Raw genomic sequence first — 55,702 nt, 5'->3', positions numbered from 1 at the left:
CGGGCGGCGCCGGCGGGGCGTCAGCACCGCCGCCGGCGTTGCTGACAAACCGCGGCTCATCGGGTTGCGTGGGCCGCGGCAACGCGCTGCGGTCGGGGGTCGCCGTGGCGGCGCTGCGGGCCTGGTAGCGGTCGCTGCTTGACGCCTTCAAAAAGCGCGAGGCGGCGAACCCCAGCGCGAGGCCACCGGCGGCCACAGCCCACGGATTCTTGCGCGCCGCGTCCTCGACGTCGTGCAGGATCTTGTCGGCATCGGACTCGCTGAGCCAACTGCCTGCGCGTTCGACGTGATGGGCGGCGTGGTCGGCCAGCTTCGCCGGACCGTCCTTGCCCTGCTCGCGCAGCTGATCGCCCACTGCGCGCAGGTCGCCACCCTGCTCGCTGACCTTGCGGCCCGCATCGGTCGAACGCTGATCGATCTGACTGCGGACCTGATCACGCGCCTGGCCCGCAGCCTGCTGCGCCTTCTCCTGCGCCTGCCCGGCGACCTCGGTCGCCTTGTCTTTGACCTGATCGCCGGTCCCGGCGTCGGTCTGTGTCATTGCTCCTCCAAGGGGTTGCGGATGATTCTCTGTCGCGGGCTCCCCGACCGCCTTGAGGGGCAAACGAGACATTTCGTGGTGCATAAGGCCGTGAGCCGGGGATGAAGTGAAACATGGCCCGTGAAACCTCTGAGCGAGGATTCACCCGCGACCGTCAGGCATCCGACCGTCGCGCTGATCGTGCTGCTGGCGGCCTCGGCGCTCTTCGCGCTGTACGTGGCCAACTTCGCCTCCTACAACAAGACCTACGGCGCGCTGGGCGGCGTGATCGCGTTCCTGGTGTGGTTGTGGGTTACCAACCTCGCGGTCCTGCTCGGCGCCGAGCTGGAGCGTGGCCGCGAACTGGCGGCCGAGCAGCCTGCGGAGAACGAGCTGCAGATCGAGCTACGAGACGACCGCAAGGCCGACGGCATCAGGCAACAGGCCCGCGAGGCGGTGAGCGATTCATGTCAGGCGCTACCCGCCCGCCTCGGGCACCAACACGTAATTCGCACACGGGCCGTCAGCGCAGAGCCGTCGTGCGTCGCCACCGGCGGTCGCGCAGCAGCGCCCGCGCCGCCCCCCGCCCGCTCATGCCGTGCACGGCGCCACCGGGATGCGTCGAGGCGCCTGCGACATACAGCCCCTTCACGGGGGTCCGGTAACGGGACAGCTGCGGTGAGGGACGGAACACCAGCTGCTGGTCGAGCTCCATCGTGCCGCCGCCAAGGTCGCCGCCGACCATGCTGGGGTTCTCGAGCTCGGTCGCGCGCGGAGACCGCATGGCTCGTGCCAGCACCTGCCCGCCGAACCCCGGGGCAAACCGCTCCAGCTGGGCCTCGATGCGCTCGGCGACCTCCTCGTCGTCGAGCTTGTAGCGCGACGGCACGTGAGCGTAGACGTACAAGGTGTGCCGGCCGTCAGGCGCGCGCGTGGGGTCGTGCAGCGACTGTTGGCCCACGACGAGCGCCGGACGCTCCGGCACGTCGCCGAGCGAGGCGGCCTGCGCAGCCGCGCTCAGCTCGGTCAGCGATCCGGCCACATGCACGACGGCTGCCGCGCGCGGCTCACTCGCCGTCCACGGGACAGGTCCGGTCAAGGCGTAGTCCAGCTTGAACGCGCCGGTGCCGTAGCGCCAGGCACCCAACCGGCGCTCGAGACGTCCCGGCAAGTCGCCTGGCTCCAACATCCGCATCAGTGGCTGCATGCTGAGCGTGCTCACCACCCCACCAGCAGAGAGCTCCTCACCGTCAACGAGCCGCACGCCCTGGACCCGTCCCCGCGCAACGATGATCCGCTCCACCCGGGCCTCGCAACGCACCCGCGCGCCCTCTCGTTCGGCACGGGCGAGCAGCGCGTCGGCGACGGCGCCCATGCCACCCACCGGCAGCGGCCAACCGTGGCTATGGCCCAACACCTGCAACAACAGGCCGAACGCGCCGCTGCCCGCCGTCGACGGCGGCAGCCCGGAATGCTGCGCAGAGCCCGACAGCCAGGCGGTCGCGCGGCGGTCGCCGTCGAAGATCTCCAGTCCCAGCGCCTCGATCGAGCCGAGCATCCTCCGCACCCAGTCCAACCCGTCGCGACGCAGCGCTGCCGCCAACCGTGGCGGTCCGAGCAGCGGCGGCAAGGGAGCGAGGATCGTCTCCACCAGCGTGGTCGCGTGCGGCAGCAGCTCATCCATCGCTCGCTGCCAGCCGCCGCCCGCCGTCGCACCCAGGGAGGCGACGGTCTCCCCCACATCCCGCCGCAGCGCGACCGCGGTGCCATCCTCGAAGGGATGGGCCATCACGGTCGCCGGTGTGACCCAGCGCAGCCCCTCGCGCTCCAGCTCAAGCTCGCGCATCGCCGGCGAGGCGACGGTCATCGGCACGAACGCCGCGTGGTCGTCGTGGATGAAGCCCGGCAGCGTGCACGCCGAGGACGAGGTCGCCCCGCCGGGGCGTGCCGCGCCCTCCAGCACCGTCACGTCAACGCCCGCAGCCGCGAGCTGGATCGCAGCGACGAGGCCGTTGTGGCCGGCACCGATCACGAGGACACGGGTCATCACCGACGGCTACCCACCCGGACCGCTCGACAGCACATGACCGCGCGAAGCCACGGGTAACGCACGCAGGACATGGCTCGCAACCTCGCCACCTTCCCAGTCCCCATCAAGCAGGTCTTCGCCGTCCTGTGCGACCCCCAGACCTACGCCTACTGGGTCGTCGGCTCCGACAGCATCCGCGACGCGGATGCATCATGGCCCGCCGTCGGCTCCAAGCTACATCACCGCGTCGGCGTCGGACCGTTCAAGCTCAACGACAACACCGAGGTCCTCGAGCTCAGCGAGCCCATGCACCTCGTGCTCCAGGCGCGGGCTCGCCCGCTGGGCACCGCCCGCGTCGTCCTCGACCTCATCGACCTGGGCAACCGTACCCAAGTAACCATGGTCGAAGGTCCCGGCGACCGCTTCAGCCGCCTGCTGCACAACCCGATCGCCGACTTCCTTCTGCGCCGCCGCAACGACGAAGCCTTACGCCGCCTCGAGAAGCTGGCCGTCGAGCGCGGGCCGCAGGGGTAGAGCGATCTCGCTCAGCCTTCGGTCGCCGTCGCACCGTGTGGCGCGCCAACCGGCTTGGACTCCGGAGATCCGCGCTGGCGCAGGTAGACCGAGAGGATCACCATCGAGCCCACGGCCAAGAACTCCGACTGCCAGTTCTGCAGCGTGCGGTTCCAGAAGTCCGAGGTCGTGATGTAGGACAACCACGAAATCGGTGCTGACTGGTGGTCAAGCTGGTCGGCGTTGTAGTTGATGCGCCCGGTGATCGACTGCGCCAGCCACGACGCCACCCAGATCAAGGTCATCACCACCAACAGCGAGTTGGAGTAGATGGTCGTGCGGAGACCGTCGCGCTTTGCCCAGCGTGGCGAGGTCGGCTTGACGTGAGCGCCGAGGAGCTGCTGCTTATCGCTCTCACGGCCGACGTCCTCCGGCTTCTTGGATTCGTTGGAGCCGGTCTGGATCAGGTAGATCGTGGCGAAGATGTACAGGCTGAACTGCAGGTACTCCGATTGCCAGTTCTCCATGACGTCGGCCCAGAACAGCGCCGAGCTCACGTAGTGCCCCAAGGTGATCGGATCGCCCTGGTGCAAAAGCTGATCATGGTTGACCGTGGCATGGCCCGAGATCGCCTGGCCGATCAGCGTGGCGAGGAACAGCAGGCCGAAGCCCACGCTCAACCCGTTGTCCTTCAAGAAGCCGCGCACGTCAGTGCCCCACGATCCCGACGGCGATCGCGTAAGCCAGGCCACCGACAATGCCCGTCAGGTAGATGATGAACATGGTTCGGGTCCCGCGCATCAGGCTTGCTCCTCGCACTTGTAGGGACCCGGCCCGTCTGGCCGGCAGCCCAGCGCCTCTACGCGCCAGCCCTCACGGGTATCGCCGAGGAAGACCGTGTCGCCACCGGCAAACCGCACCTCTGCCGCGTCGGCGTAGACCCGGATAGCTGCGGGTGTGCGACCGTGGAGCTTCACCTTCAATACGGCTTTGGCGCACGGCGAACCGTGGTCGTCGACGAGCTGCGCGCGCAGGCTCGGGCTCATCTGCGCGCATGCCGTGGCACCGTCGTGGCGCTCCGTCGCCGCGTAGAGCGTCAACGCCGCCGCACGGGCTCGGTCGCGGTCGGCGCTGGTACCGCAACCGGCGCCGAGCACCACGAGCAGGAGGCACAGCAGGCAGACCGGGGCGCGAGACATAGCGCCCCGGTCATCACCCGGCGACGGTCAGTTCAAACGCGCCAAGCACCACTTGTCGGCGCGCTGCGGAGCGCAACTCAACCGCCGGCCTCCTGGCCGGCGAGCGCGAGCGACGCCCGGCGCACGGTCTCGACGTGCTCGCGCTGGACGCCGACGGCCCACCCCGCCAGCGCGCGGACGTCCTCGGCACCGATCGTCTCTGACATCTTCTCGACGATCTCCCAGTGACACAGCTCGCCCGCCTCGGCCATGCTCAGGAACTCGAAGCCATCGAGCGCCTCCTCCTCGTCGGCGAGGTAGGTCTCCATCATGTCGGTGGCCTCGCTCTTGGTCTCGCGCGCCATGTCGCGGATCGCGGTCTTCTTGCCATCGAGACCATCGATCAACTCGTCGGTGCGTCGCTCGGTCTCGGCCGCCTGCTCACGCATGCGCGACAGCTCTCCCGAAAAGTCCTCGGCATCCTCCATCTTGGCCACGGTGTCCGCCGCGGTCTGCGCAGCCTGCGCAAGCCCGAGCACCTCGGCGAGCTTCTCGTCCAGCGGGGTCAAGTCAGCCATCAGGGTCTCCTTGGGTAGGGGGTTGGATAGGGGCAGTACCCACGCGCCGGACCGGGCATCCGGCCAGCCGGCGCTAGACCGTGAGGGTCCGCAAGGCGCTCGCCGCGTCGGTCACATCTGCGCGCATGTTCAACGCCATCATCTTCAATGCGGCCTCGGCGAGGTTGGCGTGGATGTGGGCGACGGCGTCGCGCGGCACGGTGACGCGAAAGTGCCGGATGTAGGCGTCCAGCGCCGAGTACAGAATGCATTGCTCGGTGACCTGGCCGACCAGCACGAGGTGATCGACGTCGTGGCTGCGCAGCAGGTACTCGAGCTGGGTCGCGTAGAAGACCGAGTGACGCGCCTTGACCAGGAAAGGCACGTCGGAATCGGGCACGATCGGCTCGACCAGCGCCGCATCGGCGCCATCCAGCGCCCACTCGGCGAGCGCGGAGCGTCCGGCGGTCCAGTCGCCGTGGTTGTCGTTGACGTAGACGGTGAGCGCACCGCCCTCGCCGGCGCAGGCGATGAGGTCGCTCATGGTCGGCAGCACGGTTCGGACCGCGTCTCGCAGCGGCTCGGCGTCCTCGTGCTCATAGCGGTTGAGCATGTCGACGACGATCAGGGCGGGACGGGTCATGGCGCGCGACTACCCACCGCGGGCACGCTCCAGCCTCCTCCGTGCGCGACGTCACGTCATGGGTCCGTCGGCCAGCTTCGACCGAGACTGCATTCCTCGATCAGGGGTAGCCTTAAACGTGGAGCGGTTGCGGGTCGTTCTCAGACGGCACGCATGCCCTTCAGCGGCAACTGCAGGAGGCGAGCGCGCACAGCCGGGGCGCACTCAGACCCCTCAGCCTCACGCCCAATGCGCCGCGAAAGGCCGACCCAGCCATGCAACGACCCGTCCTGAGCGTCCGGCGATGAGCGTCTCCGACGAGGCGCCGTCCGCTGACGAGACCGTGATCCCGATCCAGGGTCAGGCTGCCCAGATCTCCAACGAGATGGTCCGCCTCTACAAGAGCCTGTTCGGCCGTGGCCCGACCCGGGCACGCACCAACTACGCCGGCCCCGACACGATCCTCGTCACGCTGGAGCACTCGCTGACGCCGGCCGAGCAGACGTTGGCCGAGATGGGCGAGCACCAACGCCTCCGCGACGTCCGCATGTTCTTCCAGTACGCGCGCGAGGACGACTTCCGTGACGTCATCGAGCGCGTCACCGGCCGCCAGGTCCGCGCGTTCATCAGCGGCATCGACACCAGACAGGACGTCTCGGCCGAGCTCTTCTACCTCCATCCCAGTCCCAGCGACTGACCGCGCCGCGCGCCGCGATGCGGGAGGCAGCGTAGACTGCCCGTACGCGAGTTCTACCCGGATCGAGGTCCGAGACGGGAGAGGAACGCGGGCCGCGCGGACGGTTCCTCCGTCTCTCTCCTTCTTTCGCGCGCGCTCGTTCCCCGGGAAGAGACGAGAACGGCTGCCGGACATGTCCAGCACCGAAGAGCACGCCTCAGAGACCAGCGGATCGCAATCCGCCGCGATCTCCCAAAGGGTCGTCAGGCTCCTGAGCGAGTACACCGGTCGCGGCCCGACCAAGGCCCGCACGACCATCAGCAGGGACCTCATCACCGTGGTGCTGGAAGACACCCTCACCAAGGGTGAGCGCAGCCTCGTCGCCAACGGCAAGGACGATCTGGTGCTCACGACCCGGTTCGCCTTTCAACAGACGATGCGCACCGACCTCGTGGCCGCCGTCCAGGACATCACCGGCCGCGACGTCGCCGCCTTCATGAGCGCCAACCACATCGACCCCGACATGGCCGTCGAGGTGTTCGTGCTCAGCCCCGAGGCCGGCAGCGGCGGTTACGGGTCCTCTTGAGCGCGCCGGCGCACGCGTCAAGCAGGCGCGAGGCCGCGTAAGCCCTTTAGAGGCCCCGCGTCCTCACGCCCTAAAGCGCCTGGCCGGGCGAACTTAATACCCTGGAAGCCCGGTGCCCTTCCGTCTACCTTCCCCAGCCGAGACGATGCAGAAACATCGGAGTTCGTTGGAACTCCTGGTCGGTGTGTGGTTGACGGAGACGAGCGAGCGCTCGCGCTCCCCGATGTCGTGTTGACATCCGTGCATGGCCGAAGACCTCGGGCGGGAAGCGCCCACTGCGTATGGCTCGCATGACCGGAGAACCGGACCGCAGCCGCACAGGTCGATTGGCCGGCCGCCGCGTCCTGATCACCGGCGCCAGCTCGGGCGTGGGGCTCGAAGCGGCCCGGGGCTTCGCGGCCGAGGGCGCGCGGCTCGCGCTCGTGGGCCGCTCCGAGGACACGCTGCGCCAGGTCATCGCCGAGCACGGGCTCGATGCGGTCGCGATCGCCGCCGATGTCACCGATCGTGAGCGCGTCGAGGCGGCAGTCGCCGAGGCTGTCGAGGCCCTCGGCGGCCTTGACGTCGTCGTCTCCAATGCGGGCGTGGCGGTCTTCGGCCACGTGCTGGAAGTCCATCCCGACGACTTCGACCGCACCGTCGCCGTCACGTTCACCGGTGCGGTCAACGTCATTCGGGCCACGCTCCCGCACGTGCGTGCCGCGCGCGGCACGATCGTCGCCACCGGCTCGCTGAACGCCCGGGTGCCGCTCCCGACGTGGTCCTCTTATGCCGCCGCCAAGCACGCGCTGCGCGGGTTCCTCAACAGCCTCGCCGTGGAGGAGCGGGAGCAGCGCAGCGGCGTCCGCGTGGCCATCGTCCATCCCGGTCCGATCGACACGCCGCTGTTCGCCCAGGCCTCCAGCGCCACCGGCATCCAGCCGCGCGTGGCGCCGGAGTCCTACTCGGCGGCGATGGTCGCCCAGGCGCTGGTCGAGGTCGCCATCCGGCCGCGCCCTGAAGTGGTGCTCGGCGGCGAGACCCGGCTGCTCGACCTGATGTTCTTGGTGGCACGCCCTGCGGGCGAAGGCGCGATGCTGGTCATCGACCGGTGGTTTCGCAGCGGAGACGCGCCCGCCGACCGCCCGGGATCGCTGTGGGTCGCGCCGCGACATCCGCAGAGCAGCGGCGGCATTCCCGCCCGCGACAGCCTCTTGGCGCCGTTCCAACTGGGGCGTCGCCTGCTTCCCGCCCCGGCGACCCCCTTGCGCTTCCTGAGCCACGCTGCGATCGCCGCCTGGCGGGCCAAGGGCATCGCGGGCGCCTTGCTCCGTCCCGCCACCGAGCAGCCGCCACCAACCGCAGGGCTGGCGGACGCGCCGCGTGACCGCCCGGCCCGTGCCGGAACGGTGACGCTCTGACGATCGCGCGCGACCAGGCGACGGATCGACGACGCCTGTCGCAAACACATCATCTCTCGCGCGGGCGCGCGCGAGAGACACGTCGAGAGACTGGGTACCTTCGCCATCATGGCCTCTTCGATCACCTTCATCCTCAAGAACCAGCCCGACGCCGATCGCATCCTCGACGCATTCGAGGAGCAAACGGGCCTGGCGTCTGAGAAGCCCGATGATCAGACGCGCGTCTATCCCCTGCAGGGCGACGACCACCGCGTCGAGGTCGTCCAGACGCTCACCGACATCGACGAGCACTGGAGCGAGCACCTCGCGCCCGAGATACCGGCCTGACCGCGAGAGGCGCTCGTCCGGGCGCCTACACGGTCCGCACTGAAGTACGATCCGCATCGGACGGAGCATGTTCAGGTGGACATGCGGCGGACTGAAGGTCGGTGCAGTCAGCGGAATCACGGGACCGAGGAGTTCTGGGGAACCGCGCCTCGCCGCGATCATCGCCTACGCGCCACCGCGCGGGACACCCTCATCCTGCCGACTGCTCCTTGCCCGCCGACGAATTCGCCATCCACCAACGCCGACGTGACGACGGGACGGTCGTGGTCTCGGTCATCGGTGAGCTCGATCTGTTCACCTGCCCGCGGCTGAGAGAGGTCCTCGATGGGCTTGCCGCTCGGAAGCGTGCGGTCGTGCTTGAGTTGCCGGCCGTCAAGTTCATGGACTCCACCGGGTTGAATCTGCTCGTCCAGGCCACCCGCGAGGCACGCCGCGACGGATGGAGCTTCGCCGTCGGACGCGACTTGTCTGAAGCCGTGTCGCGACTCTTTGACCTCGCGTCCATGCACGAGCACCTTCCGTTCGACGACGCTTCCTGAGCCGCGTCGCATCCCAGCTCAGCCGACGTAGGTAGGCGGGTCCGGGCCTAGCTGCACCGGTCCTCCCGTCGCAGCTTCTCGAGGGCGTTGCGCAGAAGGCGCGAGACGTGCATCTGCGACAGGCCGATGCGCTCGCCGATCTCGGCCTGCGTCAGGTCCTCGTCGAAGCGCAGCCGGAGGATCTCACGCTCGCGATGGCTGAGGTGGCGGACCAACCGCGCGAGCGTCGCCCGGTTCTCGGCGCCGTCAAAGCCGGCATCCGAGGTCCCCATGCATTCGCCGAGATCGGGCCCGTCATCGCCGCTCGCGGGCAGGGAGAACGACACGGCGTGGCGGGAGGCCAGCGCCTGCCGTGCTTCGAGCACGGAATCCTCGCCGAGCCCGGTGCGTTCGGCGATCTCTTCGATCGTGGGGCTCCGGCCGAGATCGGCGATCAGGGCGGTTGTCACGCGCTCGACGGCGAGCGCGTGGTCCTGAAGGTCGCGCGGCGGCCGGACGTTCCAGCTGCGATCACGGAAATGCCGGCGCAACTCGCCCGCCATCGTCGGGAGCGCATAGCTGCTGAACTCCGCGCCACGGGCCGGCTCGTACCGATCGATGGCCTTGAGCAGACCGACGCTCGCCACCTGCAGCAGGTCATCGAAAGGCTCGCTGCCACGGGCGTACTGGCTGGCGCTGTAACGCGCCAGCGGCAGATAGCGACGGACGAGCCGATCGCGAAGCTCCGGCGCCCGCGTGCGCGCATAGCGTGCCAACAGCTGGGCGTCGTCATGCGGTGATTGCGCACTAGGGCGCCGACCGGGGGTCGTCGAGGTGATTGCGTACAAGCGGAAAACCCCTTCAGAGATCGGGTCCAGATCCTGATGGGCGCCGTGGGGGCCGAGTCCAGCACCACACGCGTTCCCGTCCGACTCGCGAAGCGCCGCATGCAGATCGCCTGCAACGCGCTCCGTCCGCCAACGTACCGACGATGACGCCCACCTAAAACGGGTTGTCCGATTCCGGACTCCGGTTGGGCGCCCCGACACCCTCGCGATCATCCGCAGCCGACGCTCGACGGGCGCTGGGAGCACGCGTCGCTCGCGCCACACCCAGGCCGACCCCGCCAGCGCATCGGCCAGTCCCCCGAGGCGGCCGGGCGTCAGCGCCCGCAGGGTCGCTCCGGTCGCCACGCCCACAGGCCGGCGCAGCCACATCGTCCAGAGGTCGTTGCGCACGATTGCGCGCCGGCGTCCTCGCCGGTGCCCCGGGTGTGGATGATGGTGGGCGACGACGTCGTCGGCATACGAGGCGGTCCAGCCCGCCGTGAGCAGGTCCATGGTCAGCAGCGCCTCCTCGCCGCCGAGGCCGAACCGCTCCTCGAACCCGCCGACGGCCAGCAGCGCGTCACGCCGGAAGACGACGGCGCAGGCCAGGAACCCGGCGATCGCCGGCCCCGGCGCGCCGGGCAGTCGCGGGCCTCGCGCCATACGCTCGCAGGTGGGGTCCAAGTGCTCCTCGGGGCCGACGAGGATCCGCCCGGCCAGCAGGCCGAGCCGCGGGTGACCGGCGAAGTGCCGGGCCGCGCGGGCCAGCGCGCCGGCCGACCACCACGAGTCGTCGTCGCAGAACGCGACCAACGGGGTCGCGGCAGCCTGCGTGCCGGCGTTGCGCGCCGCGACCCCGAGGTTGCTGCGCAGCTCGATGACACGCGCCTGCGGCGCGACGTGGCGCACCACCGCCACGCTGCCATCCGTCGAGCCATTGTCGACCACGATCACGGCCGGGGCGTCAGGCAGCGCACACAGGCGTCGGAGGGTTGCCAACAGCGTCGGACAACGGTCACGTGTCGCGATCACCACCGTCACCTCCTCGGGACCCACCGGCGGCGGCCTCCTCCTCGTTCTCGCCACGCAGGAATCCGGCGCAATCGGCAGCCGGAGACCACCAGCGGATACCCCGTCCCGAGGAACGACCCGCACTGCACCAAGGCCATCATGTCCGCACACGAACACGGCAGAACGGCAATGCGCCGCCGGTGTTTGCGCCCTCTGCCAGCGAGGTGAAGTCGCGGGCCGTGAACGTCCTCGGAGTCAACGCCGTCTTCCACGATCCGGCCGCAGTGCTGGTGGTCGGCGGCCGGATCGTCGCCGCGGCCGAGGAGGAGCGCTTCAGCCGCCGCAAGCACGGGAAGACGCCGGTGGCCTTCTCGACCTGGGAGCTGCCGGAGCAGGCGATCGCGTTCTGCCTGGAGCGGGCCGGGCTCGTCCCCGGGGATGTTGATGTCGTCGCCTACTCCTACGACCCGGCGCTCGCTCCCGGTCATGGCGCCGACGTCACGGCGGATGTATGGGAGGGCCTGCGCACGCTGTTCGTCGAGCGCGCCCCGCGCTTTCTCGCGGCCCTCGGCTTCGACCCAGCGGCCGTGCGCTTCGTGGGCCACCACATCGCCCACGCGGCGTCGGCGCACCTCGCCTCGCCGTATCCGACGTCGGCTGTGATCGTCGCCGACGGGCGCGGCGAACGGGCGTCATCGCTGCTCGGCCGCTACGACGCGGCGGGACGGCTCGACACGCTGGCCGTCCAGGAGCTGCCGCACTCCCTCGGCCTGCTCTACGAGGAGCTCACCGCGCACCTGGGCTTCCGGCGCTCGTCGGACGAGTACAAGGTGATGGCCATGGCGTCCTACGGGAGGCCGTGCCACGCCGGACAGCTTGCCGAGCTCATCCACGCCACGGACAGCGGCGGCTTCCGGACCGAGCCCGTCGCATGGGCCGCGCTCGCGCCGGCGCTGCCGCGCGGCGGCGACGGATGGACGGCGGACCACGCCGATCTGGCCGCCTCGGTCCAGCGGGTCGTCGAGGACGTGCTGCTCGACCTCGCTCGCTGGCTGCACGCGCAGACCGGCGAGCGCCGTCTGACGATGGCCGGGGGCGTCGCGCTCAACTGCGTGGCCAACGCCCGGATGCTGCGGGAGGGGCCGTTCGACGAGATCTGGGTCCAGCCGGCGGCAGGGGATTCGGGCACCGCGTTGGGCGCGGCCTTGCAGGCGGCCGTCGACGCGGGTGAGGATGTCGCGCCGATGGGGACGGCGGCGCTCGGACGCGACTGGGAGGAGGACGCGCTGGCCGCCTGGCTCGACCGCGCCGGGGTCGCCTACGAGCGACCCGACGATGTCGCCGCGACGGTGGCCGAGACGCTTGCGGCGGACGGCGTCGTCGCCTGGTTCCAGGGCCGCAGCGAGTTCGGGCCGCGTGCACTGGGGCACCGCAGCCTGCTGGCCGATCCTCGGCGGACGGCGAACCTCGAGCGCCTCAACGACGTCAAGGGCCGTGAGCAGTTTCGCCCGGTGGCGCCGATGGTGCTGGAGGAGCACGCCCAGGAGATCTTCACCGGTCGCCACCCGTCGCCGCACATGCTCTTCGTGCACGACGTCGCCGCGGCATGGCGGACGCGGATCCCAGCGGTCGTCCACGTCGATGGCACCGCGCGCGTGCAGACCGTGTCGCGCCAGGACGAGCCGCTGGTTGCGCGGATGCTGGAGACGTTCCATGCGCTCACCGGCGTGCCCGTCGTCGTGAACACCTCCCTCAACACGGCGGGCCGGCCGATGGTCGACGACCCGCGGGATGCCTTGGAGTGCTTCGGCTCGGCTCCCGTCGACCTGCTTGCCGTCGGCCCGTTCGTCGTGCGCCGTGACCGCCCGCTGGGCCGGACAGGCACCCGAACGCTGGAGCATGCGGCGTGAGGCGAGCGCCCCGCTACGAGGTGGTGATCCCGACCTCGGGCCGGCCATCGCTCGATGTCCTGCTCGCCTCCCTGGGCGCGGCGGACGGACCCCTGCCCGAGCAGGTTCTCATCGTGGACGACCGGAAGCACGCGGAGGCGGGCGCCCCGCTGACGCCGGCTGTCCCCGCGTCGCTGGCCGGCCGCGTCACCGTCCTCCGCAGCGGTGGTCGCGGACCGGCCGCGGCGCGCAACCGCGGGTGGCGTGCTGGGCGCGAGCCCTGGGTCGCGTTCTTGGATGATGACGTCCTGCCTCCGCCGGGCTGGCGCGCCGAGCTGGCGGCCGACCTCCGCGATCTCGAGCCGCAGGTCGTCGCGTCACAAGGCCGGCTGCGGGTCCCGCTGCCGCGCGATGTGGCGCTCACCGACTGGCAGCGCAACGTCGCCGGGCTGCAGGATGCGCGCTGGGCGACCGCCGACGTGGCAGTTCGCCGCGCGGCGCTGGAGGCGGTCGGCGGGTTCGATGAGCGCTTCCCCCGTGCCTACCGCGAGGACTCCGACCTGGGCATGCGACTCACGGAGCGGGGCCTCCGGCTGACCATGGGCAGTCGACACGTGCTCCATCCCGTTCCGCAGGCAGATCGTTGGGTTTCGCTGCGCAAACAGGCGGGCAACGCCGACGACGCGCTGATGCGCGCCCTACACGGCCGCGACTGGCGGTCGCAGGCCGGCGCGCCGGCCGGACGCCTCCGCCGGCACGCTGCCGTCACCGCCGCCGGTGTGGTCGCGGTCGGTGCCGCGCTCACCGGCGCGCGTCGCACGGCCGCAGCGATGGCTGCTGCGTGGCTGGCCGGGACGGCCGAGCTGGCGTGGGCGCGGATCGCACCCGGCCCGCGCACGGGCGACGAGATCAGAACCATGGCGATGACCAGCGCCGTGCTGCCGGCGGCAGCAACCGCCCATCGCATCGTCGGAGCGCTGCGCGCCCGACGGCTGATGCGCGCCGGCGCCGGCGCGCCGATCCCGTCCCCGCCGCTGGCGGTCCTGCTCGACCGCGACGGCACCCTCGTCCACGACGTCCCCTACAACAAGGATCCCACGCTCGTCCTGCCGCTCCCCGGCGTCCGCCTCGGCCTGGATCACCTCCGAGCGCACGGCATCCGGCTGGCGATCGTCTCCAACCAGAGCGGTGTCGCGCGCGGCCTGCTCGCCGAGGACGATGTCGCGGCGGTCATGGCCGGCACCTGCGAGTGGCTCGGCCCGATCGACGATGTGCGCTGGTGCCCACACGGGCCCGAGGACGGCTGCGCGTGCCGCAAGCCGGCGCCCGGCCTGCTGCTCGAGGCCGCCGCCGCGCTCGGCGTCGACCCGCTGCGCTGCGCGCTGATCGGCGACATCGGCGCCGACGTCGAGGCCGCGGCGGCCGCCGGGATGCGCGGGATCCTCGTGCCGACGGCCGCCACCCGGCCGCAGGAGATCGTGGCCGCCGGCGAGCGCGCGGCGACGTTCTCGGACGCCGTCGATCGCCTGCTCGCCGGTGCTGCGGACGTCCCGGGGCCGCGCGTCGTCCGCCCCGCGCGCCCCGACCGCGCGACCCCGCCGCCCCGGCCGGTGGAGGCAGTGGCATGACGCGCGCGCTCGTCGCCCGGCTGGACAACGACGGCGACGTCCTGCTCGCCGGCCCCGCGATCCGCGCGATCGCCGCGGGCTGCGACCACGTCACGCTGCTGTGCGGCCCGCGCGGCGCGCAGGCGGCGGGGCTGCTGCCCGGCGTCGACGAGATCGTGGTGCGGCGCGCGGAGTGGATCGATCCCGAGGCGCCCACGGTCGACCGCGCCGAGATCGACACCTACATCTCGCTTCTGGCCGAACGGCGCGCGGACGTGGCCGCGATCCTCACGTCCTTTCACCAGAGCGCGCTGCCGCTCGCGCTGCTCCTGCGGATGGCCGGGGTCCCGCGGATCGCGGCGATCAGCGAGGACTTCCCGGGCTCGCTGCTGAACCACCGCGTGCCCGACCCGGGCGAGGTGCCCGAGGCCAAGCGCGGCCTGGCGGTCGCGGCCGCGTTGGGGTTCGCGTCGCCCGACGGAGACGACGGCCGCCTGCGCGTCGCCGTCGAAGCGCCCCCGGCTCCGCTGCCGAGGCGGTACGTCGTGGTGCATCCCGGCGCGTCGGTGCCCGCACGCGCCTGGGCGCCCGAGCGCCACGCGGAGCTCGTCGAGCGGCTGGTCGCCGACGGACGCGACGTCGTGGTCACCGGCGCACCGTCGGAACGCGCGCTGACCGCGGCGGTCGCCGGGCGGGACGCGATCAACCTCGGCGGCGCGACGACGCTCGCCCAGCTGGCCGGCGTCCTGGCTGGCGCCGACGCCGTCGTGGTCGGCAACACCGGGCCCACGCATCTCGCCGCCGCCGTCGGCACGCCCGTCGTCTCCCTCTTCGCGCCAACCGTGCCCGCCGCGCGCTGGCGCCCCTTCGGCGTCGCGCACGAGCTGCTGCACCGCCCGGTGCCATGCGCCGGCTGCCGGGCACGCGAGTGCCCGGTCCCCGGCCACCCGTGCCTCGGCGACGTGCCGGTCGGCGCGGTCCTCCTCGCGCTGACGCGTCTGGAGACCCGCAGCGGCATCCGCCCGGCCCGGGCGGTGGTGGCATGAGGATCCTGCTCTGGCACGTGCACGGGTCCTGGACCACGGCGTTCGTCCAAGGCGGCCACGACTACGTCGTCCCTGTCGTCGGTGATCGCAGCCCCGAGGGCCGCGGCCGCGCCCGGACATGGGAGTGGCCGCACAACGTCGTGGAGCGGACGCCCGAGGAGCTTCGCGATGAGGACTTCGACGTGGTGCTGCTCCAGCGCCCGCGCGAGCTGACCGAGCTGTGCGAGACCTGGACGGGCCGCCGCCCGGGCCGGGACCTGCCCGCGGTCTACGTCGAGCACAACGCGCCGCAGGGGCGGATCGCCGACATGCGCCATCCCGCCGCCGACCGCCGCGACCTCGTCATCGCGCACGTCACGCACTTCAACGACCTCTTCTGGGATTGCGGGACCACGCAGACGGCCGTCGTCGAACACGGGATCATCGACCCGGGCCACCGCTTCACCGGCGTGCTGCCCCACGCTGCGGTCGTCATCAACGAGGCCCGCCGCCGCGGCCGCGTCACCGGCACCGACCTCTTGGACCGCTTCGAGCGCGACGGCGTGCCGATCGACCTCTTCGGCATGGACGCGGCCTCCCTGGGCGGGGTCGAGAACCTCTCGCAGCACCGGCTGCACGACGAGCTCGGGCGCCGGCGCTGCTACGTCCACCCGATCCGCTGGACATCGCTCGGCCTGTCGCTGATCGAGGCCATGCACCTGGGCATGCCCGTCGTCGCGCTCGCCACGACCGAGGTCCCCGAGGCCGTGCCGCCCGCGGCCGGCGTGATCTCGACGCACGTCGACGTGCTGACCGCGGCGGCGCGCGCCTTCCTCGCCGACCCGGAGGCGGCGAGCGCCGCCGGTCGGTCCGCGCGCGAGCACGCGCTGGAGCGCTTCGGGCTGAGCCGCTTCCTCACCGACTGGGACGCCCTGCTGGAGGAGGTGGTCGTCAATGCGCATCGCGCTGGTCTCCGAGCACGCTAGCCCGCTCGCCGTCCTCGGCGGCGTCGACGCGGGCGGTCAGAACGTCCACGTCGCCGCGCTCGCGCAGGGCCTCGCCCGGCGCGGCGCGCGCGTCGTCGTCCACACGCGGCGCGACAGCCCGGACCTGCCGCGCCGCGTGGCCCTGTGCCCGGGCGTCGAGGTCGATCACGTCGATGCGGGACCGCCCACCCCGGTCCCGAAGGACGACCTCCTCCCGTACATGGACGCCTTCGCCGCCGAGCTGGAACGCGCCTGGCGCCGCGACCGCCCCGACGTCGTCCACAGCCACTTCTGGATGTCTGGTCTCGCCGCGCTGCAGGCCGCGGCGCGGCTCGACATCCCGGTGATCCACACCTTCCACGCGCTTGGCGTCGTCAAGCGCCGCTACCAGGGCGACGCCGACACCAGCCCGGCCGAGCGCCTCGATGTCGAACGGGCCATCGTGCGCGACGCCGACCGGATCATCGCCACGTGCACCGACGAGGCCTTCGAGCTCATGCGCCTCGGCGCCGAACGCGGCAAGGTCCATGTCGTGCCCTGCGGGGTCGACCTGGAGCGCTTCCGGCCCGACGGTCCGGCGGAGCGGCGCGGGCGGCGTCACCGGATCGTCTACACGGGCCGGCTGGTCGAGCGCAAGGGCATCGGCAACATCATCAGCGCGCTGGAGTCGGTCGGCGACTGCGAGCTCATCGTCGCCGGTGGGCCACCGCGCGAGGCGCTGGGAGCGGATCCCGAGGCCCGGCGACTGCGCGCGCTGGCCGAGCGCCACGGTATCGGCGACCGCGTCGAGCTTCGGGGCCGCGTCGGCCGCGACGACCTCCCGGCGCTGCTGCGCTCGGCCGACGCCCTGGTCACCGTTCCGTGGTACGAGCCGTTCGGCATCACGCCCCTGGAGGCGATGGCGTGCGGCGTGCCGGTCGTGGCCAGCGCCGTCGGCGGGCTGATCGACACCGTGGTCGACGGCGTGACCGGCAGCCACGTGCCCCCGCGTGACCCGGTGCGCCTGGCCTCCGTGCTGCGCGACGTGCTGTCCGACGATGCGGCGCGAGCGGCGCGGGGCCGCGCCGGCGTGCGCCGCACGCGCCAGCTCTATGACTGGGACCGCGTCGCGCTCGCCACCCGCGACGTCTATGACCAGGTCGTCGTCCGCCGCCGGCACACGAGGCGCTTCGCCCGTCCGTCGGGCGCCGCCCAGCATGCCGAGCAGCTCGCCGCCGCCCTGGCCGCCGAGGGCGAGACGCTGGCCCGCGCCGAGGAGTGGGGCGCGCGCCTGGCGACCCGCCTGGAGGACGGTGCGCGGCTGCTGGCCGTCGGCAACGGCGGCAGCGCCGCCGAGGCCCAGCACCTGACCGCCGAGCTCGTCGGCCGCTTCGAGCGCGACCGCCTCGCCCTGAGCGCGATCTGCCTGCACGGCGACACCTCGAGCCTCACGGCGATCGCCAACGACTTCGGGATCGAGGAGGCGTTCGCCCGCCAGGTCGTCGCGCATGGCCGGCCCGGCGACGTGCTCGTCGCGCTGAGCACCTCGGGCCGCTCGCCCAACGTGCTGGCCGCCGCGCGCGCGGCGCGCGAGTGCGGGCTGACTGTCTGGGGGATGACGGGCCCGGGGCCCAACCCGCTCGCGGATCTCTGCGACGAGGTGCTGTCCATCGACGCCGAGCGCGCCTGCACGGTCCAAGAGCTCCACCTCGTCGCGATCCACGTGCTCTGCGGCGCCGTCGATGCGACGCTGGCGGGCGACCTGCGCCGGTCCCACGCGGAGGTGCACGCGTGAGACCGGCCCGCCTGGCCATCGTGGGCGACGCCCTGCTGGACCGCGACGTCGACGGCGACGTCCGCCGGCTCGCGCCCGACGCGCCCGTTCCCGTCGTCGACCACGCGCGCACCGTCGTGCGACCCGGCGGCGCCGGGCTCGCCGCGGTGCTCGCGGCCGCGGCGGGGCACGAGGTGCGATTGGTGACGGCCCTGGCTGCCGACGGTCCGGGCGCCGAGCTGCGCGATGTCCTGGAGCGGATGGGTGTCGACGTCGTCGACCTCGTGTTGACCGGGCAGACGCCGGAGAAGATCCGTATCCGTGCGCAGGGGCGTGCGCTCCTGCGGCTGGACCGGGGCGGCGCGCCCGGCGCCGTCGGCCCTGCCAGCGCGGCGGCACGGGCCGCCATCGAATGGTCAGACGCCGTGCTCGCCGCCGACTATGGACGCGGCGTCTGCGCCGAGCCGGCCCTGCGCGCCGCGCTTGCACACGCGCTGGCCGGCGGCGCGCCGTTGGTCTGGGATCCTCACCCGCGCGGCGCCGCGCCGGTGGCGGGCGCCTGGCTCGTGACGCCCAACGCCGCCGAGGCGGCGGTGTTCGCGGCCCGTCCGGGCGCCAAGGCGGATGTCGCGCCGATCGTCCGCGCGGGCGCCGACGCCGAGGCGCTGCGCGACCGCTGGGGCGCACGCTGGGTCTGCGTCACGCGCGGCGCCGACGGCGCGGTGCTCGCCGGGCCCGGCGGCCCGCTGACGGCGGTCACCGCCGAACGTGTCCCGGTCGGCGATCCCTGCGGCGCCGGCGATCGCTTCGCGGTCCGCGCCACCGAGGTGGTGGCCGCGGGCGGCTCGGCGGCGGAGGCCGTCCGCGCCGCGGTCGCGGCCGCGTCGGCGTTCGTGGCCGCCGGAGGCGCCGCGTCGATCGGCGAGCCCGCGGCGGCGCAGGACCGCCCGGCCGACGGCCTGGCCGCCTCCAACCCTGACGACGTCATAGCGCGCGTGCGGGCGCGGGGCGGCACCGTGGTCGCCACCGGCGGCTGCTTCGACCTCCTGCATCCTGGGCACGTCCAGACCCTGCACTCGGCCCGTGCGCTCGGCGACTGCCTCGTCGTCTGCCTGAACTCCGACCGCTCCGTGCGCCGGCTCAAGGGCCCCGCCCGGCCGATCGTCCCCGAGGACGATCGCGCAGCAGTCCTCAGCGCGCTGGCCTGCGTCGACGGTGTCGTCGTCTTCGACGAGGACACGCCGGCCGCGACCCTGCACGCGCTGCGCCCCGACGTCTGGGTCAAGGGCGGCGACTACGCCGTCACCGACCTGCCCGAAGCGGAGGTGCTGGCTGCATGGGGCGGCCGCGCCGTCGTCCTGCCCTTCGTCGAAGGCCGCTCCACCACCCGTCTCATCGAGGAGGCCAAGCTGCATGCCGTCTGACCCGACCGCCACCGCCACCGCCCCGGACCCCGGCGTCGCGCCGCTCGCCCTCGGGACGGTGATCTTGACCGGCGGCGCTTCCGGGCTCGGCCGCGCCGTGGCCGCCGCGGTGGCGCGCCATGGCGGCACGCCCGTGATCCTGGACCGTGCCGCGCCCGAGGATGGGCACGAGCACGAGGCCGTCGACCTCGTCGACACCGCCGCCGCCGAGGCCGCCGTGCATCGCGTCGCCGAGCGCCACGACGACCTACGCGGGATCGTCACCGCCGCCGGCACCGACGCGTGCGGGCGGCTCGTCGACGTCGAACGCGACACCTGGGAGCGCGTGATCGCGGTCAACCTCCTGGGCACCGCGGCGGTCGTGCGCGCGGCCCTCCCGCACCTCGAGCAGACCCGAGGCCGGATCGTCACGGTCGCCTCCACGCTCGGATGGCGCGCGCTCAGCGACGCCACCGCCTACTGCGCGAGCAAGTTCGGCGTCGTGGGCTTCACCCGCGCGCTGATGGCCGAGGTCGGCGATCGCGTCGGCGTGACCCTCCTGCTCCCGGGCGGGATGCAGACGCACTTCTTCGACGACCGCCCCGAGCGGTACCGGCCCGGCGCCGACGCCGTGCTCGCGCCGCCCGAGGAGATCGCGGCGGCCGCGCTGTTCGCGCTGACGCGGCCGCCGGGCGTCGACGTCCGCGAGATGATGGTGTCGGTCTCCACCGAGCCCTCCTGGCCCTAGCCGTCGTGCCCCGGTCAACCGGACAGCGCGCCAGCCGGCGGCCCACGACGCTCGACGTCCTCGCGCTGCGCGCACTCGGGCTCGGCGACCTGCTCACCGCGGTCCCCGCGCTGCGAGCGCTGCGGGACACCGGCGCGCACGTGACCGTCGCCGCGCCCGCCGCGCTGGCGCCCATCGCACGGCTGGCCGGCTGCGAGCTGCTCCACGCCGCCCCGCTGCGCCCGCTGCCTGCGGCCGCGCAGGAGGCGCGCCTGTCGGTCAACCTCCACGGCCGGGGACCGCAGTCCCATGCCGTCGCGCTGGCCGCATGCCCGCGGCGTCTGATCGCCTTCGAGCATCCGATGATCCCGTTGACCGCCGGCATGCCGGTCTGGCGCGCCGACGAGCATGAGGTTGACCGCTGGTGCCGCCTGCTGCGTGAGTCCGGGATCCCGGCCGACCCCACGCGCGTGGACCTGCCTGCGCCGCCCTTGCCGCCGTGCTGGGAGCCGGCGCGCGGCGCGACCGTCGTACACCCCGGCGCGGCCAGCGCCGCCCGCCGCTGGCCGGCCGAGCGCTTCGCCGCGGTCGCCGCCGCCCAGGCGCGCGCCGGCCGGTCTGTGATCCTTACCGGATCGGCCGCCGAGCGCCCGCTCGCGCTCGCGGTCGCCGAGCACGCCGGTCTGCCGGCGCGCTGCGTGCTCGCCGGACGCACCGACCTCGCCGCGCTGGCGGCCATCGTCGCCCACGCCGGCCGCGTCGTCTGCGGCGACACCGGCGTCGCCCACCTCGCCACGGCGTTCGGGATCCGTTCGGTCGTCCTGTTCGGCCCGACCTCGCCCGCGACTTGGGGCCCGCCGGCCGAGCGCGCCCAGCACCGCGTGCTGTGGCGCGGAAGCATCGGCGACCCGCACGCCGACCGTCCGGACCCAGGTCTGCTGGCGATCGAGCCGGCACACGTGATCCAGGAGCTCGCCGCACCATGATGTCCTCGACCCTCTCCTCCTCCCCCACCATCACCGCTGTCGACCCGTCGACCGGCGAGCCCGGCATGGCGTTCGCCGTCGCCGGCGCCGCGGAGGTCGAGGCCGCCGTCGCCGCCGCACATCGCGCCCAACCCGCCTGGGCGGCCACGCCGGCGACCGAGCGCGCCGCCGCGCTGCGGCGCGTCGCGTCCGCGATCCGCGGGCACCGCGAAGAGCTTGCCCGGCGCAACGCCGTCGACAGCGGCAAGCTCATCGGCGACGCGCGCGGCGGCGTCGACGCCGCAGCCGCGACGATCGAGCAGTACGCCGAGCTCGGGCCGCTGCACCGCGGCCGGGCCCTGGACGGCGATCGCCTGGCCTTCGACGCGATGCGCTACGAGCCGCGCGGCGTCGTGGCCGCGCTGGTTCCGTTCAATGACCCCATAGCCGTCGCCGGTCAGGGCCTGGCGGCGGCGCTGGCCCCCGGCAACGCGGTGGTCTACAAGCCGTCGGAGCGGACCCCGTCCTGCGCCGCGCTGCTGGCCGAGCTGTTCGCCGCACACCTGCCCGATGGTGTCCTCATGCTGGTGCAGGGCGACGCCCGCACCGGACGGCCGCTCGTCGCCCACGCCGGCGTCGCGGTCGTCCTGCATACGGGCACGGCGGATACCGGGCGCGAGATCGCCCGGACCTGCGCGGCGCGCGGGGCCCACGCCGTCCTGGAGTTGGGCGGCAACGACCCGCTGATCGTCGACGAGGGCGTCGATCCCGCGTGGGCCGCCGAGCAGGCGGCCAGCGGCGCGTTCGCCAACGCCGGTCAGATCTGCGTGTCGGTGGAGCGCATCTACGTCCACGCGCGTCTCGCCGCCCCGTTCCTGGAGGCGTTGGAGCGCCGCGCCCGGGCCCTGCGCGTCGGGCCGGCGCTCGACGCGGCGACGCAACTCGGGCCGCTCGTCGACGAGCGCGCCCGCATGAGCGTCCACGCGCAGGTCGCCGCCGCGACGGCGGCCGGCGCCCAGGTGGTGTGCGGCGGGGCGCCGATCGACGGCCCCGGCTGCTTCTACCCGGCGACGGTCCTGACGGCCGTGACCGACGACATGGCCGTCATGGCACACGAGACGTTCGGTCCCGTCGCGTCCGTCCGCGTCGTCGAGAGCTTCGACGAGGCGCTGGCGCTGGCCAACAGCTCGCCTTACGGCCTCGCGGCGACGGCGCTGACCTGCTCGCAGCAGCACGCCGCCCGCGCTGCGGCCGAGCTGCGCGTCGGCACGGTCAAGGTCAACGCCGTCTGGGGTGGCGCCCCCGGCGGCGCGGCCCATCCGCGCGGCATCAGCGGCTCCGCCCTCGGATACGGCCCGGAGCTCCTTGACGAGCTGACGCAGGTCAAGGCGGTGCACTTGGAGCCCGGCGTTCCCGGGCCGGCCCGCTGACGCATTCCCAGTTGAGATAGAACATCGGCGGGAGGGACGACGGGTCGCCTGCGACACGCCGCACCTTCGGTAGCGACTGTGGGATGCGAGCACGCTCACGCCCGCCGAGCGCACCCTCTCCGAGAGATGGGTGAGCACCAGCGCCTGCGCGACGTGCGGCTGTTCTTTCAGTACGCGGGAGAGCGACTTCCGCGAGCTGGTCGAACGGATCACCGGCCGCCGCGTCCGCGCGTTCGTCAGCGGCAGGGACGCCGCGCAAGACGTGTCGTGCGAGGTCTTCTACCTCGAGCCCCGCAACGCCGGGTAACCCCGAGCGCGCATGCGCTCAACGGTCCTGCGCGGTCACCAGCCCGCTGCGCCGCGGCACGAGGATGGTGCCGCGCAGGACCATCTTCTCGGGGCGCGGCCCGACGGTCCCGAGGGTCACCGCGCTCAGGACCGTCGGGATGACCGCGCCGATCTGCGTCCAGGCCAGCGGCTCGCCGAGGCAACGGCGGGCGCCACCGCCGAAGGGCAGCATCGCGTGCTCGGGCACCGACCAGGCGGGGTCGAGGTGGCGCTCCGGCCGGAACGCGTCCGGCTCGCGGTGATAGCGCGGATCGCGCTGGACGAACGGGATCGGGACCATCGTGACCGTGCCGCTCTCCAAGGTGTGGCCGCCGATCTCGGTAGCCACGGTGAGGCGCCGCAGGACGCCGATCGCCGAGGGATGCAGCCGGAGCGACTCGTGCACGACCGCCGCCGCGACGTCGTCACCGCCGTCACCGTGGAGACGCGCAGCGACCGATGGCTCGGCCGCTATGCGCAGCGACACCCACGTCAGCGCCGCCGCCATCGGCTCCTGCGCGGCCATCAGCAGCGCCAGCAGCTCCTCGACGAGCCCTTCGGCCGGCAGCTCCCGCTCGGCGGCGACGAGGCGCCCCAGCACACCCCGCCCCGGATCCGCCGCCTGGCGTCGATCGGCGATCTCGGCCTCCAAGAGGCGCGCCACGGGCGCCCGACGGCGCCGGTACGCGACGTCGACGGCGCGTCCGGCGAGGCCGTCGCTGGGGCCGGGGATCGTCACAGGCGGGTTGCCCGGGGTCCAGAGCAGGCCGCCGATCGATGCCGCCAGAGCGCCGGCGCGTGGCCCGCAGACGCCGAGGACCTCGCGGACGAAGACCTCATCGGCGATCGCCCGCATGCGGGGCAGCAGGCGCAACGGCCGGTCGCGCGGCCAGCGGGCCAGATGGGCGCGGGCGATCTCGGCGATCGCCTCGCGGCGCCCGGCGATGGCATCGAGCGCGAAGAGGTCCTCCACGCGGGTGCGCGCGCGGTGGTGCTCGTCACCGTCGCTGCCGAAGATCGACCGCGGGGAGGCCATCGGCAGCATGCCGCGACGCGCGGCGCCGGCATGCGCGAGGGCCGGATCGGCGGCAGGGAGATCCTGTGCCAGCACGGCGTCGGCCACCACGACGACCGGCCCGGTCGTGAGCAGCCGGATGGTGAAGACGTCGCCGAAGCGGCCCTGCCGGCGGCGCAGCCAGGCGAGCGGGTCGCGATGCAAGCCGACGGTCTGGACGAGACGGCCGGAGCGCGGGCCGTCAGGCAGCACGGGGATAGGCACACCAGCGGCCTTACCCGCAAACGGCGGTCGGGCACTGAACGCGTCCGCTTTTGCGATCGCGTGGTTGAGACGCTGCCGCGCCGGGGACCTCCGACAGCATGGACACCACCAAGCCCCTCGCAGTCGTGACCGGTGCCTCCAGCGGCATCGGCTTCGAGTTGGCCAAGCAGTTCGCCACCAACGACTACAACCTGCTGATCACGGCCGAGGACGCCGAGCTGGACACCGCGGCCGTCGAGCTGCGCGCGCTCGGCGCGAAGGTCGAGGCCGTGCGCGTCGATCTCGCCACCGACACCGGCGTCGACGAGCTCTACAGCCGGGTCAAGGCCCTCGGCCCCGTCGACGCCCTCGCGCTCAACGCCGGCATCGGCGCCGGTGGCTCGTTCGCCGGCCCCGACGACGACCGCACCCCGCTCGATCAGGAGCTGCAGATCGTCGACCTCAACGTCCGTTCCACCGTCCACCTCGCCAAGCACGTCATCTCCGACATGGTGCAGCGCGGCCAGGGCAGGGTGCTCTTCACCTCGTCGATCGCCTCCACGATGCCCGGCGCCTTCCAGGCGGTGTACAACGCCTCGAAGTCGTTCGTGCAGTCCTTTGCCCTGGCGATCCGCAACGAGGTCAAGGACACCAACGTGACGATCACCGTGCTGATGCCCGGCCCGACCGACACGGAGTTCTTCGAGCGCGCCGACATGCTCGACACCAAGGTCGGCGCCGACGACAAGGACGACCCGGCCGACGTGGCCCGTGACGGCTTCGAGGCGCTGATGGCCGGCAAGGAGCGCGTCGTGTCGGCGTCGCTGAAGACCAAGGCCCAGGGCCGCGCCGGGCGTTTCATGCCCGACAGCGCCAAGGCCGAGATGCACCGCCAGATGGCCGAGCCCGGCTCCGCCCCCAAGAACTAGGAGACCTCAGACCGACATGAAGGCCTTGACGTATCACGGCAAGCGCGACGTCCGCGTCGACACCGTCCCCGACCCCACGATCGAGCACCCGACCGACGCCATCATCAAGGTCACCTCGACCGGCCTGTGCGGCTCTGACCTGCACCTCTACGAGGTTCTCGGGCCGTTCATCGGCGAAGGCGACGTCCTCGGCCACGAGCCGATGGGCGTCGTGCAGGAGGTCGGCGCCGAGGTCACCCACATCGCACCTGGCGACCGCGTGGTGATCCCCTTCAACATCTCCTGCGGACACTGCTTCATGTGCGACCACGGGCTGCAGACCCAGTGCGAGACCACCCAGGTCCGTGACGAGGGCATGGGCGCCGCGCTGTTCGGCTACACCAAGCTCTACGGCGAGGTGCCCGGCGGCCAGGCCGAGTACCTGCGGGTCCCCCAAGCCCAGTACGGGCCGATCAAGATCCCTGAGGGCCCCGCCGATGATCGCTTTCTGTTCCTCAGCGATGTCCTGCCCACGGCATGGCAGGCCGTCGAGTACGCGCAGATCCCTGACGGTGGCAGCGTCGCGGTCATCGGCCTCGGCCCGATCGGCGAGATGGCCGCGCGCATCGCCCAACACCACGGCGCCGGCCAAGTGATCGGCCTCGATCTCGTGCCCGAGCGCCTTGCGCGTTCCCAGGCCCACGGCGTCCACACCATCGACGTCAGCGCCACCAAGAATGTCCCAGCCGCCGTCCGCGAGCTCACGGGCGGGCGTGGCCCGGACTCGGTCATCGACGCGGTCGGCATGGAGGCCCACGGCGCGCCAGGCGGCAAGCTCGCCCACACGATCGCCGGCCTGATGCCCGACACCGTCGCCCGCAAGGTCATGGAGCACGCAGGCATCGACCGCCTCAGCGTCCTCAACATGGCCATCGAGATCGTCCGCCGCGGCGGCACCATCTCGCTCTCGGGCGTCTACGGCGGCACCGCCGACCCGCTCAACATGCTCCAGATCTTCGACAAGCAGCTGACGCTCAAGATGGGCCAGGCCAACGTCAAGCGCTGGATCGATGACATCCTGCCCCTGCTCTCGGGCGATGACGACCCGCTCGGCGTCGACACCTTCGCCACGCACCACGTCCCCCTCACCGAGGCCCCGCAGGCCTACGAGATGTTCCAGAAGAAGGAGGACGGCGCGTTCAAGGTGGTGTTCAAGCCCTGACCATCGAGCGCAAGAGTCGCCGCGTGGCGATCTAGCCGTCTGGCGCGTAGGACCGGAAGATCCGCGTCATGGCGGCGTCGTCGCCATCGCGGTCGCCCTCCTGGGCATTGTCGTCGGCCGACAGCCGCGAATTGGCCTCCAGGACCGCGCTCTCCAGCAGATGGCGAACGTCCGACTCCTCGCCGAGGGTCACGGCGATCGTCAGCTCCTCGCGGCCGACCTCCGCCCCCGCGCGCGGAGCGAGCCGATCGAGGATCGACGCCACCTCCCGCGCCCAGCGCTTGGAGGCCTTCTGCGAGAGCGGGAGCGTGAGCGTCCCGTCCTCGACCACGGCGCCGCCCCAGTCGAGATCCACCGCTGACGGTCTGTTGGAGGACATGGCTCTCAGGTTCCCGTCGCGGGCCGTCGTGAACCGCCGCCCATGGTGGAAATCGGCGCTTGAGGATCGCGTGCAGCGGTTACCACGGGACCATGGAAGGCGGAGTCGCATTCTTCTTGCTGTTCCTGATCATCGTCGTGGGTCTCGGTTTGGCCTTCGTGTTCGGTGGTCTGGGCGGCGGGCTCGAGGCCTATCGCGCCAAGCGCACAGAGCGGGAACCACCGCGACCAACGCACGCGACCGTTCGTGACGACGGCGCCTCCGAAGCGGAGCCCGGCAGCCACCTCAACGACTAGCGCGACCCGCGCACGGCGTCGGCGATCGGAGGCGACGGGATCGCCGTCGTCTCTCCGGCCTGCCAGCCCTCGACGTCGGGCACGTGCAAGCGCATCCGACCGGCAACGGCCACGGCGGTCGCCAGGAGCAGGCCGGCGACCGCCACGCCGGCGGCGATCCGGGTCGCGTCGCGCAGGCCGTCCACCGGTGGCTTCGTCGTCATCGCCAGTTGCAGCAGCGCCGGCCCGACGAGGAAGGCGGCAACCCCGCGCAGCAGCTCGATGAACGCGAAGACGCGCGGCAGGTCGGCCGAGGGCAGCGAGAAGCCCGCCAGGAACAGGGCCGGGGACACCGACGCGCCGACCCCGAACCCGACGAGCCCCGAGCCGACGACGACCAGCGCGTCCCCGCCGCGGGCGGCCCCGGTCAGCACGACGCCGCCGACCGCCAACACCGCCAGGCCGCCAAGCGCCAGCAGCGGCGTGTAGCGCGTGAAGAACAGCCGGCTGAAGGTCAGCGCCGCGACGAGCGCCATGCCGATCTCCGGCCAGAAGAGCATCCCCGCGTGCCGGGGCGCGACGCCCTTCATCTGCAGCGCGGTCTGCGCGAGCTGGACGAGCGCGACCGACGCCGCGCCCGCCGCCATCGCGATGACGATCGCCAGCACCGGGACGGTGTGCGCGATCTTCCGCACCGGGATCAGCGGGTCATCGCTGCGCCACTGGTGGACGACCAACCCCACCAACATGCCGAGGCCGGCCAACACCGCCACCAACACGGTGGCGTCGATCACCCGCCGGCCCATCAGCTCCGAGACGCCGAAGAACGCGGCGGCGCAGCCACCGGCGGCCAGGACCAAGGCGATGATGTCGACGGGCGCATCGGGGTCTTGCGCCTCGGCGTCCTCGAAGGTCAGCAGCGCAAAGGCCAGGGCGGCGGAGCCGACCGCGCAGATGATCCACAACAGCGGGCGCCATGATCCGGTCCCGGCCGCCACGCCGCCGACCACCGGCCCCAGCGCGACGGCGCCGAAGATCCCGAGGTTCATGACGATCGCCGTGCGCGGCAGCTTGTCGGTACCCCAGCTCAGCACCAGCGGCGGCACCGAGCCGATCAGCAGCAACCCCGTCGCCAGCCCCTGCGTGACGTGACCGGCGACGTAGAGTCCGGCGACCGGCGCCCAGGCCGCCAGCGCGGATCCAGTGGTGAACAACGTCGCGTAGACCACCAACATCCTGCGAGGCCGCACGCGGGAGCCGATCTGCACCGCCAGCACCGCTCCGAACGCGTATGCGGCGTTGGCCATCCCGGAGGTCAGCCCCATCGCCCGCGCGCTGAGGCCGAGGTCCTTGGCGATCAGCGGCTGCAGCGGCTGCAGCGCGGTGCTCAGCACCAGGTACGGCGTGAGCGCGAGGAGGACGAGGAGGACGGCCCCGCCGTAGCTGTCGGCCAGTGGGCCCCGGAAGCGCATGGCGGCGAGCTACCCGCGCCGCCGCAACTCGACGCACACGCGGCGCGTGAAGACGTAGGCCGCGACCGGCGCCACGAAGAACAGGACGCGGAAGATCCGCACCTGGAGCTCGTAGGCCACGCCGAAGGCGAGGAACGCGCGGTCGGCCGAGCCGGCGAGGAAGACGACGACAACCCAGGTCAGGAAGGCGGTCGCGAACGCGGTCCGGCGAGGGTTGTCGCGCGGGCGGTCCAGCAGATGGTGGTGGGTGCGGTCGCCGCGCGTGAACACGCGCTCCTCCAGCCACGGCCAGGCGTACAACACCAGGAACACGACGGTCGGGAACAGCAGCCCGCCGAAGAACGGGTTCGGCACCAGCGTCCGGCCGAAGGCGTGGATCTCCAGGTTGGGCATCAGCCGCAGCGCCCCGATCAACCACCCCAAGTACCAATCGGGCTGCGCGCCGTTCTCGCCCAGCCACGGCTGATAGGGCCCCCACTCCCACACCGGGTTGATCTGCACCAGGCCGCCGAGCAGGACGAGCAGGCCCGCGACCGCCGCGAAGAGGCCGAGCGAGCGCAGTGCGTAGCCGGGCCACATGGGTGAGCCGACGACGTTGTCCTCGCGTCGACCCGGGCCGCGGAACTGGGTGTGGTGGGGCCGGATGATCAGCGTCAGGTGGACGGCGATGAGCAGCGCGATCAACGCCGGCAGGAGGAAGACGTGGACGACGAACAGGCGCGGCAGGAACGCGTCACCGCCCGGGAACGGCCCATCCCAGATCAGGGTCCCCAGCGCGCCGCCGACACCGGGGATCGACAGCGCCGCCCCGTTGCCGATCGCCAGGCCCATCCCCGACAGGAGGTCGTCGAGCAGCGAGTAGCCGACATAGCCCTCGAGGATCGCGACGCCCATCAGCGTCACACCGATCATGTAGTTGATCTCGCGCGGGCGCCGGAACGCGGCGGTGTAGAAGATCCGCAGCAGGTGCCCGACGATGGCCATCAAGAACACCAACGCCGCCCAGTGGTGGGTCTGACGCAGCAGCAGACCGCCCGGGACCTTGAACGACAGGTCGAGCGCCGACGCGTAGGCGCCGGAGACACGTGCGCCGTCCAGTGGCGCGTAGGGACCGTGCCAGACGACCTCGGTCGCCGAGGCGTGAAAGAACAGCGCGAGGAACGTCCCGGTCGCGACGAGCACCATGAACGAGTACAACGCCACCTCGCCCAGCAGGAAGGACCAGTGGTCGGGGAAGACGTAGCGCAACGCGGCGCGCAGCGGCCCTGACGAGCGGACGCGGTCGCCGACGAACGCGACCGCGTCGTGCTCGGCAGCCGGCGGCGGGGCCGGCTCGGTGCGGCGGCTCACGCGTGGCGTCCCTTCGTCCCCCACCACGCCGGGCCGACCGAGCCCGAGAGCGGGCCGGCGGCGACGAGGTTGCGCTCGGCGTCGAGCTTGAGCGGCAGCTGCGGCAGGGGCCGCGACGCGGGACCGAAGACGGGCTTGGCCGCACGCCGCACGTCGAACGTCGAGTAGTGGCACGGGCAGACGAGGCCCGGCGGGCTGGAGAGCGCCTCGTCGGTGGGCGTGCGAAAGAGCGAGACGGCGCAGCCGGCGTGGGTGCAGATCTTCGAGTAGGCCAGCAGGCCATCGGGCGCCCAGCCGCGGCGGTCGGGCGGCAGCCGCAGCGTCGATGGCGCGACGCGCACGACGACGACCGGCGAGCCGAGCTCGCGCTTGTCGGCGCCCTCGGGGAAGGCGGTGAGGAACGCGCCATCCTCGAGCACGTCGGCGTTGATCGGCTTGCCGTCCTCGTCGACGAGCCGGATCCCGTCGCGCCAGCGCGAGGTCTCGTCCAGCACGGCGGCCGACGGGCCGAGCGCGCTCAGCGGCAGCGCGGCAGCGGCGATCGCGCCCACGCCGGCGGTTCCGGCCGCGGCGGTGAGCAGGCCGCGGCGCGAGACGCCGTCGGCGGCGCCGCGCAGCTCCTCCTCGAGCGCTTGCTGCTGCGCGCGCGGCTCGGCGATCGGGCGGTCCTCGACGGCGGTCTCGCGCGGCAGGACGCGCTTGCTCGCGACGATCAGGGCGGCCGCCAGCGCGGCGAGGCCCAGGCCGAGCGCGAGCCCGAGCAACTGCGTGTTCGCGTCGACGGCGATCAGGACGCCGAACGTCGCCAGCAGCGTGCCGGCGGCGACCAACAGGCCGGCCACGAGCGGCTCGGCCCACGGCGGCGAGCCGGTCTCGTAGCGGCGGGGATCGACGCCACCGTCTTGGTCTGGCGCGGGCGGGGCCGTCGGATGCGCGACGCCGCGCACGACCCCGACGAGCACGGCGAGCCGTGCGATCAAGGCCTTCATCATGACTTTGCGCGCTCCCCGATCAGACGGGTGACCAGCAGCAGCACCGAGCCGGCCAACAGAAAGGCGATGGCGCCCTCCGGGACGGGGCCGAGGTGGCCGATGCCCCATCCGCCCCGGTTGGGCGGATCCTGCACGACATCGGTGACGTAATGGGCGATCGAGGCGACCTGGCGGTCGTCGAGCTGGCGCGGCCCGAAGCGCGGCATGAGGTAGGGGCCGACGCGGATCGCCTCGCCGACCTGCCGCGGTGTCGCATCGGTCAGCGCGGGCGCCACCAGCCCGGGCGCGGCGCCGCCGCGGCCCATGATCTGGTGGCAGCCCGAGCAGCTGTCGGTGTACAGCCGCCGGCCCTCGGCCACGTCACCGCGCGCCGGATCGACGGCCGGGATCGCAGGGCCGCCGGGCCCGCCACGCTGGGCCACGTATGCGACGAGCGCGGCGATGTCACGGGCGTTGAAGACAGGGTCGGCGCGCGCGGGCTCGATGCCAGGCCGGGCGAGCGGCATCCGGCCGGTGCTCAGGTAGAAGTCGGACGCGGCCGTGCCCACGCCACGCAGCGACGGACCGCGGCCGGCAAGCCCGCGCAGGTCGGCGCCGTGGCAGTCCGAGCAGCTCTGCGCGTAGAGCTCGGCGCCGCGGGCGACGAGCGCACCCTGCGCCGCCACGTCGCGCGTCGACCACGCGATCGCTGCCGCGCCGACGAGCAGCGCGCAGGCCAGCACGGTGAGCGTCCGTCTCATCGCGCGCCCTCCGCCGGCAGTCCGCGGCCCTCGCGAACGGTCGCGCGCCGCTCCTCGGCGACCAGGGCGCGCCACGCGAGCGCGAGCAGCAACGGGACGTCCACCGCCATCCCGCCCACCGACATGAGACCGCCGGCCACGCGCTGGTCGGCCAGCGCATCGACGCCGGGCCGCACGTAGGGCGTGTAGAGGACGTGCTGTTCCGCCGCCAGCGCCGCGCCCAGCGCCGCCATCACGCCCATCGCGACGACCAGCGAGGCGATCGTCGCCGTGGCCGAGACGCGCCGTGGCAGGGGATCGGCGCCGAGCAACCGCATCCACAACAGCAGCGCCGACCACAGCAGTGCTGCGTGGACCCCGGCGTGCGCGAGGCCCGACCGCAGCGTGAGGTCGTACACGGCGGGGACGTGCACGCCCAGCAGCACGATCGCGAACGCCGCCGCGCCGGCGGCCGGATGGATCAGCGCCACCGCCACGCGCATGTGCAGCAGCCGGGCCAGGCGCAGCCGGGTCGCACGACCCGATGCTGCCAGCGCGAGGCGCACCGGCGCGCCGGCCGCCAGCAGGGGCGCGGCGACGAGGCCGAGCAGCTCATGCTGGATCATGTGCATCGACAACTCGCGATCCGCCGCGCGCTCCAGCGCGGGCGACGTCGCGACGGCCAGGACCGTCAGCCCGGCGAACCACGCCGGCGCCGCCCAGCCGCGGCGGCGCGTGGGCGCGCGGACCAACCCATAGGCGTACAACAACGCCAGCGGGGCGATGGCGACCAGCGCGTTCACGCGGGCACCGCCACGGTCTCGATCTCCTTCGCACGCCCCTCGCGCAGGTCCGCCAGCGGCGCGTAGGACCGCACCGGCGGCAGCGGCTCCACGAAGTTCCCGCGCGGCGGCGGGCTCGGCGCCGCCCACTCCAGCGAGCAACCGGTACCCCAAGGATCCGCGGCCGCGTCGCGCCGGCGCAGGAACGAGCCGGCGACGGCCAGCAGGAACACCACGACCGACACGGCGATCAGGAACGCCCCGACCGTCGACGCCACGTTCAGGCCCTGCCAGCCCGTGCTCGCGGGGTAGTCGGGCAACCGCCGCGCCATCCCGTCATAGCCAAGGGCGAACTGCGGCAGGAACGTCAGGTTCGTCCCGATCGCCATCAGCCAGAAGTGCGCACGCCCCAGCCCCTCTCCCAGCCGCCGGCCCGTGAGCTTCGGCCACCACAGGTACACGCCCGCGAACAACGCGAACACGCTCCCCGCCATCAAGGTGTAGTGGAAGTGCGCGACCACGATGTAGGTGTCGGTCGCCTGGAAGTCGAGCGTCGGCGAGGCGACGAAGATCCCGCTGAGCCCGCCGACCAGGAACTGCACCAGGAACCCGAGGACGAAGAGCATCGACGTGGTCAGGCGGATCGACCCCCGCCACAGCGTCGCGATGATGTCGAAGTACTCGATCCCGGCCGGGACGATCAGCGCCGTCGACGTCAGCGTGAACACCTCGACCGGCACCGCACCTGTCGTGTACATGTGGTGCGCCCAGGCACTGAGCGACAGCACCGTGAACCCCAGCAGCGCCGGCACGAAGGCGCGGTAGCCGAAGAAGCGCCGCCCGCTGAACACCGACGCCGCCTCGGCCGCCATCCCGACGAACGGGAAGAACATCACATACACCGCCGGATGCCCGTAGAACCAGAACAGGTTCTGGTAGGTGATCGGGCTCAGCGTCGTCACCCCGCGCCGCTGAAGCCAGAGCAGCGCCATCCCGACCACCAGCGACGGGAACGAGAAGATCACCAACAACGACGTCGCGAACGCCGTCCACGTGAAGACCGGCATCCGCAGCATGGTCATGCCGGGCGCACGACGGCGCAGGATGGTGATCAGGATGCACCAGCCGAAGATGATCGCGCCGGTCGTCGCGAGGACCACGCCCCAGATCCACAGGTCCATGCCGGTCCCCGGCGTGCTCGGCGTGTCCGACAGCGGGTCATAGGCATACCACCCCGCGCTGCCGGCGCCCTCGCGCGTGAGGAAGCCCAACCACATCACCACGCCGCCCAGCGCGATCAGCCACGAGGCGACCAGGGCCCAGCGCGCGCCCGAGATGTTCCGCGCGCCCACCTGCAGCGGCACCAAGTACACGCAGAACGCCAGCGCGACGGGGATGACGACGAGGAAGATCATCGTCGAGCCGTGCATCGTGAACAGCTCGTCATAACCCTGGTGAGAGACGATCTGCAGGCCCGGCTGCGCCAGCTCGGAGCGCATGAGCAGCGCCAGGACGCCGCCGGCCAGGAAGAACAGCAGCGCGACCGCCGTCGTCCGGATCCCGATGACCTTGTGGTCGGCACCGAAGAGCGCGTCGATCATGCGGCCGCCGCCTCGCCTTGTCGCGCGCGCAGCCACGCCCGGAACGCCGCGGGCGCCTTGACCACGACGCGAAAGCGCATCTGCTCGTGGTACTGCCCACAGAACTCCGAGCAGCGGTCGTCGCGGTAGTCGACGCCGGGGTCGAACCGCAGGTCGAAGGTGTTGGTACGGCCTGGGATCGCGTCGTACTTGAAGCGCGCCTCCGGGATCCAGAACGCGTGCACGACATCAGCCGACGTGAGCCGGAAGCGCACGGGCTGGCCGGCGGGCACGACGAGCGTCGGCAGCCGCGCCGGCCCCTCGCCCTGCTCGACGACGCCGCCCGGGTAGGTGAAGCGCCAGTTCCACTTCGCGCCGACGACCGCGATCGTCAGGCCGGCCGGCCCGGCGCGCGGCGCGGGGGCAGCGCGCGCCACCGTCTGGTTGACCCGATGGACCGAGTCGAAGCTGCGCCAAACCAGCAACGCGGCAACAAGCGCAAGCACAACCGCGTAGCCGATCTCAAACCGGGCGGCACTGGAGCGCAGGGACGGCGGCGGCCCGCCGGGCCTCGCCCGGTCACGCAGGACGATCACCGCGAGCGCGATCACGACGAGCGCGAAGACGCCCACCGCGATCGGCACATAGAGGTCAAAGAGCCCGGAGAACGCCCCGCGGGTGTCGGCGCCGCCGCTCACGTCAGCGCTCTACCCGCTATCGCGTCAGGACCCGCGCTGGGCTCCGGCGACCGCGTGCTTGAGCTCGTCCTTGCCCATCTTCGAGCGGCCCTTGATACCGAGCTCGCGGGCCTTCTGCTCCAGCTCGCGACGCGTTGGTGCGTCGCCGCGGCGGACCGCGTTGGCCTCCTTGCCCAGCGCGGTCCGCGTGCGCTTGGAGAGGTTTTGGAGGGTGTGCTGATCGCGAGCGGCGGACTGCGCCTTCTTGACGTTCTTCTTGGCCGCCTCGCGCTGCTTGGTGGTTGCCATGCCCTTGCGCTACCCGGACAGACGCGCCGGGCATTCATTGGTTGCCGCGCGTCGCGCCGCCCTCCCGGCGGGCAAGACGCTCGGCCGCCTTGCGTCCGGGATGGCCGAGCGGCAGGTCCTCGGGGATCAGGTCGTCGTGCGCCTCGGCGGTGTCTCCAAGCGGACGTCCCGGATCGGGCGTCAGCGGGCCGAGCGGCTCGCGCGAGCGCTCATCGCGCGGCGGGCCGTCGTGGTCGGGCGCCGGCGTCGCGTGGTCTTCGCCGCCGACGTCCGAGGCGGCGTCGCGGGCATCATCTGAAAGGGGCATGTTGTCCATCTACCCTCACGGCCGCGACCCGATGCCCGTCCGCAGCTCGCGCTCCCGGAAGCGGCCGCCAGCGTGGCGGTCCAGCGGCGGCGTACGGCCGCCCACGCCGTGGCCGAGCCCATCGAGCAACTCCAGCAGCGCATCGGCAGCGCTGTGCCGCGGCGTCCAGCCCAGTTCGGTCCGGGCGCGGGCGGTATCCATGACGGGCACGCCGCGCGCGAGGTCGATCCAGCCCGGCGACGTCGGCTGCAGGTGCGCACGCCAGGACAGCTGCACGGCGGCGCGCAGCGCACGGGCGCTCACCGGCACCGGCCGCGCTCCTAGCGCGCGCCCGAGCTCGGTCGCATCCATCAGCGGCTCGGCCGCGAGGTTGAACGCGCCGCGGACCTCGCGCTGGTCGATCACGAGCCGGTATGCCTCGGCGACGTCGTCGGCGTGCACCGCCTGAAAGGAGAGCCGGTCGGTCTTCGGGACCACCGGTAGCAGCGCACGGCGCAGCAGCGGGTTCGGGACCAGCGGCCCGAGGAAGTAGCGGCGGATCTCGCTGGCGGCGTCGCGCTGGAAGATCAGCCCCGGCCGCATCCGGACGACCCGTACATGTTCGTGCCCGGCCTCGACCACATCCAGCATCCGCTCGACCTGCGCCTTGTGCTGAGAGTAGGTGCTCGTCGGGATCCCGTTGCGCGCCCAGGACTCGTCGACCGCGCGGTCCTTCGGGCCCGGTGAGTAGACGCCGACCGACGAGGCGACCACGAGCGACCCGGCGCCCGCGGCCAGCGCCGCCGCGAAGACGTTCTCAGAGCCGCGGACGTTGACCGCCTCCATCGCCTCCGGATGACGGTCGGGCTGGATCAGCCACGCGAGGTGCACGACGACGTCGGCGCCCGCGAGCACCCGCGTCAGGTCGTCGCGGACGATGTCGGCCGTCGCCCACGTGACTTTGGGCGGCGGCGGACCGGACGGCCTGCGCCGCGCGATCCCCACGATCTCGCGTACGCGCTCGTCGTGCTCGAGCGCGCGCACCAGCGCGGATCCGACGTTCCCGGTTGCCCCGACGATCGCGACCTTCATGCCGACGACGTCCCCGCTCGGCGCGTGCTTGACGCGTGCGTTCGCCCGGGACGTCCAGTCGCGGAGAGCCGCTGCGCTCCGCGCAGCGGCCCCCGCCCGACGCAGGATCATCATCACCGGGGTTTGGGATGACGACGACCGCTTCGCCGTACCTCATCAGCCGCCCGCCATTTTCAGGTGCGAGCGTCCTTGGGTGCGAGAGACGTCCCCGGGTTGGACGTCTCGCAGCAGCGAGCGTCTAGCTGCGGACGCTGCCGGCCGCCCGACCGGCGCGGTCAGGTCCCGGCCGCGCGCCGAGCGCGCTGGGGCTCAACCGTGTAGCGCGGGTCCCGCGCCGAGGCCATTCCGCCTTCGAAGAGCCCGAAGCGGGTGAGCGCCGAGCCCGTGAGCAGCGCGGCCCCGCTGAGCGCCGCGCCGGCGCGCCCACGACGCGCGATCGTGGCCGCGCCCACGGCGCCGACCGCGGTCAGCGCCTTGGCCGCCTTGAGGCGCCGGCCCGCGCTGCCGCCGCGCAGCGCGCCGGCGACCATGCCCAGCCGGCGCTCCATCGCGTGTTCGGCGGCCAGTTCCGCGACGGCGCCCAGCACCGCCAGCCGCGCCGCCGGGGCCGACTGCGCCACCGGTGCGGCCAACAGCCCGGCGCCGGCGGCGGCGCTCGCCGCCGAGCCCGCGAAGACGTAGGGCAGCTCGCGGTGGCCGTCGTGCCAGGCGGGCACCGCGGTGTCGGCGATCAGCGCGGCGGTGTAGGTGCTGACGCCCGCGCCCATCAGCCCTGCGGCGACGCCGGCGGCGCGGCCGGTGCGCGGCGCACGCGCGAAGACGTCGCTGGCTGTCGCGACCACCGTCAGCGGCGCGTAGCCCGCCAGCAGCCAGACGCCCATGCTCATCGGCGACGTCGGCTTGACGACCCGCAACATGTTCAGGAACCGCTCCGGGCGCCCCAGGTCGTGGATCAGCGCGCCGAGCGAGACGAGGATCGCGCCCGTCGCGGTCAGCCGCGCGGCGCGGGCCAGCGCCGGACGGTCGCTGACGTCGGCGCCCGCGCCCAGCAGCGACGACGCGCCCGCAAGCCCTCCGGTGAAGAGGTAGCCGGCGATGTCGCGCTCGGCCCACACCGGCGGGTTGATGATGGGCTTGCCGTAGTAGGACCCCGTGTCGCTCACCGCCGCGCTCCCGCGAAGGACGCGACCACGCCGGCGACCAGCGCGCCCGCCGCCAGCCCGACGTGCTTCCACATCCGCGGCAGGTCGCGCGTGGTGACGACCGGGTCGGGCGGCAACCCGTACACCTCGGGCTCGTCGAGCAGCAGGAAGAACGCGCCGTCGCCGCCGACGCCGTCGTCGGGGTCCTCGCCGTAGAGCCGCGCCTCGACGACCCCCGCCTCGTGGAGGTGCTCGACGCGCCCCGCCGCGCGGTGGCGCAGCTCGTCCAGCTCGCCGAACTGGATCGAGTCCGTCGGGCACGCCTTCGCGCAGGCCGGCTCCTGGCCGACCTCCAAGCGGTCGTAGCAGAGCGTGCACTTGAAGATCCGGCCGTCGTCCTCGCGCTTGTCCAGCACGCCGTAGGGGCAGGCGGGAACGCAGTAGCCACAGCCGTTGCAGACGTCCTCCTGCACGACGACGGTCCCGAACTCGGTCCGGAAGATCGCACCGGTCGGGCAGACGTCCAAGCACGCCGCGTGCGTGCAGTGCTTGCAGACGTCGGAGGCCATCAGCCAGCGGAAGTCGCCGTCGCGCTGGAAGTTCGGCGCGTGGTCGCCGACGGGCTTGCGCTGCTCGATGAACGCCACGTGCCGCCAGGTGTCGGCGCCCAGCCCGCCCGAGTTGTCGTGCGACGTCCCCAGCCATTCCAGGCCGTCCTCCGGGACCTCGTTCCACTCCTTGCACGCGACCTCGCAGGCCTTGCAGCCGATGCAGACCGACGTGTCGGTGAAGAACCCCATGCGCGGGGTGCCGTCGCTCACGGCGCGACCCCCGTCGTCGCGGTGATGCCGGCGCGTGCGCAGTAGTCCTCCACCAACGCCCGGCGCGCCGGGCCCCGGGGTCGCCGACCCGGCCGGATGTCGATGGTCAACGCCTTGACCTCCTGGATGTGCGAGCTGGGGTCGAGCGCCATCGAGGACAGCTCGTTGACCGCGTCGCCCGTCGCATAGCCGTTGGCGCCCCAGTGGTAGGGCATCCCGAGTTGATGGACAACGCGTCCGTCGATGCGCAGTGGCGTCATCCGGTCGGTGACCATCACCCGCGCCTCGATCGCGCCACGCGCGCTGACCAGCGTCGCCCAGCCGGCCTGCTGCAGACCACGCACCTCCGCCAGCTCGGGCGAGACCTCCACGAACAGCTCGGGCTGCAGCTCGGCGAGATACGGCGTCCAGCGCGACATCCCGCCCGCCGTGAAGTGCTCGGTCAACCGGTAGGTGGTCAACACGTAGGGGAACACGTCGGCGCCCGCCTCGCCCGGGTCCGGGTGGTAGCGGTTGGCCGGATGCTCGTAGACCTGCCGCGCGGGATTGCGCTGCTGGCGGTGCAGGCGGTTGCGCACCGGCGAGTCCTGCGGCTCGTAGTGGGTGGGCATCGGCCCGCTGGCCGTGCCGGCCGGCGCGTAGAGCCAGCCGCGGCCGTCGGCCTGCATGATGAAGGGGTCGTCGCCAGCCAGCGCGTCGGGCCCGATGGCCCCGTCGGGCGGCCGGTAGCCCGGCGGCTTGTCGGCCTCGAAGTCGGGCACGTCGTCGCCGACCCACTTGCCCTGGTCCTCGTCCCACCAGACGAGCTTCTTGCGCTCGCTCCACGGCCGCCCCTCGGGATCGGCCGAGGCACGGTTGTAAAGGATGCGGCGGTTGGCCGGCCACGCCCACGCCCACTCGCTGCCCGTCCAGCTCTGCTCGCGCGCGGGGGTGCGACGCGCGGTCTGGTTGACACCGTCGGCGTAGGACCCGCAGTAGATCCAGCAGCCGCACGAGGTCGACCCGTCGTCCTTCAGCTCGGTGTAGGCCGACAAGAAGTCGCCGTCGGCGTTCCAGCCGCTGATCTCGGCCAGGACCGCGTCGGCGCTGGGCTCCTCGTGCTCGCCTTCGGTCGGGTAGTCCCAGGTGAGGTCCAGGACCGGCCGGTCCATCTCGTCGGTCGAGCCCGCCAGGCGCTCGCGGATGCGCTTGCCCAAGTGGTACATGAACCACAGCTCGCTGCGCTGGTCGCCGACCGGCTCCTGGGCCTTGTGGTGCCACTGCAGCATCCGCTGGGTGTTGGTGAACGTGCCCTCCTTCTCGATGTGCGCGGCGGCGGGGAAGAAGAACACCTCGGTCGCAAGGTCCTCGGTGGCCCACTCGCCGGACTCGATCTCGGGGCCGTCCTTCCACCACGTCGCGCTCTCGATCAGCGAGAAGTCGCGGACCACCAGCCAGTCGAGGTTGGCCATGCCGAGCCGCTGCATCCGCGCGTTGGCCGAGCCGACCGTCGGGTTCTGACCGAACAACATGTAGCCCTTGACGGTCCCCTTGACCTGCTCCATGACCGTGTCGTAGGTGCTGTGCGTGCCGGTCAGCCGCGGCAAGTAGTCGAAGGCCCAGTCGTTCTCAGCAGTCGCCGCCGCGCCCCACCAGGCCTTCAGCAGGCTCACGAAGTAGGACGACATGTTGCCCCAGAAGCCCTTGTCGGGCGCATCAGCGGTGACGAACGACTGCAAGTCTGTGTGCGCATGGGCGTGCGGCATCGGAATGTAACCGGGCAACGTGTCGAACAACGTCGGGATGTCGCTCGAGCCCTGGATCGACGCGTGCCCGCGCATCGCCATCACGCCGCCGCCCGGGCGCCCCATGTTGCCCAGCAGGAGCTGGAGGATCGACGCGGCGCGGATGTACTGCGAGCCGATCGTGTGCTGCGTCCAGCCGACGCCGTGGACGAACGCCGTCGTCCGCTCCCGCCCCGAGTTGGCCACGAACAAGTCGCAGATCTGACGGAAGAGCTCCGGCGGGACGCCGCAGACCCGCTCGACCATCTCGGGTGTATAGGACGCGTAGTGGCGCTTGAGGATCTGCCAGACGCAGCGCGGATGCTCGAGCGTCGGGTCCAGCGTCGGCGTGCCGCGGTTCTCGGGCCCGTGCTCGTCGCCGCCGCTGCTGTGCTGGGCGCGGACGTTGCCCTCCTGGTCGCGCTGGCCCGCCGCGGCGGCCACGAACGCGCCTTCGTACTGCCAGCTCGAGGGGTCATAGCCCCGGATCTCGGGATCGAAGCCGGAGAACAGCCCGTCAGCGCCCGCGTCCTCGAACTCCTCGCGGACGATCGTCGGCGCGTTGGTGTAGTTGACGACGTACTCGCGGAAGTCCAGGTCGTTGGCGATGACGTGGTTGATGATCGCGCCGAGGAACGCGATATCGGTTCCGGCGCGCAGCGGCACGAAGACGTCGGCCAGCGCGCTCGTGCGGCTGTAGTGCGGGTCGATGTGGACGACCGTCGCCCCACGCGCCTTGGCCTCCATCACCCACTGGAAGGCGACCGGGTGCGCCTCGGCCATGTTGGAGCCTTCAAGCACGATGAGATCGGAGTGCTGGAGGTCACCGGGCATCGTGCTTGACGCGCCGCGGCCGAACGAGGTGCCCAGGCCCACGACCGTCGAGCTGTGGCAGACCCGTGCCTGGTTCTCGATCTGGATGACGCCCAGCGCGGTCAGCAGCTTCTTGATGAGGTAGTTCTCCTCGTTGTCCAGCGCGGCGCCGCCCAGCGCGGCCAGACTCATCGTGCGTCGCACGCGCTTGGCATCGTCGCCCTCGCCGACCTCCCACTGCCAACCACGCCGGCGCTCGGCGAGGATGCGATCGGCGACCATGTCCATCGCGGTCTCGAGGTCCAGCCGCTCCCAGTCGGTCGCGTGCGGCGGGCGATAGAGGACATGCTGCTCGCGCGCGTCGCCGGTCGTGAGCTGCAGCGTGGCCGAGCCCTTGGGGCACAGCCGCCCGCGGCTGTGCGGCGCATCCGGATCGCCCTCGATCTGCACCGCCTTGCCGTCCTTGACGTACACGTTGAGCGCACAGCCGACGGCGCAGTACGGACAGACCGACTTCACGACGCGGTCGGCATCCGCGGTCCGGGCACGCAGCGTCGCCGAGCGGCGAGACTTCGCCGCGGCGCCACGGGCACTCGGGTCGTCGCCGCAAAGCTGGCGGACGACCGGCCAGGCCGACGGCAGCGGGAGCCGAGGCGTCACGACGACTCCGGTGACGACAGCTCGTGCCGGGCGCGCTCGCGCACCCAGGCGACGACCACGGGCTTCTCGGTCGGGTTGTGCGCGCGCGGGTTGACGAGCGCCTGATCGCCGTCAGGCGCACCGTCCGCCGGCCGGCCCGTGGCGATCATGTAGGCCTTTCCGGGCGCGATGCCGAACGCCTCGCCGACCGTCTCATAGGTCGCTCCCCTGTCCAGCAGCTCGAGCACCTCTGCGCGCGTAGGCATCGCACGTGGCGATACCCGCTCTCCCGCCACGCGCAACCATCGCCGCGTCCGGATCGCCGGATCGATCGCTACGGCACGTAGCGCGCGGCGTCGGGATCGACGATCGGCAACAGGCCGTCGAGGCCGGTGAGCGCCAGGATCCGCGTGGCGGGGCCAGTGCCGGTCACCACGCCGAAGGTCGACCCGACCATCGTGGCCGCCTCGCGCGCATCAAGGAGAACATGGACCGCGGTGGTGTCCATGAACGTCACCTCGCGGAGGTCCAAGACCACCTCAGTCCAGCCTGATTCCCAGAGCTCGCGCAGCTCACGCCGCACGATGTCGCCCGTGCTGAGATCGATCTCGCCCTTCAGGACCACGGCCACACGGGTGCGATCAGGAACGACGACGAGACGCAACAGATCTTGGGCAGGCAACAGACGCTCTCCTCGAACGTGTGACGATGACTGAAGCGCTGCCGAGCCAGGGCCGCCCCTTGGGAGCGCCGGGCCCGCATCGGACCTTCGGGGCAGCCGGTTCGCGCCGCGAATCGCCTGCTTGGGTTGGAGCCTAGCGCCAGAAGATCATCGCTTCAACAGCTCGCGCCGATGTCTCTACCGTCGCATCGGCGGGTACGGCGCTGCCATGGCGACCATCGGCATCTTCCTGTCCAGCGAGGAGCAGAGCGCGAAGCGCCTGGTCGACATCGCGGTCAAGGCCGAGGACGCGGGCTTCCGCGACCTCTGGATCTCCGACCACTTCCATCCCTGGATCGACGCCCAAGGCGAGTCGCCGTTCGTCTGGTCGACCATCGGCGCCATCGCCGCCGCGACACGCGAGGTCACCCTGACGACGGCCGTCACCTGCCCTACGGTGCGGATCCACCCGGCCATCATCGCCCAGGCCGCCGCGACGAGCGCGACCCTGCTGGACGGCCGCTTCCGCCTCGGCGTGGGCTCGGGCGAGGCGCTCAACGAGCACATCCTCGGCGACCCGTGGCCGGGGATCGAGCAGCGCCTGAGCATGTTGGAGGAGTCGGTCGCGATCATGCGCGCGCTGTGGGAGGGCGACAACGTCAGCTATGACGGTCAGCACTACATCGTCGATCGCGCGCGGCTCTACTCACTGCCCGACGAGCCGCCGCCTGTCCTGGTCTCCGCCTTCGGCCCCCAGGCCATCGAGACCGCAGGCCGCATCGGCGACGGCTACATCAACGTCGCACCCGACCCCGACCTGCTCGCGTCCTATCGCGAGGCCGGCGGGACAGGGCCCGCGCAGGCCGGGACCAAGATCTGCTGGGGCACCGACGAGGCCGCGTGCGTCGACACGGTCCATCGCCTGTGGCCCAACGAGGCGCTCGGCGGCGAGCTTGCCCAGGTGCTGCCGATGCCCGCGCACTACGAGGCCGCCTGCGCGCCGATCACCAAGGAGATGATCGCCGAGACCGTGCCGTGCGGCCCGGATGCCGACCGACACGCGGCCGCGATCCAGGAGTTCTTCGACGCCGGCTACGACGAGGTCTACGTCAACCAGATCGGCGACGACCAAGAAGGCTTCCTGAAGTTCATGGCCAAGGAGATCGCGCCGCGGTTCAGCTCCTGAACGCGCCGCCTCCACGCAGGTCGCTCGCGGAGCCAGGTCCGGTTGCGGACATCACACGGCGGGGACCGTTCGTCGCGGCCCTGGTCCGGTCATATCTCCAGCATCGACACGCCGCGGGTCCGGTCCGGCAGGCGGCGCGTTGATGGTGTCTGAAGGAAGCGGGGCAACTCACCGGGGGACCCGAAGCCGTCAGATCTTCTGTTCGATCAAGGAGGTCTTCGATGTCCCAGCAACCCGCAGCCCCGCTGCGCCCGACACGTGATGGCGACGCTCAGCTGCAGCTCGTCCGCCGCTACTCCAAGCTGCTGCGCGAGTCCGCCGCCGCCGCGCGTGCAGGGTCGGCCCAGGCCCGACGAGGTGCCGGCCAGCGCCGGACCTCGGTGTCCGGTGACGCCGCCGGCGGGGAGATCCAAAGCGTTGCGGCCGTCTCCTTGGACTAGCGCCGTCGCCGTGCCGGTTCGAGGACCTGCTCGCCGTAGCTGTTGTCGGCCGGGTTGAGGGTCACGCCGGGCGCGACGATCGCGTCGATGCGGTCCAACAGGGCTGGGTCGAGCGTGACGTCGGCGGCGGGCAGTTGGCTGTCGAGCTGCTCCATCGTGCGCGGCCCGATGATCGCCGAGGTCACCGCGGGATGGTTGACGACGAAGGCGATGGCCAGCTCGATGAGCGACACGCCGGCCTCATCGGCGACGTGGGCGGCTGCTGGACGGCGTCGAGCTTGCGCTGGTTGTCGGGCAGCGCCATGTCGAAGCGGCTGGCCAGCCGCTGGCGCGCGGGCGAGGTCGGCGAGCTGTCGGCGGTCCAGTTGCCCGACAGCCAACCGCCGGCCAGCGGGCTGTAGGTGAGGATGCCCATGCCGTGGCGCTCGGCGGTGGGCAGCACGTCGAGCTCGATGCCGCGCACGAGCAGCGAATAGGGCGGCTGCTCGGTGCGGAGCCGCTCCCGGCCGCGGTCGCGCGCCACCCACTGGGCCTCGACGATCTCCCCGGCCGAGAACGACGAGGAACCGATGTAGCGGACCTTGCCCTGGCGCACGAGGTCGGTGAGGGCACCCAGCGTCTCGTCGATGTCCACGCCGGGAACGGGGCGATGCATCTGGTACAGGTCGATCCAGTCGGTGCCCAGGCGCCGCAGCGAGCTCTCGACCTCGCTGATGATCCAGCGGCGCGAGACGCCACCCTTGTTGGGGCCCTCCCCCATCGGCCCCCAGAACTTGGTCGCGAGAACCACATCATCGCGGCGGCCCTTGAGCGCCTTGCCCACGATCTCCTCCGACTCACCAGCCGAGTAGATGTCGGCGGTGTCGACGAAGTTGATGCCCGCGTCGAGCGCGTGATGGATGATGCGGATCGCGTCGTCGTGGTCGGTGTTGCCCCATGCGCCGAACATCATCGTGCCGAGGCACAGCTCGGAGACCTGGACACCGGTGCGTCCCAGCGGTCGGTAGTTCATGGTGGTGCTCCTGGTCAGCCCTGCTGGACGCTCTCGGTGGTCATGACGACCACTATGCCCGGGATCCGGGCTCGCTAAGGGCCCCTGTCGGAGCGGCATTGCGCCTGTAACGGACGGCGCCGGCCGTGGACTGTGGGTCCATGCCGATCCCCTCAACGATCCAGACCTTCATCGACGACCAGGCCGACGCGGCCCCGACGCGCTACGACGACCTGCGCGCCGTCGTGTTCAACGGCACGCTCAAGCGCTCGCCGGAGCCCAGCCAGACCGACGGCCTGCTCGCGATCCCGCGCGGCATCTTCGAGCGCGTCGGCGTCCGCCTCGACGAGATCCGCACGGTCGACCACACGATCCCGCCCGGCGTGTGGCCCGACATGACCGAGCATGGCTACGACGCCGACGACTTCCCGAGGATCTACCGCGAGCTCGTCGAGCCGGCCGACATCATCATCATAGCCGGACCGATCTGGCTCGGCGACCAGAGCTCGCAGACCCGCACGATCATCGAGCGCTTGTACGCCTACTCGGGCGACGTCAACGACGCCGGCCAGTGGTCTTACTACGGCAAGGTCGGCGGCGCCGTGACGACCGGCAACGAGGACGGCGGCAAGCACGTCAGCGCTCAGATCTTGTACGCCTTGCAGCACATCGGCGTGACCGTGCCGCCGCAGTCCGACACCTACTGGAACGGCGAGGCCGGCCCGGGTGACTCCTACAACGACGCCGGCAGCGGCGGCCCCGAGAACGCCTGGACGACCCGCAACACCGTCTTCATGACCTGGAACATCCTGCACTACGCCCGGATGCTCAAAGACGCCGGCGGCGTCCCGGCCTACGGGAACTCGACCGCCGATTGGGACCTCTCCCACCCCGACCATCCGAACCCGGAGTACCGCTGAAACAAGCGCAGCGGCGAGGGTTGCGCCAGCGGTCCGTCCCAGCCGACCAAGTGCTAGGACTACGGTACGTACTCCAGGAAGCGCCCGAGATCGCGGAAGCCGACCGCCGCGTACGTTCGCTCGGCCATCGCCGTGGACTGCAGGCTGGCCGTCCGGCAACCGCGGTCGACGGCGGCGTGGAGATGATGTGCGGTGAGTGCCGAGCCGATCCCCCGCCGCCGAGCCTGCTCGAGCGTGGTGACGTTGAACACGCCGCAGTCGCCATCGTGGTCGAAGGCCAGCGCGGTCGCGACGTCTTCTCCGTCGCTCCGGGCCACGAGCACGTGGAACGCGCTCGGGTCAACGCCGCTGAGCAGGCCCGCGGGCACGCCCAGGATCCGCAGGCACGCATCCCAGTCGGCGCGTCGGAGCTCGAGCTCGGGCTCGGACGTGGCGGGCGGCAGGTCGGCGAGCGCCAGGCCCATCGCCCGCGTGGACTCTTCGATCGCGTATCCGCGGCGGCTCAACTCGTCTCGGAGCCCCTCGTCGCTCTCGTGGATCCACGCGGCGTAGCGCTCGACGCCCGCCGCGCCGTAGGCCGCCTCCATGGCGTCGACCGCCGCCGCCCGCTCGGCCGGCCCGAGGTCGCGATCGAGCACCGCGTTGTTGTAGACGTCGCGCTCAGGGCCACTCGGGAAGACCGCCGCCGCGACGCCATCCGATCGCGCGAGCCCAGCGCCCGCTGAGCCGCGGGCGTAGGCCTCCCATGAGGCGAGGAGGGTGGCAACCCCGCGCGCGTAGAGGTCGTCGTCGGTCATGCCGCTTCGTCGTGCACGGCAGGACCCATTGTCACGCCGCTCACCAGACGGTCTCGAACAGCAGCTGCGTGAGCAGCGTCTGGACGGCGAGCGCCAGCAGGGCGAGGCGCAGCCGGCGCGGCGGGATCACGGTCGCAGCGGCGGCGCACGCCAAGGGGACGAACGGGAGCCAGATCCGCTCGGTCTCGGCCTTGGTGAACGCGAGGAGCGAGGCGATGGCGATGACGACAGCGAGCGCGACGGCGCCGGGGTCGCGGCGGCGGGCGGCGACCAGCCAGCCGCCGGACAGCGGCAGCCCGGCGCAGGCCATCCAGGCGATTGGCGATCCGAGCGCCCAGAACCAGTACGGGCGGATATCGGCCAGCGAGCGGCGGTAGACCGCCTCGGTCGCGTGCAGCGTGCCGATCGGGTCGTAGCCGTAGGCGGCCGCCAACCACGCGTTCAACACCAGGAACGGGAGCGCGCAGGCCACCGCCAGCCACACCGCGCTCCGCCATCCATCGCGCTGCCACGTGACCAGGACGGCAAACGCTCCGGCAGCCAGCAGCGCCCACGAGCAGAACGCGGCGATCGCGAGGACGACCGCCCCGGCCCCGCGCGCGCCCCACGACGGCCGGACGAGCAGCGCCGCAGCCGCGGTGCCCAGCGCCGCGTAGACCGCGTCGGCCGACGTGGCGCCGAAGAGCAACAGCCCAGGCGCGGCGGCGGCGAGCAGGCCCGCGGTCCGCGCGATGCGCTCGTCCTGCCCCAGCCCGCGACCCAAGGCATAGGTCAACGGCGCGCACGCCGCCGCTGCACCGATGCACAGCGCGGCGAAGCGCGCCGGGGTCGTCAGCGTCGTCAGGTGGGCGAAGAGGAGCAGGCCCGGCGGGTGGCCGGCGACGTTGACGGGCGCCGCGGGCACCAGCTCGGCGAAGCGGTCCAGGAAGAAGCGCGACCCGTAGGACAACGCCGGCAGCCCGGGCAGGTACTCGTTCTTGGCCTCGAACGATCCGCGCGGACCGGTGTCGAAGATCGCATCCCATGCGTGCGAGCCGGTGCGTGCGGCGTTGACGGCCAGCGCGGTCGTCAGCGCCGCGACGATCACCGTCAAGATGTAGGTGTTGCGGGGAAGCCGCAAGAGCAGCGGCCCGAGCGCCACCAGGGCGCCCAGCGCGGCGACCGCCACGATGACCCAGACGTCGATCCGCGGCAGCCACCCCATGACGAACGGCGGCGTCGCGGTGCCGAGCACGCGGCCCGAGCGCTCGACCAGCAGCCCGACCATCGTCCACCCGGCCGCGAGCGCGAGCGCGCCGAGCAGGAGGCGCCGGTCGGTCAGGCGCGGGCGGCGTCGCACCCGCGTGGCGGTCGCCGTGCTCACGCCGCGATCGCCAGCCCCGCGAAGGCGCGTGCGAACGCCGTGGCCGGCGCCGACTCCGCAACGCGGGCGGCGTCGTCGATCGTGTCGACGTCGACCAGCGTCGCCGCGTCGGCGACGTCGAGACCCAGCGCCGCCAACCGGGCGCGTTGCGCCGCGAGCGTGTGCTCGACGCTCATTGGCACGCCGATGAGCGCACGCGGATCAGCCCGGCGCAGGCCGATGCCCCAGTACCCACCGTCGGTGGCCGGGCCGAGGACCGCGTCGTGGTCATCGAGCGCCGCCAGCGCCTCGGCCAGCAGCGCGCCGGTGAGCTGGGGCGTGTCCATCCCGACGATCAGCGCCGGGCCGTCGCGGAGGTCCTCGAAGGCGGCGGCCAGTCGCTCGTCGAGACCGCCGCCCCGTTGTGCGATGACCTGCTCGCCGTCCAGCCACACGCCCGGCGTCCCGTCGAGCACGATCGCCCGGTGGACGGCGCGCCCCGCCATCGCCGCCGCGTCGGCCATCGCGGCCAGCGTGTCGCGCAACGCCGCCTCGGCGAGGTCCGCCGCCTGGCCTGGCGTGCACGGCGGGCACAGGCGCGTCTTGACGCGCCCGGCGACCGGCGCCTTGGCGATCACGGCGAGCGTGACGGCAGCCGGCGCGCTCACGCGAGCACCGCCGCCATGTCGCGCACGGTCCGCAGCGTCCCGCGCACGGTGCCGGTGACCTTCGAGCGCCCCGTCCGCTCGTGGTAGGGCACCCCGACCTCGCCGATCGGCCACCCGGCGCGGTCGGCGCGCACGACCATCTCCAGCGGCCAGCCGAAGCGGCGGTCGGCGACGCCGAGATCGAGCAGCGCGCGGCGCCCGGCGGCGCGCATCGGGCCGAGGTCCTCCAGCCGCGGTCCGCCCCGGCGCGCGAGCTCGTAGACCAAGACGCGGTTGGCGATCCGGGCGTGCACGGGCCACGCGCCGCGGCCCGCTCGGCGCGCCCCGAGCATGAGGTCGGCGGCGCCGGAGACGACCGGGTCGGCGACCCGCGGCAGATCGGCCGGGTCCAGCGACCCGTCGCAGTCCATGAAGCACACCACGTCGCTGCGCGCCGCCCGCAGCCCGGCGAAGCACGCCGCGCCGAACCCGCGCTGGGGCTCGACGACGACCCGCGCTCCCAGCGACCGGGCCAGCTCCGGCGAGCCGTCCGTCGACCCGTTGTCTGCCACGATCGCGCGATAGCCCGCGGGCAGGCGCTCGAGCACCCACGGCAGCGCCGCCGCCTCGTCGAGGACCGGCAGGATCACGTCGATCACCCGCTACAACTCCTGCGATGCGGATCCTCGTCACGGGCGGCGCCGGCTTCATTGGCTCGCACATCGCCGACGCGCTCGTCGCCCGCGGTCACACGGTCCGGATCGTCGACGCGCTGCTGCCCGGCGCCCACGACGGCGTCCCGCCGGGCCTGCCCGAGGCGGCCGAGCTGGTCCACGCCGACCTGCGCGAGGCCGAGGTCGCCCGTGCCGCCGTGGCCGGCGTCGACGCGGTCTGCCACCAGGCCTCGATGGTCGGCCTCGGCACGGACTTCGGCGATGTCGCCGACTACGTGTCGCACAACGACCTCGGGACCGCGCAGCTGCTCCGAGCGCTCGGCGCACGCGACTTCTCCGGCCCGCTCGTGCTGGCCTCCAGCATGGTGGTCTACGGCGAGGGCGGCTACGCCTGCCCCGAGCACGGCGACGTCGCCCCCGGTCCGCGCGCGATCGGCGACCTGGAGGCGGGCCGCTTCGAGCCGCCGTGCCCGCGCTGCGGCCAAGCGCTCGAGCCACGCTCGGTCGGCGAGGACGCGCCGTTGGACCCGCGCAACGTCTACGCCGCGACCAAGCTCCACCAGGAGCACCTCGTCGGCGCGTTCGCCCGTGAGCAGGACGGCGTCCGGCCCGTGGCGTTGCGCTATCACAACGTCTACGGGCCACGGATGCCCCGCGACACGCCGTACGCCGGCGTCGCCAGCATCTTCCGCTCGTCCCTGGAGCGCGGCGAGGCGCCGCGCGTCTTCGAAGACGGGGCGCAGCGGCGCGACTTCGTCCATGTTGGTGATGTCGCCCATGCCAATGTCCTTGCCTTGGAGGCCGGCGACGACGTCCGCGGTGCGTTCAACATCGCCTCGGGCACGCCGCGCAGCGTCGGCGACATGGCCCGCGCGCTGGCCGCCGCGATCCCCGGCGGCCCGGAGCCCGCCGTCACCGGCGACTTCCGGCGCGGCGACGTCCGCCACGTCTTCGCGTCGCCCGACCGCGCCCGCGCGGTCCTCGGCTTCAGCGCGCGGATCGGGCTGGAGGACGGCATGGCCGAGTTCGCGCGCGCGCCGCTGCGCCGCCCGGCGCGCGTCGTCTAGCGGCGCGACGCTCATCCCGCCCGCCGCACGTCGACGAGCTGCAGGACGCTCGCGTCGCGGCCACGGACCGCGAGCACGCCGCGTGCCGGGTCGACCGCGACGCCCACGGGCTGGCGGACGGTCGCCAGCCGGGCGACCGGCCGCGGCCGCCCGTTGGCGGGCAGGCTGACGACCTCATTGCGGGCGGTGAGCGTGACCCACAACCGGTGGCGCACGGGGTCGACCGCGATCGCGTACGGCCCGCCGGGCAGGAAGACCCGGCGCACGAGCGCCAGCTGCGGCCGCGTCGCGAAGACCAGCAGCGCGCCGCCGCGCGTGTCGGTCACGTAGAGGCGATCGGCGACGGCGGCGACGTGTGTGGGCCCGACGCCCGCGGCCGCGTGCGCGATCCGCTGCCGCGTGCGGGGGTCGACGAGCGCCAGCGCCCGCTCACGCCCGGCGAGCACCGCCTGCGTGCGGCCCGAGACCACGGAGGACGGCTCAGCGCTTGCGGCCCGCAGCAGCGCCGCCGGCGCGCCGGCGAAGGCGACGACCCGCCCCGCGGGCGGCGTGACGGGCACGGGCGCCCGCGCCGGGCCGGCGGCCGGCGGCAGCTCGCCGACCGCCGCCGAGCCGCACCCGACCAACGCGACGGCCGCGAGCGCGGCCGCGACCACGGCGGTCCCACCCGCGGCGATCAGCTCGTCCCCAGCTCGAGCGCGGCGAACCAGCGGCCATCATCGCCCCAGCGCTCGGCGACCGTGAACCCCGCGGCGGCGGCGGGCTCATCGATCGCGTCGACCGCGACGCGCGCCCAGCAGAACGGCGCGCTGACGACGGCCTCGCCCTCCAGCCGCAGGCGGCCGGCGCGCAACCCGGTCCCGGGCGGCTCCAGCTCCGCGAGCACGCGACCGTCCGATCGGAGCATCGCTCCGATGCGACGCAGCAGCGCGACCGGGCAGCCACCGATGCCGATGTTGCCGTCCAGCAGCAGGGCGGTGCGCCAGGTTCCGGCCCCGGGCAGGTGGTCGAAGATCGAGCCGTGGACGACGTCGGCGCCCCCGCGGCGGGCCAGCTCCACCGCGGCGTGCGTGACGTCCACGCCGACGGCCAGCACCCCTTGGCGGGCTAGCGCGTGGACGTGGCGTCCGGGGCCGCAGCCGACGTCGAGGACCGGCCCGCGCGCACGGCCCAGCAGCCGCTCGTCGCTCGCTGACGCACGGCCGAGCCACGGCTCGACGTCGACGCGCCAGGCCGTTCCGTCGTCGAGCCGCGCGACAAGCGCCACCCGACCGCTGAGCGCTTCAGAATAAAGGTCGGCCGGGTCGGTCACGTCGCCCGACCCTACGTAGCCGGTCCTTACGAATCGATGACGGATCCCTGCAACTCGGCGCCGTCGCCCGCTGCGCCTGTCATCGTCGGATCCGATGGCCGACCAGCCGCACACCCCCGCATCGGTCCTGGTGGTCGACGACGAGCCGACGATCGGCGAGATCGTCTCGCGCTACCTCGAGCACGCGGGCTACGCCGCCGAGGTCGTCGGCGACGGCCACGCCGCGCTCGACGCCTTCGGCCGCCGCCGCCCCGACCTCGTGGTGCTCGACCTGATGATGCCCGGCATCGACGGCCTGGAGGTCATGCGCCGGATGCGCGAGCAGCAGGGCGCACGCGTCGCGATCATCCTGCTGACCGCCCGCGGCGAGGAGTCTGACCGCATCACCGGCCTGCAGCTCGGCGCCGACGACTACGTCGTCAAGCCGTTCTCCCCCGCCGAGCTGGTCGCGCGCGTCGGCGCGGTGCTGCGCCGCCACGACCCCGCGACCACCTGGGCGCCGCCGGTCGAGGTCGGCGACCTCGTCATCGACCCCGAGTCCCGCGAGGCGACGCGCGCCGGCGAGCCGCTGACGCTGACCCAGCGCGAGTTCGAGCTGCTGCTCTTCCTCGCCCAACACCCCGGCAAGGCGTTCGCCCGCGAGGCGCTGATGAACCACGTCTGGCGGTTCTCCTATTACACGGACACCTCGACGGTCACCGTCCACATCCGCCGCCTGCGCGCCAAGATCGAGCGCGACCCCGACCAACCCAAGTACATCGAGACGGTCTGGGGCGTCGGCTATCGCTTCGCCGCCGCGCCATGAGCCGGACCACCGCACCGGGGCTGCTGTGCTCGACGCTGACGGCGGCCGTGCTGTCGGGCGTCGCCGGGCTGGTCTACGGCGGCCACGCGGCGGTCGTGACCGCCGAGATCCTGCTGCCGCTCGGCTGGATCACCGTCCTGGTGACCACCGCGACCGTGCAGCGCCGCGACCGCCTCGGCGGCCTGCGCCGCCAGTTCGGGGCGATCGCCGTGATCGCCGCCGCGCAGCTCGCCGCAGGCGTCGCGCTGTTCGTCGCCATCATGTTCGTCTCGCCCCACGACGCGCTGCTGACCGTGCTGCTGGCCGTCGACTGCGGCGTGCTCGCGCTGTGGGCCGGGCTGGTGCTCGGGCACCACGCGCTGGCCGACCTCGACGACGTCCGCACCACCCTCGCCGCCGTCGGCGCGGGGCGGCGCGACGTGCTGACCGGCGCCGCGCCGACCGACGAGCTGGGGCGCCTGGCCGCCGACGTCGACGTCATGGTCAGCCGGCTCCACGACGAGGAGGACGCGCGCGGGCGGCTGCTCGCCGCGGTCTCGCACGACCTCCGCACACCGCTGACCGCGCTGCGGCTCCTGGCCGAGGCGATCGGCGACGGCGTCGTCGACGAAGGCGACCGCGCCGAGTACGCCCGGCGCATGGGCACGCATCTGACCGCGCTCAGCGCGCTGGTCGACGACCTCTTCGAGCTGACGCGCGTCCGCAGCGGCGACCTCGGCGCGATGACCGAGCGCGTGCGCCTGGACCTGCTCGTCGCCGAGACCGTCGACGCGATGCGCCCCACCGCCGCGGCGGGCGCCGTCGAGGTGCGCTCCGAGCTGGCCGCCGAGCTGGCCGTCGCGCGCGCCAACCCCGACAAGGTCCAGCGCGTCCTGTTCAACCTGATCCAGAACGCGATCCACCACACGCCGCCCGACGGCAACGTCACCGTCCGGGCGCTCGCCCTGCCCGGTGAGATCGAGATCCAGGTCTCCGACACCGGCACCGGCATCCCGGCGCCGCTGCGCGACCGCGTCTTCGAGCCGTTCTTCCGTGCCGACGCCTCGCGCACCGACGCGGGTGCCGGCCTCGGGCTGGCGATCGCCCAGGCGATCGTCGAGGCCCACGGCGGCCGGATCTGGGTCGCGCAGCCGGAGACCGGCGCGTCGGTGCGCTTCCGGCTTCCGGGTGCGATCGCCGTGCCCGAAGGGGCACGGTGAGATGGGCCTGCTGCCGAAGGATCCGCCCCCGGGCCCCAGCCGGGAGGACTTCTGGCTGTCGCCCGTCCGCGGCCCCTGGCTGACGACGATCCTCGGCTCGGTGCTGCTCGTCGCGGTGGTGATCGTCGGCGTGACCGGCTTCCTGTCGCACGCGGCCTACAACCCGGACCTCGGGCGCAACGCGATCATCCCGCGCGATCACGACTTCCAGTTGTTGGTGTTCAACTGGCCGACGCGACCGACATGGCTGTTCGCGCTCAACCAGTCGCTGCACACGATCGTCGGGATCATCGCCGTCCCGCTGTTGTTGGCCAAGCTCTGGTCGGTCATCCCCAAGCTGTTCGCCTGGCCGCCGGCCGCATCGCCCGCGAAGGCGCTCGAGCGGCTGTCGCTGCTGGGGCTGGTAGGCGGCGCGATCTTCCAGTTCGGCACCGGGATCTTCAACGCTCAGCTCTACTACCCGTGGCACTTCAACTTCGTCGTGGCCCACTACTACGGCGCGTGGGTGTTCCTCGGCGCGCTGGCCCTGCACGTGGCGATCAAGCTGCCGACGATGCGCAAGGCGATCCGCGAGCGTGGCGCGCTGCAACCGCTGATCGACGACATCACCGCGACGGAGGCCGAACCCCACGAGCCCGGCGGCCTGGCGCCGCCGGTCCCCGAGCCGGCCACGATCTCGCGCCGCGGCGTCCTCGCCCTGGTCGGCACCGCCTCGGCCGGCCTGTTCGTCGTCACCGCCGGGCAGTCGATCGGCGGCCCGCTGCGCTCGATCGCGCTGCTGGCCCCGCGCGGGCGCGGGTCGACGTTCCCGGTCAACAAGACGGCGCGGCTGGCGCGCGTGACGCCGGCGATGGTCGGCGCCACGTGGCGGCTGGAGCTGTCGGGCGGCGGCGCGGGCGAGCCGCTGTCGTTGTCGCGCACCGCGCTGCTCGCCATGGACCAGCACAGCTACGACCTGCCGATCGCCTGCGTCGAGGGCTGGACGACCACCCAGCGCTGGACGGGCGTGCGGCTCAAGGACCTCGCCGGCCACGCCGGGGCGAGCAACGACATGCTGTTGCACGTCGAGTCGCTGCAGCCCGGCGGCGCGTTCCGCCAGACGACCCTGAGCACCGGCCAGTGGCGCGACGACGAGGCGCTCCTGGCGCTGAAGGTCAACGGCGCAGACCTCCCGCTGGACCACGGCTATCCTGCCCGGATCATCGTGCCCGCGCTGCCCGGCGTGCACTGCACGAAGTGGGTCGGCAAGCTGGCGTTCGGGACGCCCGCGTGATCACCGCGTTCCGCCGGCGCTACGGTGCCTCGCCGCTGCACCTGCTCGGGCACCTCGCGGCGTTCGCGATCGCCTACTACGCGCTCAGCGAGGTGCTGCTGTCCAGGTACAGCCACCCCATCAACTGGGTGGCCTGGTTCATCGGCGGCGCTCTGCTGCACGACCTCGTCTTCCTCCCCGTCTACGTGATCCTGGACACGATCGCGCGCCTCGGCGTCGCCGACTATCCACAGCGCCGCGTCAACGCCATCAACCACATCCGGTTCCCCGCCGTCATGGCCGGCACGATGTTCCTCGTGTACTTCCCGCTGATCCTGGGCGACGGCAAGGAGAACTACGTCAACGACGTCGGCCACGGCCCGCCGGACTTCCTCGCGCGCTGGCTGCTGATCTGCGCGGTGCTGTTCGGGGTGTCGGCGCTGGCCTACGCCGTCCGGCTGCGCGGAGGCCGCGGGTAGCCGAGCGCGATGCAGATGGCTGCCGCCCTCAACGCAACAGCCGGCGCAACCGCGACAAGAACTCCGTCAGCTCCGTGTCGTCGATCGCCGGAAGGCCGTCGCCGCAACACGGAGGGCGCAGATGGCCCTCGGGCGGGTTCTCTTCGTCGAAGAGCTCGTGCACGATCTGCCAGGTGTCGCTGCTGCGGTCGCGCGTGTCGCGCGTCCCGACGTACAGGACGTCAACGATCCCAGCGATCCCGGCGCGATCAGGTGGCCGCATCGTGAACGCGAGCCGGTAGCCGTACTTGAGATGTAGGCCGCACACCTTCGACGCAAGCGGACCCGACAGCCGATAGGCGAAAGACCGCGTACCTCCGTCATCGGTCGGGAACTCAACGCACGGATCGAGTTCGAGCTGGCGAACAGCAGCGCCATACCCTGCCCGCTTGCCCTGTTGGAGTTCCCCCGGTTTGGTGGACGCCTGATGGCTGAGTTTGCTCAGCCCGAGAGGATGTCTGTTGATGCCGAAGATCCCGCCGTATTCCGAGGCGTTTAAGCGCGAGGCGGTGGAGTTGTTGCGCAGCAGCGGCCGG

58 protein-coding genes and 3 pseudogenes (1 of these 61 cut by a window edge) are annotated in these 55,702 nt (G+C 72.5%); 29 read left to right on the top strand and 32 right to left on the bottom strand.

The window, feature by feature from the left end; translation table 11 throughout:
• A protein-coding gene (locus VGO10_RS09460) for a hypothetical protein (RefSeq protein ID WP_327467550.1) crosses the window boundary here: on the bottom strand, window positions 1-541 show its 5' portion. It extends 38 nt beyond the left edge of the window; 541 of the gene's 579 nt are visible here — the first part of the coding sequence; it begins with the start codon at window positions 539-541; its stop codon lies beyond the left edge, outside the window.
• 120 nt (window positions 542-661) lie between these two features.
• Between VGO10_RS09460 and VGO10_RS21805 the strand changes: the two are divergent.
• Window positions 662-811: pseudogene (locus VGO10_RS21805) on the top strand (hypothetical protein); the annotation flags it as partial.
• A gap of 232 nt (window positions 812-1,043) precedes the next feature.
• Here the strand turns inward: VGO10_RS21805 and VGO10_RS09450 are convergent.
• Window positions 1,044-2,567 carry an NAD(P)/FAD-dependent oxidoreductase gene (locus tag VGO10_RS09450; RefSeq protein WP_327467548.1) on the bottom strand — a complete coding sequence of 508 codons (1,524 nt, stop codon included), beginning with the start codon at window positions 2,565-2,567 and terminating at the stop codon, window positions 1,044-1,046.
• A 72-nt stretch (window positions 2,568-2,639) separates the two neighbouring features.
• Between VGO10_RS09450 and VGO10_RS09445 the strand changes: the two genes are divergently transcribed.
• Window positions 2,640-3,083, top strand: coding sequence for an SRPBCC family protein (locus tag VGO10_RS09445; RefSeq protein ID WP_327467546.1), 444 nt, complete (start codon window positions 2,640-2,642; stop codon window positions 3,081-3,083).
• An 11-nt stretch (window positions 3,084-3,094) separates the two neighbouring features.
• Here VGO10_RS09445 and VGO10_RS09440 read toward each other — a convergent pair whose 3' ends face one another.
• From VGO10_RS09440 to VGO10_RS09425, 4 genes are all read right to left on the bottom strand, one after another.
• Entirely contained in the window at window positions 3,095-3,769 is a 675-nt protein-coding gene (locus VGO10_RS09440; protein WP_327467544.1) for a DUF6766 family protein, read from the bottom strand.
• A gap of 93 nt (window positions 3,770-3,862) precedes the next feature.
• Complete coding sequence (locus tag VGO10_RS09435; protein ID WP_327467542.1) at window positions 3,863-4,261, bottom strand: hypothetical protein; 399 nt, start codon at window positions 4,259-4,261, stop codon at window positions 3,863-3,865.
• A gap of 77 nt (window positions 4,262-4,338) precedes the next feature.
• Window positions 4,339-4,818 (bottom strand): hypothetical protein, encoded by a 480-nt coding sequence (locus VGO10_RS09430; protein WP_327467540.1) that lies wholly within the window; start codon window positions 4,816-4,818, stop codon window positions 4,339-4,341.
• 73 nt (window positions 4,819-4,891) lie between these two features.
• Window positions 4,892-5,440 (bottom strand): isochorismatase family cysteine hydrolase, encoded by a 549-nt coding sequence (locus VGO10_RS09425; RefSeq protein WP_327467538.1) that lies wholly within the window; start codon window positions 5,438-5,440, stop codon window positions 4,892-4,894.
• Window positions 5,441-5,723: 283 nt separating this feature from the next.
• Between VGO10_RS09425 and VGO10_RS09420 the strand changes: the two genes are divergently transcribed.
• The 5 genes from VGO10_RS09420 (at window position 5,724) to VGO10_RS09400 (ending at window position 8,947) form a co-directional block, all read left to right on the top strand.
• Window positions 5,724-6,116: a Na-translocating system protein MpsC family protein gene (locus VGO10_RS09420; RefSeq protein WP_327467536.1), complete on the top strand. Its 393-nt coding sequence runs from the start codon at window positions 5,724-5,726 to the stop codon at window positions 6,114-6,116.
• A 172-nt stretch (window positions 6,117-6,288) separates the two neighbouring features.
• Window positions 6,289-6,681, top strand: a complete 393-nt coding sequence (locus VGO10_RS09415) for a DUF2294 domain-containing protein (protein ID WP_327467532.1) — start codon at window positions 6,289-6,291, stop codon at window positions 6,679-6,681.
• 290 nt (window positions 6,682-6,971) lie between these two features.
• Window positions 6,972-8,081 carry an SDR family NAD(P)-dependent oxidoreductase gene (locus VGO10_RS09410; protein WP_327467530.1) on the top strand — a complete coding sequence of 370 codons (1,110 nt, stop codon included), beginning with the start codon at window positions 6,972-6,974 and terminating at the stop codon, window positions 8,079-8,081.
• Window positions 8,082-8,189: 108 nt separating this feature from the next.
• On the top strand, window positions 8,190-8,408 hold the full coding sequence (locus VGO10_RS09405) for a hypothetical protein (protein WP_327467528.1): 219 nt from the start codon (window positions 8,190-8,192) through the stop codon (window positions 8,406-8,408).
• 209 nt (window positions 8,409-8,617) lie between these two features.
• Complete coding sequence (locus VGO10_RS09400) at window positions 8,618-8,947, top strand: STAS domain-containing protein (protein ID WP_327467526.1); 330 nt, start codon at window positions 8,618-8,620, stop codon at window positions 8,945-8,947.
• Between the two features lie 47 nt (window positions 8,948-8,994).
• Here VGO10_RS09400 and VGO10_RS09395 read toward each other — a convergent pair whose 3' ends face one another.
• The gene (locus VGO10_RS09395) at window positions 8,995-10,794 is read right to left on the bottom strand and encodes a SigB/SigF/SigG family RNA polymerase sigma factor (RefSeq protein ID WP_327467556.1); all 1,800 of its coding nucleotides are present in this window, start codon (window positions 10,792-10,794) and stop codon (window positions 8,995-8,997) included.
• 209 nt (window positions 10,795-11,003) lie between these two features.
• Here VGO10_RS09395 and VGO10_RS09390 point away from each other — a divergent pair, with 209 nt between their 5' ends.
• The 11 genes and pseudogenes from VGO10_RS09390 (at window position 11,004) to VGO10_RS09345 (ending at window position 22,856) form a co-directional block, all read left to right on the top strand.
• Window positions 11,004-12,674 (top strand): carbamoyltransferase family protein, encoded by a 1,671-nt coding sequence (locus VGO10_RS09390; protein ID WP_327467524.1) that lies wholly within the window; start codon window positions 11,004-11,006, stop codon window positions 12,672-12,674.
• Complete coding sequence (locus VGO10_RS09385) at window positions 12,671-14,281, top strand: HAD-IIIA family hydrolase (protein ID WP_327467522.1); 1,611 nt, start codon at window positions 12,671-12,673, stop codon at window positions 14,279-14,281. Before VGO10_RS09390 ends, VGO10_RS09385 begins: the two co-directional genes overlap by 4 nt.
• Window positions 14,278-15,306, top strand: a complete 1,029-nt coding sequence (locus tag VGO10_RS09380; protein WP_327467520.1) for a glycosyltransferase family 9 protein — start codon at window positions 14,278-14,280, stop codon at window positions 15,304-15,306. Before VGO10_RS09385 ends, VGO10_RS09380 begins: the two co-directional genes overlap by 4 nt.
• On the top strand, window positions 15,303-16,271 hold the full coding sequence (locus tag VGO10_RS09375; RefSeq protein ID WP_327467518.1) for a glycosyltransferase: 969 nt from the start codon (window positions 15,303-15,305) through the stop codon (window positions 16,269-16,271). Before VGO10_RS09380 ends, VGO10_RS09375 begins: the two co-directional genes overlap by 4 nt.
• A pseudogene (locus VGO10_RS09370) lies at window positions 16,240-17,415 on the top strand (glycosyltransferase); the annotation flags it as partial. The gene VGO10_RS09375 and the pseudogene VGO10_RS09370, both read left to right, overlap by 32 nt.
• Before the next feature lie 75 nt (window positions 17,416-17,490).
• Window positions 17,491-18,045 (top strand): D-sedoheptulose-7-phosphate isomerase, encoded by a 555-nt coding sequence (locus tag VGO10_RS21800; RefSeq protein WP_414642222.1) that lies wholly within the window; start codon window positions 17,491-17,493, stop codon window positions 18,043-18,045.
• Entirely contained in the window at window positions 18,042-19,448 is a 1,407-nt protein-coding gene (gene rfaE2 / locus VGO10_RS09365; protein WP_327467515.1) for a D-glycero-beta-D-manno-heptose 1-phosphate adenylyltransferase, read from the top strand. Before VGO10_RS21800 ends, rfaE2 begins: the two co-directional genes overlap by 4 nt.
• Window positions 19,438-20,175 carry an SDR family oxidoreductase gene (locus VGO10_RS09360; protein ID WP_327467513.1) on the top strand — a complete coding sequence of 246 codons (738 nt, stop codon included), beginning with the start codon at window positions 19,438-19,440 and terminating at the stop codon, window positions 20,173-20,175. Before rfaE2 ends, VGO10_RS09360 begins: the two co-directional genes overlap by 11 nt.
• 5 nt (window positions 20,176-20,180) lie before the next feature.
• Complete coding sequence (locus tag VGO10_RS09355) at window positions 20,181-21,140, top strand: glycosyltransferase family 9 protein (protein WP_327467511.1); 960 nt, start codon at window positions 20,181-20,183, stop codon at window positions 21,138-21,140.
• Window positions 21,137-22,549 carry an aldehyde dehydrogenase family protein gene (locus tag VGO10_RS09350; RefSeq protein WP_327467509.1) on the top strand — a complete coding sequence of 471 codons (1,413 nt, stop codon included), beginning with the start codon at window positions 21,137-21,139 and terminating at the stop codon, window positions 22,547-22,549. The genes VGO10_RS09355 and VGO10_RS09350 overlap by 4 nt, the downstream gene beginning before the upstream one ends.
• Before the next feature lie 130 nt (window positions 22,550-22,679).
• Complete coding sequence (locus VGO10_RS09345; RefSeq protein WP_327467507.1) at window positions 22,680-22,856, top strand: hypothetical protein; 177 nt, start codon at window positions 22,680-22,682, stop codon at window positions 22,854-22,856.
• A gap of 18 nt (window positions 22,857-22,874) precedes the next feature.
• Here VGO10_RS09345 and VGO10_RS09340 read toward each other — a convergent pair whose 3' ends face one another.
• Window positions 22,875-24,155 carry a cytochrome P450 gene (locus VGO10_RS09340; RefSeq protein WP_327467505.1) on the bottom strand — a complete coding sequence of 427 codons (1,281 nt, stop codon included), beginning with the start codon at window positions 24,153-24,155 and terminating at the stop codon, window positions 22,875-22,877.
• A 98-nt stretch (window positions 24,156-24,253) separates the two neighbouring features.
• Between VGO10_RS09340 and VGO10_RS09335 the strand changes: the two genes are divergently transcribed.
• Complete coding sequence (locus VGO10_RS09335) at window positions 24,254-25,063, top strand: SDR family NAD(P)-dependent oxidoreductase (protein ID WP_327467503.1); 810 nt, start codon at window positions 24,254-24,256, stop codon at window positions 25,061-25,063.
• 16 nt (window positions 25,064-25,079) lie between these two features.
• A complete protein-coding gene (locus tag VGO10_RS09330; RefSeq protein WP_327467501.1) occupies window positions 25,080-26,264 on the top strand; it encodes a zinc-dependent alcohol dehydrogenase in 1,185 nt (394 codons plus the stop codon).
• A 31-nt stretch (window positions 26,265-26,295) separates the two neighbouring features.
• Here the strand turns inward: VGO10_RS09330 and VGO10_RS09325 are convergent, their stop codons facing one another.
• Window positions 26,296-26,643 (bottom strand): hypothetical protein, encoded by a 348-nt coding sequence (locus tag VGO10_RS09325; RefSeq protein WP_327467499.1) that lies wholly within the window; start codon window positions 26,641-26,643, stop codon window positions 26,296-26,298.
• A 116-nt stretch (window positions 26,644-26,759) separates the two neighbouring features.
• On the opposite strand from VGO10_RS09325, the gene VGO10_RS09320 reads away from it, so the two are divergent.
• Window positions 26,760-26,939 (top strand): hypothetical protein, encoded by a 180-nt coding sequence (locus VGO10_RS09320; protein WP_327467497.1) that lies wholly within the window; start codon window positions 26,760-26,762, stop codon window positions 26,937-26,939.
• Here VGO10_RS09320 and VGO10_RS09315 read toward each other — a convergent pair.
• From VGO10_RS09315 to VGO10_RS09245, 15 genes are all read right to left on the bottom strand, one after another.
• Window positions 26,936-28,390, bottom strand: a complete 1,455-nt coding sequence (locus VGO10_RS09315) for an MFS transporter (RefSeq protein WP_327467495.1) — start codon at window positions 28,388-28,390, stop codon at window positions 26,936-26,938. The two genes, VGO10_RS09320 and VGO10_RS09315, sit on opposite strands and share 4 nt — an antisense overlap.
• Before the next feature lie 9 nt (window positions 28,391-28,399).
• Window positions 28,400-29,740 carry a cytochrome b gene (locus VGO10_RS09310; protein ID WP_327467493.1) on the bottom strand — a complete coding sequence of 447 codons (1,341 nt, stop codon included), beginning with the start codon at window positions 29,738-29,740 and terminating at the stop codon, window positions 28,400-28,402.
• Entirely contained in the window at window positions 29,737-30,732 is a 996-nt protein-coding gene (locus VGO10_RS09305; protein ID WP_327467491.1) for a ubiquinol-cytochrome c reductase iron-sulfur subunit, read from the bottom strand. The genes VGO10_RS09310 and VGO10_RS09305 overlap by 4 nt, the downstream gene beginning before the upstream one ends.
• The gene (locus tag VGO10_RS09300) at window positions 30,729-31,472 is read right to left on the bottom strand and encodes a c-type cytochrome (protein ID WP_327467489.1); all 744 of its coding nucleotides are present in this window, start codon (window positions 31,470-31,472) and stop codon (window positions 30,729-30,731) included. Before VGO10_RS09300 ends, VGO10_RS09305 begins: the two co-directional genes overlap by 4 nt.
• On the bottom strand, window positions 31,469-32,254 hold the full coding sequence (locus VGO10_RS09295; RefSeq protein WP_327467487.1) for a cytochrome c oxidase assembly protein: 786 nt from the start codon (window positions 32,252-32,254) through the stop codon (window positions 31,469-31,471). The genes VGO10_RS09300 and VGO10_RS09295 overlap by 4 nt, the downstream gene beginning before the upstream one ends.
• Window positions 32,251-33,834 (bottom strand): cytochrome c oxidase subunit I, encoded by a 1,584-nt coding sequence (locus VGO10_RS09290; RefSeq protein WP_327467485.1) that lies wholly within the window; start codon window positions 33,832-33,834, stop codon window positions 32,251-32,253. The genes VGO10_RS09295 and VGO10_RS09290 overlap by 4 nt, the downstream gene beginning before the upstream one ends.
• Window positions 33,831-34,511: a cytochrome c oxidase subunit II gene (locus VGO10_RS09285; protein WP_327467483.1), complete on the bottom strand. Its 681-nt coding sequence runs from the start codon at window positions 34,509-34,511 to the stop codon at window positions 33,831-33,833. Before VGO10_RS09285 ends, VGO10_RS09290 begins: the two co-directional genes overlap by 4 nt.
• A gap of 24 nt (window positions 34,512-34,535) precedes the next feature.
• Window positions 34,536-34,799 carry a hypothetical protein gene (locus tag VGO10_RS09280; RefSeq protein ID WP_327467481.1) on the bottom strand — a complete coding sequence of 88 codons (264 nt, stop codon included), beginning with the start codon at window positions 34,797-34,799 and terminating at the stop codon, window positions 34,536-34,538.
• 34 nt (window positions 34,800-34,833) lie between these two features.
• Entirely contained in the window at window positions 34,834-35,106 is a 273-nt protein-coding gene (locus tag VGO10_RS09275) for a hypothetical protein (RefSeq protein ID WP_327467479.1), read from the bottom strand.
• A 15-nt stretch (window positions 35,107-35,121) separates the two neighbouring features.
• Complete coding sequence (locus VGO10_RS09270) at window positions 35,122-36,177, bottom strand: NAD-dependent epimerase/dehydratase family protein (protein ID WP_327467477.1); 1,056 nt, start codon at window positions 36,175-36,177, stop codon at window positions 35,122-35,124.
• 275 nt (window positions 36,178-36,452) lie between these two features.
• A complete protein-coding gene (nrfD, locus tag VGO10_RS09265; RefSeq protein WP_327467475.1) occupies window positions 36,453-37,340 on the bottom strand; it encodes an NrfD/PsrC family molybdoenzyme membrane anchor subunit in 888 nt (295 codons plus the stop codon).
• Window positions 37,337-38,119, bottom strand: a complete 783-nt coding sequence (locus tag VGO10_RS09260) for a 4Fe-4S dicluster domain-containing protein (protein WP_349258933.1) — start codon at window positions 38,117-38,119, stop codon at window positions 37,337-37,339. The genes nrfD and VGO10_RS09260 overlap by 4 nt, the downstream gene beginning before the upstream one ends.
• A 17-nt stretch (window positions 38,120-38,136) precedes the next feature.
• Window positions 38,137-41,358, bottom strand: coding sequence for a formate dehydrogenase (gene fdh / locus VGO10_RS09255; protein WP_349258932.1), 3,222 nt, complete (start codon window positions 41,356-41,358; stop codon window positions 38,137-38,139).
• A 14-nt stretch (window positions 41,359-41,372) separates the two neighbouring features.
• A complete protein-coding gene (locus VGO10_RS09250) occupies window positions 41,373-41,621 on the bottom strand; it encodes a hypothetical protein (protein ID WP_327467472.1) in 249 nt (82 codons plus the stop codon).
• Window positions 41,622-41,689: 68 nt separating this feature from the next.
• On the bottom strand, window positions 41,690-42,037 hold the full coding sequence (locus VGO10_RS09245; RefSeq protein WP_327467471.1) for an STAS domain-containing protein: 348 nt from the start codon (window positions 42,035-42,037) through the stop codon (window positions 41,690-41,692).
• A gap of 208 nt (window positions 42,038-42,245) precedes the next feature.
• Here VGO10_RS09245 and VGO10_RS09240 point away from each other — a divergent pair, with 208 nt between their 5' ends.
• Window positions 42,246-43,202, top strand: coding sequence for a TIGR03557 family F420-dependent LLM class oxidoreductase (locus tag VGO10_RS09240; protein WP_327467469.1), 957 nt, complete (start codon window positions 42,246-42,248; stop codon window positions 43,200-43,202).
• 221 nt (window positions 43,203-43,423) lie between these two features.
• Entirely contained in the window at window positions 43,424-43,642 is a 219-nt protein-coding gene (locus tag VGO10_RS09235) for a hypothetical protein (protein ID WP_327467467.1), read from the top strand.
• Here VGO10_RS09235 and VGO10_RS09225 read toward each other — a convergent pair.
• Window positions 43,639-44,654, bottom strand: a pseudogene (locus VGO10_RS09225) (aldo/keto reductase). The gene VGO10_RS09235 and the pseudogene VGO10_RS09225 overlap by 4 nt on opposite strands.
• A gap of 140 nt (window positions 44,655-44,794) precedes the next feature.
• Here VGO10_RS09225 and VGO10_RS09220 point away from each other — a divergent pair.
• Window positions 44,795-45,553, top strand: coding sequence for a flavodoxin family protein (locus VGO10_RS09220; RefSeq protein WP_327467461.1), 759 nt, complete (start codon window positions 44,795-44,797; stop codon window positions 45,551-45,553).
• Window positions 45,554-45,612: 59 nt separating this feature from the next.
• Here VGO10_RS09220 and VGO10_RS09215 read toward each other — a convergent pair whose 3' ends face one another.
• From VGO10_RS09215 to VGO10_RS09200, 4 genes are read right to left on the bottom strand one after another with little or no spacing between them, the layout of a single operon-like run.
• Complete coding sequence (locus VGO10_RS09215) at window positions 45,613-46,350, bottom strand: GNAT family N-acetyltransferase (protein WP_327467459.1); 738 nt, start codon at window positions 46,348-46,350, stop codon at window positions 45,613-45,615.
• 40 nt (window positions 46,351-46,390) lie between these two features.
• Entirely contained in the window at window positions 46,391-47,713 is a 1,323-nt protein-coding gene (locus VGO10_RS09210; RefSeq protein WP_327467457.1) for a hypothetical protein, read from the bottom strand.
• Window positions 47,710-48,360 carry a TIGR04282 family arsenosugar biosynthesis glycosyltransferase gene (locus VGO10_RS09205; RefSeq protein WP_327467455.1) on the bottom strand — a complete coding sequence of 217 codons (651 nt, stop codon included), beginning with the start codon at window positions 48,358-48,360 and terminating at the stop codon, window positions 47,710-47,712. The genes VGO10_RS09210 and VGO10_RS09205 overlap by 4 nt, the downstream gene beginning before the upstream one ends.
• Window positions 48,357-48,998 (bottom strand): glycosyltransferase family 2 protein, encoded by a 642-nt coding sequence (locus VGO10_RS09200; protein WP_327467453.1) that lies wholly within the window; start codon window positions 48,996-48,998, stop codon window positions 48,357-48,359. The genes VGO10_RS09205 and VGO10_RS09200 overlap by 4 nt, the downstream gene beginning before the upstream one ends.
• A gap of 17 nt (window positions 48,999-49,015) precedes the next feature.
• Here VGO10_RS09200 and VGO10_RS09195 point away from each other — a divergent pair, with 17 nt between their 5' ends.
• On the top strand, window positions 49,016-50,080 hold the full coding sequence (locus tag VGO10_RS09195; protein WP_327467451.1) for an NAD-dependent epimerase/dehydratase family protein: 1,065 nt from the start codon (window positions 49,016-49,018) through the stop codon (window positions 50,078-50,080).
• Window positions 50,081-50,091: 11 nt separating this feature from the next.
• Here the strand turns inward: VGO10_RS09195 and VGO10_RS09190 are convergent, their stop codons facing one another.
• Together VGO10_RS09190 and VGO10_RS09185 are read right to left on the bottom strand one after the other, a co-directional pair.
• On the bottom strand, window positions 50,092-50,736 hold the full coding sequence (locus tag VGO10_RS09190) for a hypothetical protein (RefSeq protein WP_327467449.1): 645 nt from the start codon (window positions 50,734-50,736) through the stop codon (window positions 50,092-50,094).
• 20 nt (window positions 50,737-50,756) lie between these two features.
• A complete protein-coding gene (locus VGO10_RS09185) occupies window positions 50,757-51,392 on the bottom strand; it encodes a class I SAM-dependent methyltransferase (protein ID WP_327467445.1) in 636 nt (211 codons plus the stop codon).
• A 94-nt stretch (window positions 51,393-51,486) separates the two neighbouring features.
• Between VGO10_RS09185 and VGO10_RS09180 the strand changes: the two genes are divergently transcribed.
• Genes VGO10_RS09180 through VGO10_RS09165 form a run of 4 tightly spaced genes read left to right on the top strand, consistent with a single transcriptional unit; the run spans window position 51,487 to window position 55,127 of the window.
• Entirely contained in the window at window positions 51,487-52,197 is a 711-nt protein-coding gene (locus VGO10_RS09180) for a response regulator transcription factor (RefSeq protein ID WP_327467443.1), read from the top strand.
• The gene (locus VGO10_RS09175) at window positions 52,194-53,396 is read left to right on the top strand and encodes a HAMP domain-containing sensor histidine kinase (protein ID WP_327467441.1); all 1,203 of its coding nucleotides are present in this window, start codon (window positions 52,194-52,196) and stop codon (window positions 53,394-53,396) included. The genes VGO10_RS09180 and VGO10_RS09175 overlap by 4 nt, the downstream gene beginning before the upstream one ends.
• Window position 53,397: 1 nt before the next feature.
• Window positions 53,398-54,669 (top strand): molybdopterin-dependent oxidoreductase, encoded by a 1,272-nt coding sequence (locus VGO10_RS09170; RefSeq protein WP_327467439.1) that lies wholly within the window; start codon window positions 53,398-53,400, stop codon window positions 54,667-54,669.
• Window positions 54,666-55,127: a hypothetical protein gene (locus tag VGO10_RS09165; protein WP_327467437.1), complete on the top strand. Its 462-nt coding sequence runs from the start codon at window positions 54,666-54,668 to the stop codon at window positions 55,125-55,127. The genes VGO10_RS09170 and VGO10_RS09165 overlap by 4 nt, the downstream gene beginning before the upstream one ends.
• 28 nt (window positions 55,128-55,155) lie before the next feature.
• On the opposite strand, the gene VGO10_RS09160 is transcribed toward VGO10_RS09165, so the two are convergent.
• The coding region (locus VGO10_RS09160; RefSeq protein ID WP_327467435.1) for a hypothetical protein at window positions 55,156-55,702 on the bottom strand (547 nt) is incomplete at its 5' end.

The organism is Baekduia sp., assembly GCF_035996765.1.
GTDB lineage: Bacteria > Actinomycetota > Thermoleophilia > Solirubrobacterales > Solirubrobacteraceae > Baekduia.
This window is presented reverse-complemented; position numbering and strand designations above follow the sequence as displayed.

Coding starts and splice junctions, on each gene's coding strand:
- VGO10_RS09450 (WP_327467548.1), bottom strand. CDS start 2,567: ATGACCCGTGTCCTCGTGATCGGTGCCGGCCACAACGGCCTCGTCGCT.
- VGO10_RS09445 (WP_327467546.1), top strand. CDS start 2,640: ATGGCTCGCAACCTCGCCACCTTCCCAGTCCCCATCAAGCAGGTCTTC.
- VGO10_RS09435 (WP_327467542.1), bottom strand. CDS start 4,261: ATGTCTCGCGCCCCGGTCTGCCTGCTGTGCCTCCTGCTCGTGGTGCTC.
- VGO10_RS09430 (WP_327467540.1), bottom strand. CDS start 4,818: ATGGCTGACTTGACCCCGCTGGACGAGAAGCTCGCCGAGGTGCTCGGG.
- VGO10_RS09425 (WP_327467538.1), bottom strand. CDS start 5,440: ATGACCCGTCCCGCCCTGATCGTCGTCGACATGCTCAACCGCTATGAG.
- VGO10_RS09420 (WP_327467536.1), top strand. CDS start 5,724: ATGAGCGTCTCCGACGAGGCGCCGTCCGCTGACGAGACCGTGATCCCG.
- VGO10_RS09415 (WP_327467532.1), top strand. CDS start 6,289: ATGTCCAGCACCGAAGAGCACGCCTCAGAGACCAGCGGATCGCAATCC.
- VGO10_RS09410 (WP_327467530.1), top strand. CDS start 6,972: ATGACCGGAGAACCGGACCGCAGCCGCACAGGTCGATTGGCCGGCCGC.
- VGO10_RS09405 (WP_327467528.1), top strand. CDS start 8,190: ATGGCCTCTTCGATCACCTTCATCCTCAAGAACCAGCCCGACGCCGAT.
- VGO10_RS09380 (WP_327467520.1), top strand. CDS start 14,278: ATGACGCGCGCGCTCGTCGCCCGGCTGGACAACGACGGCGACGTCCTG.
- VGO10_RS09375 (WP_327467518.1), top strand. CDS start 15,303: ATGAGGATCCTGCTCTGGCACGTGCACGGGTCCTGGACCACGGCGTTC.
- VGO10_RS09360 (WP_327467513.1), top strand. CDS start 19,438: ATGCCGTCTGACCCGACCGCCACCGCCACCGCCCCGGACCCCGGCGTC.
- VGO10_RS09350 (WP_327467509.1), top strand. CDS start 21,137: ATGATGTCCTCGACCCTCTCCTCCTCCCCCACCATCACCGCTGTCGAC.
- VGO10_RS09335 (WP_327467503.1), top strand. CDS start 24,254: ATGGACACCACCAAGCCCCTCGCAGTCGTGACCGGTGCCTCCAGCGGC.
- VGO10_RS09330 (WP_327467501.1), top strand. CDS start 25,080: ATGAAGGCCTTGACGTATCACGGCAAGCGCGACGTCCGCGTCGACACC.
- VGO10_RS09325 (WP_327467499.1), bottom strand. CDS start 26,643: ATGTCCTCCAACAGACCGTCAGCGGTGGATCTCGACTGGGGCGGCGCC.
- VGO10_RS09315 (WP_327467495.1), bottom strand. CDS start 28,390: ATGCGCTTCCGGGGCCCACTGGCCGACAGCTACGGCGGGGCCGTCCTC.
- VGO10_RS09305 (WP_327467491.1), bottom strand. CDS start 30,732: ATGATGAAGGCCTTGATCGCACGGCTCGCCGTGCTCGTCGGGGTCGTG.
- VGO10_RS09300 (WP_327467489.1), bottom strand. CDS start 31,472: ATGAGACGGACGCTCACCGTGCTGGCCTGCGCGCTGCTCGTCGGCGCG.
- VGO10_RS09290 (WP_327467485.1), bottom strand. CDS start 33,834: ATGATCGACGCGCTCTTCGGTGCCGACCACAAGGTCATCGGGATCCGG.
- VGO10_RS09280 (WP_327467481.1), bottom strand. CDS start 34,799: ATGGCAACCACCAAGCAGCGCGAGGCGGCCAAGAAGAACGTCAAGAAG.
- VGO10_RS09275 (WP_327467479.1), bottom strand. CDS start 35,106: ATGCCCCTTTCAGATGATGCCCGCGACGCCGCCTCGGACGTCGGCGGC.
- VGO10_RS09270 (WP_327467477.1), bottom strand. CDS start 36,177: ATGAAGGTCGCGATCGTCGGGGCAACCGGGAACGTCGGATCCGCGCTG.
- VGO10_RS09260 (WP_349258933.1), bottom strand. CDS start 38,119: ATGGGGTTCTTCACCGACACGTCGGTCTGCATCGGCTGCAAGGCCTGC.
- VGO10_RS09250 (WP_327467472.1), bottom strand. CDS start 41,621: ATGCCTACGCGCGCAGAGGTGCTCGAGCTGCTGGACAGGGGAGCGACC.
- VGO10_RS09240 (WP_327467469.1), top strand. CDS start 42,246: ATGGCGACCATCGGCATCTTCCTGTCCAGCGAGGAGCAGAGCGCGAAG.
- VGO10_RS09235 (WP_327467467.1), top strand. CDS start 43,424: ATGTCCCAGCAACCCGCAGCCCCGCTGCGCCCGACACGTGATGGCGAC.
- VGO10_RS09220 (WP_327467461.1), top strand. CDS start 44,795: ATGCCGATCCCCTCAACGATCCAGACCTTCATCGACGACCAGGCCGAC.
- VGO10_RS09215 (WP_327467459.1), bottom strand. CDS start 46,350: ATGACCGACGACGACCTCTACGCGCGCGGGGTTGCCACCCTCCTCGCC.
- VGO10_RS09195 (WP_327467451.1), top strand. CDS start 49,016: ATGCGGATCCTCGTCACGGGCGGCGCCGGCTTCATTGGCTCGCACATC.
- VGO10_RS09180 (WP_327467443.1), top strand. CDS start 51,487: ATGGCCGACCAGCCGCACACCCCCGCATCGGTCCTGGTGGTCGACGAC.
- VGO10_RS09175 (WP_327467441.1), top strand. CDS start 52,194: ATGAGCCGGACCACCGCACCGGGGCTGCTGTGCTCGACGCTGACGGCG.
- VGO10_RS09170 (WP_327467439.1), top strand. CDS start 53,398: ATGGGCCTGCTGCCGAAGGATCCGCCCCCGGGCCCCAGCCGGGAGGAC.